The sequence below is a fragment of the Mariprofundus sp. KV genome, assembly GCF_013387475.1.
Classification (GTDB): Bacteria; Pseudomonadota; Zetaproteobacteria; order Mariprofundales; family Mariprofundaceae; genus Mariprofundus.
Window position 1 is genome coordinate 57,672 of the sequence record NZ_VWNB01000003.1, and the last position, 57,117, is coordinate 114,788.

Genomic DNA, 57,117 nt, shown 5'->3' on the forward strand with positions numbered 1-57,117 from the left:
TACCTTCTTCCTGGATTTTGCCTAAAATTTATGCATAATATTAATATCTTTAATTTCAATGCTTTACATCTATAAAGAAAAGAAAAATATCTAATGGATGGATTGTTTGCGGAAATGTGCCTGGATTATTTCAGCGGTGGATAATTCACTGTAAAAGCACAGTTTTTCCTGTGATCAGGACCTATTCCATGCCTTAATATGTTTGATTGAACGACTTGCTTGCGATTTCGCCGGGGTGACTAAAAGAGGTGATCAGGTGGCATGTGGTACAACGGTAGACCTGACCCCTCTCTCTTCTTTCTTTGTAATGAAATTGCAGGTGGATCGACCTATGGTTCGATTGTGAGATTGAAGCGAGGGTAAAATCGAATGCATGCAACGCTACCACTGTTGAAAGAGAGCGATTTTCCGGCGATTAGTCGGGATAGAGTGGAGACCCTGCAGGTGAATCTTGGTTACCTCTGTAATCAGACCTGTCTGCACTGTCATGTGAATGCCGGGCCGAAGCGCAGAGAGTTGATGGATGAAGCCACGGTTGAGGCCGTGCTCACATATCTCAAAACACATCACATCAAAACACTCGATCTCACCGGTGGTGCACCTGAGATGAATCCCCATTTTCGCTATCTGGTGAAAGAGGCGAGGGGGCAAGGCGTGCGCGTGATTGATCGTTGTAATCTGACGATCATCGAAGAGCCAGGCTATGAGTGGATTACACCGTTTCTGGCTGAGAACGGGGTTGAGGTGGTGGCATCACTGCCCTGTTATCTGAGTGACAATGTTGATCATCAGCGCGGCAAAGGAGTGTTTGAAAAAAGCATCCGGGCGCTCAAGCAACTCAATGAACTCGGTTATGGTGCCGAGGGCTCAGGGTTGACGCTGACACTTGTCTATAATCCGCAGGGGCCAAGCCTGCCACCCTCACAGGGTGAGCTTGAAGCGGCCTATAAGCGGGAGCTGTATCTGCGATATGGCATCATCTTTAACCATCTGTTTACCATTACCAATATGCCTATTCAGCGCTTTGGAAGCACGCTGATTTCTCAAGGTGAATTCGCCAGTTACATGCGGTTACTTAAAGAGGCATATAGTGAGAAAAACCTGCCTGGTGTGATGTGCAGAAGCCTGATAAGTATCGACTGGCAGGGTTATGTTTTCGATTGCGATTTTAATCAGATGCTGGATCTTCCAATGTTTGAGGCCAGTGGTGGCAAAACCCATATCTCTGCTCTGATGCGCAGGGATATCAGCGGTTCTCCCATTGTTGTGATGGATCACTGTTACGGCTGTACTGCCGGTCAGGGCTCCAGTTGCGGTGGTAGTTTGATTGACTGAAGCAGTAGATATTGGCGGTGCTTCCTCTGCTGTATAGCTTCAGAGTAAGCAGATAGAAAGGAGTGAATTGATGAGTGTAAAAGCCGACAACGTGCGTCAACACGTGCGTAAATCCTATGCGGAGGTGGCCGAAGCCAGCAACGATGGCGGTTGCTGCGGTGTTGAATCCAGCTGTTGCGGTGTCTCCGATGATGCGGCAATCAACAGGCTGATCTCCACACGGCTTGGTTACTCTGAGGATGATCTGGCTAACGTGCCTGATGGTGCTGATATGGGGCTTGGTTGTGGCAACCCGCGTGCCATTGCCAGCCTGAAAGCGGGCGAGGTGGTGGTTGATCTCGGTAGTGGAGGTGGATTTGATGCCTTTCTGGCTGCCCGTGAGGTCGGTGAGAGTGGTCATGTGATCGGTATCGATATGACCCCTACAATGCTATCCAAAGCGCGTCATAATGCCGAGAAAGGCAAGTTCAGTAATGTTGAGTTTCGTCTCGCTGAGATTGAACATCTGCCGATTGCTGACAACACGGCTGATATCATCATCTCCAACTGTGTGATCAATCTCTCGCCGCATAAGGAGCTGGTCTTTGCCGATGCGTTTCGTGTGCTCAAACCCGGTGGCCGACTGGCAATATCTGATGTGGTGGCTACAGCCGAGATGCCGGAGGAGATGAAGAGTGATCCGATGCTGCATGCTGGCTGTATGGCCGGTGCATCGATGGTCGATGAGCTGGAGGCGATGATGGCTGCTGCAGGTTTTGAGCAGATTCGCATTAAGCCTAAGGATGAGTCGCGCGAATTCATTCGTGACTGGGCACCGGGTCGCGGTGTGGAGGCCTATGTGGTCTCAGCCTATATCGAGGCGGTAAAACCGGGCGGCCTCTGTGCTGGTTCAGGCTGCTGTTAGTCTGCTTTGAACAGTCGATTCCCATAAATAATCAACTGAATTGAAACTTGCTCTTGCCAGTGCGTAGCCCATAATCGGCTCAGACGTGGTGAGGGAGATAGCTATGATCAGAGCAGTTGCCATTTTTTCGATGTTGATGCTGGGGTGCTCTGCTGCTTCTGCTGCCGAAACGGAGATGGCAGATCCGCTTACCGGCATGGCATTTGTTCGTGTCTCTGCTGGTTGCTTCAGCCTGGTTGATGACGCAAAGGCCGTAAAAGCCTCCTCAGCCAGCAACCAGCGTTCGAAACAGGCGCTGATTATTCATAATGGTCCCGGTTCTGAGTTTGTGCATGAAAACAGTGCCATTGATGAAGTAGGAGCGTTGTCCGACTTGCTGCCAGCGCAGGCTGTAACCACGCAAAGTGGCAAAGTGTGCCACGAGAAAGATTTCTGGATGGGGAAATTCGAGGTGACACAGGGGCAGTACCGGAAGGTGACGGGGCGCAATCCCTCGGCGTTCAAAAAAGGCGATGACTACCCGGTTGAGCGGGTGAGCTGGCTGGATGCCCGTCAGTTTGTGCGGATACTCAATGAGAAAAGTGGCAAGCAGTACAGGCTGCCCAGCGAGTCAGAGTGGCAATATGCGGCCAGTAGCGGTGGTCAGGAGGTAAAATACGGCGCTGCCGGCAAAGCTGTGGATGTCGCCTGGTACATGAAGAACAGTAGCAGTACACATGCGGTGGGTGGAAAAAAACCGAACGCTTTCGGTCTCTACGATATGAGTGGCAATGTCTGGGAGTGGATGGCTGACTGTTGGAGCGAGCATCGCAGCAGTGCACCGGCAGATGGCTCAGCTGTGAGCAGCGGCACATGCACAGCCAGAGTGCTCAAAGGGGGCTCATGGTATGATGCCGAGCACTATATCCGGATTTCCGCACGACTCTGGAACGATACCGACAGGTCAGATAATAATAGCGGCTTCCGCCTCGTTCTCGACTAGTTGTCGACCAAAGGGAATACCATTGGTATACACTCCAAATGAGCCCATTTCACGTTGATTCTCTATAACTATCGCACCCATTCAATCAACACCCATTGATTGAATGGGTTTGCTCAGCTAGTAAATCCGGCGGCTGGATGTAGCTTGCCGATCATGTCTGTACGCCAAGCTGCTATTGAAATCCTGAATAAAGTTTTTACCGAATCGGTAAAGGCGGGTGAGGCGCTGGAAGCCGCCGCATCCTCTTTCACTGATCGTGATCGCCGACTGCTGCATGAGCTGGTCTATGGCGTGTTGCGTCGATTCTACTCGCTGGAAGCTGATTTCTCCCGTTTCTGCAAAATAAAACCCGATCCGGTTGCCCATACCGCACTATTGGTTGCCACCTACCAGATACGGCATATGCGTGTACCAAGCCACGCTGCGGTATCTGAAACAGTGACTGCAGTCTATAAAATGAGCCCGAAAGCTGTCGGTTTTGTCAATGCGGTACTGCGCAAGGTGGCAGAGCGAGCGCCACCGAAAAAATTGAAACCGCATCAGCGGGCTGAACTACCAAAGTGGATCTATGCCGCATGGCGTGATGCATTTGGTGCGGATGTTGTACACCAGTTCAGCCAGACACTGAAGAGCCCTCCCAAGCTAGCGCTGGCTCTGTTTGTTGATCGCGATGGCTGGATTGAACAAGCCAGAACCATGGGTTTTGAAGTTACAGCGGGTGAACTGTCACCCTGCGCCGTACTGCTCGATTCAGGCAGTGATGTTACGTTGCTACCCGGTTATGAAGCGGGTCAGTTTACTGTTATGGATCAGGCAGCACAGGCTGCTGTGATGGCGCTTGAACCGGTAAAAAGCGATGGGCTGATTCTCGATGTTTGCGCAGCACCGGGTGGCAAGACAGCCCTGTTGTCGCACCGTTTTCCCGGTGCAACCATTATTGCGGTGGAGCTTAATGCGCGCCGCATTCCGCGCCTGCAAGAAAACCTGCAGCGGCTGCAGTGTGAGAATGTCACCATTATGCAATCTGATGGCCTTAAGCTGCCGGTTTCAGATAATAGTGTGGACGCCATTGTGCTGGATGCCCCGTGTTCTGCTTCGGGTATTTTGCGCAGGCATCCCGATGCCAAATTCCTGCATGATGATCAGGAGGTTACTAAACTGGCTGCTCTGCAGAAGGTGCTGTTGAGTGAATCACTCAGGGTACTCAAAGCCGATGGAGAGATGGTCTATGCTGTCTGCTCTATTCATCCGCAGGAGAATGAGCAGGTGGTTGAATCGGTTGCCGGAGTGAAGGATCAAAGGCGTCTGTTCCCTGCAGAAGAGAATGACGGCTTCTTTTTTGCCCGCATCGGCGGTTCTGCATCATGAGTGAGAATGAATTCTCGCTGATCGACAAACATTTTAAGGGCAAAGGGGGGGCTGCACATCCATTCACCGCTCTCGCCATTGGCGATGATGCATCAATCCATCGACCGGGCAGTGGCATGGAGCTGGTGATCAGCACCGATACCTCGGTTGAAGCGGTGCACTGGCCGGATGACTACTCACGCGTAAAAGCAGCGGATCGCGCCGTCTGCTCGGCCCTTTCTGATCTGGCCGCGATGGGTGCAAGTCCGGTTGCTGTCTGGGTCAATGTGATGGCTCGGGATAAGAGGTCGGTGAAGAAGATGGCCAAAGGTGTAAGTCGTGCCCTGAAACGCTACAACGTCGAGCTTGTGGGTGGTGATACCTGTAGCTCAAAGGTGAACGCATTGGCTGTCACCGTTGCCGGTGAGCTTGCTAAGGGCTCTGCTATGCGTCGTGATGCTGCAAAGGCTACAGATGAGCTCTGGCTGGCTGGAAGGGTTGGTTTTCATGCGCTGGGTCTGCAGCAGTGGTTAAGTCATCAGCCTCATGGCGAATATGTCCACTATATGGATGAGATCAGGCCGCTGCTCTCTGCCGGTATGCAGCTGCGTCAGATGGGCGTGGCTTGTTGCATCGATGTCAGTGATGGGCTGTTGCAGGATGCAGGACATCTGGCGGCAGCTTCCGGAGTTGCTATCAATCTCGAGGTGACACAGGTGCCGCAGTGGCAGCAGATGTGTGAGGGTGTTGGTGAAGAGAGATTCATGGATTCTGTGCTGTTTGGTGGTGAGGATTATGCACTACTCTTTACGGCTCCTGCAGGTATCCACTTTGATCGTGATCTGGCGATAAAGATCGGCAGCTGTCACGAAGGTGAGGGGGTGCACCTTTACCGGGATGGTCAACGCTGTGATGTGAAAAAGAGAGGTTTTCTGCATTTTGGCTGAGTTACGCTCCATACACCACTGGCTGGCTGCGGGTCTGGGTAGCGGCTGGTTGCCGAAAGCACCCGGCACCTGGGGCTCTCTGGCCTCACTACTGCCTGCATGGTTGATCCTGCAGCAGGGTGGCGCTGTAGGCCTGTTGGTCGCTTCACTGCTGATTCTGCTGCTTGGCTGCTGGAACTGTTATGTGGTGCTGCCCACACTCAAGGATAAAGATCCCGGCTGGATCGTGATTGATGAGTGGGCAGGCCAGTGGTTATGTCTGGGTTTGATGTTGCTGGTTTTTGAGCTGACGCCACTCACAGTTCTGCTTGCATTTATCGGTTTCAGAGGTTTTGATATTCTCAAGCCGTGGCCGGTATCGCGTATTGAAACAGTGGGGCCACCGTGGTGGTCAATTATGGCCGATGATATTGCCGCAGGTCTGATGGGGGCGACAGTTATGATTACAATCGGTTTGATGGCAGGTCTGTAAATGGGAATCCGGGCGCAGTGGATTATCAGCGAAGCCGGCCTTCACAATCTGAATTGTGCAGGCATTACAACCGGCTGGCTAAAAGCCTGGCTTGGCTCGGCCGGCGCAGAAGATGTATCGATCTATCCTCTGGAGTCATCCGGCTGGCAGCGTGAGGATGCCCAGTGGCGCATCTTTTTTGCCGATGAGATGGAGCTGATTCACTCAGCTCAAACGCTCGGTTTGCCACTGGATGGTGATCATCCTGACCATCCCGAGGCCTTTGATACCTCACCGCTGCTACTGGATAATCCGCAACGCATCTGCTGGAGTTATCGCAAAGGCAATGGCTCAATTCTCTTTATTTCTCCGGGAGATATAGCTTATCAGAGAAAGTTATACCTAAAGCATATCAATGGCGGTCGAGCCCTGCTGCCACTGGCTGTTCTTGCCGGTGATAGTGGTGAATTGATGCTGGAGCCCGGGCTGAGCGCAGCGCTGATTGGTGAGGGTGAAGCGCTGCCCGAATCCGCTCTGAATGGTGACGGGGTTTTGATCGAAGAGCAGGTGGTTGATCTGCTGCGTCAGAAGCAACTGCGCCTGCGCACTGCCGAGTCATGTACGGCTGGTGGCATTGCCGCACGTATTGGCAGGGTGCCGGGTGCATCCGATGTGCTGGATAGGTCCTGGGTCACCTACAGCAATGAGGCGAAAATCGAAGAGCTTGGCGTAGATGCTGAGTTGATTGAGAGATTCGGCGCAGTCAGTGCTGAGGTGGTTGCAGCGATGGCTGAGGGTGGAAAAGGGGATGGTGCAGCCTGCATTGCTGTCAGCGGTATTGCAGGGCCTGCTGGCGGTTCTGATGATAAACCGGTTGGCACGGTATGGATCGCGGTCGCACTGCCCGGTGAAAGTGCAGTGACACAGCTACTATCTCTCTCCGGTAGTCGCTCTGAAGTTCAATGGCGCACAGTCAATGCCGCGCTGACTCTTCTGCTTGCGCAGGCAGGCCAACAAGTCACTTAAAACAGCTGTCAAATGACAGGTGAGGTGGGTGGTAGCAGATTGGTATCATGCCCGTCTCCTAAATAAATCAGGAACGACTTCTATCTGTCTGCAGTAAGCCATCCTTGAGTTATTTTCCAGATGAGTAACAGCTTTATAGCTTCCAAAATGAAAAGTCGTTACAGTCGATAGTGCGAGGTTTTATGGCCTTCAATCTGTTTAGAAGGGGTGAAGTATGTCAGAGAGAGTATTGGTAGAAGTGACGGATGCAGACCTTAAAGCCCTTACCGGCGCAATCGCTGCGATTAAAGCCAGAGCCTCATCGTTTGGCGATAGCGGTTCAGAGATCGTTGATGATCTGGTCCCTCTGAAAGCGCTGCGCAAACGCATTATCGCAGCACAGGAAGCTGCCGGATAAGAGGTGGGTTAAAACGCCTGCCGCTGCAGGTCCTCTTTTGGATGGGCTTCGATCAATAGATCTTTTCCGTAGGTGATCGGGCCGAAGATGGTGTCGATGGTGGGGCGTACTCTCAGTGCAACACCCTGAGGAATGGCACCATCCTCACCGGCAAAAGCGAGTGCCAGTTCAAGCATATCCATCACCGATTTTTCATTGAAGAATTCAAACATATTCAGGCTCAGATTCAGCGGGATATCCTGCGATTCACCGGCAGCGAGCTGGATGTTTTTCTCCATGCTGCCGCTGATGGTGTCGCGGCCATCAAGAACCAGTGTCCAGTCCATGCGGGTCAATTTGGCAGCCACCCGGTTGGCCAGCGGATTCTCCGACTTCAGATGCAGGGTGAGATGTAGGGGAAGCTCCTCTCGTGAGAGCGCCATGCTGGCACGGGCCATCTGAAACATATTGATCTCTTCCAGTGAATCGATCTGCATCAGATCGATGCCTGCCAGACGCACGGCTGAGACATGATCGAGTGAGAACTTCACTTTGGACAGGTCGGTTGGTTGCATCAAGGTGGCGCAGCCAGAGATAAGTAGTGTGCTTATTATGACAGTGATCAGTGAAAATCGGTTGCTTAGTTTCATATTGGACGCTCCTCGCTGTGAGACAGAGGCGAGTATAGATCAAGTGAGATACATATCTGTGTGATATATTACACCAGTAGTGCAGTGATCCCCCGAATCAGGGTTTGTTTACACTATTTTCCGGTTAGAATCTTCTCGGCGCGGGCCAGATCAGCAGGGGTATCAACGCCGATGCAGTGAAAATCACCAACACTTACCGCAATATCGTAGCCGTGATGTAAAACCCTCAGCTGCTCCAGCTGCTCGGTCTCTTCTGATTCACACGCTGCCAGTGAGGGGTAGATCAGCAGGAACTCTTTGCGGTAGGCATAGAGGCCAACATGTTGCAGGGCATTGGAGCTGCCGGAGCGCGGGAAGGGGATGGCTGCGCGACTGAAATAGAGTGCGCGTCCTTTGGCATTGCAGACCACCTTCACCACATTGGCATCATGCAGATCAGCATCCTCTCTGACCGGGTGCGCCAGTGTTGCCATCGGCAGGTAGGCATCATCCTTGAACGGCTCCACCACAGCGCGAATTGCAGCCGGATCGATCAGCGGTTCATCTCCTTGCACATTGACCACCACATCACAGGCGATCTCTCGCACAGCCTCAGCCAGTCGATTACTGCCGTTGGGGTGATCGGCATTGGTCATGCAGGCGATCACACCACACGCTTTGGCTATTTCGGCAATACGCTTGTCATCGGTGGCGACAAACACTGGCCCGAGGTCGGCAGCAACGGCTTTCTCAATGACATGCTCAATCATCGGTTTGCCAGCCAGCAGTGCCAGCGGTTTGCCGGGAAAACGGGTGGAGCCCATGCGGGCAGGAATACCGATTGCGATTTTCATATCAGTGGGTGTCTATCTCGTTCCAATCTGCGGTTGCTGTGCCTACCTTGCCTACCACTACACCGGCAGCGCGGTTGGCAATCTGGGCAGCAGTCAGCGCATCATCACCACGCGCCAGACAGGCAGTGAATACGGCAATAACCGTGTCACCTGCGCCGGTCACATCAAAGACATCACGTGCAGCAGTTGGGATATGGTGGCTCTGTTTGCCGTCAAAGAGGGTCATGCCGCGCTCAGAGCGGGTGAGCAACACATACTCAAGGTTAAGGTCGCCATGCAGTTTCTCGGCAATCATCTCGGCATTGGCATCCTCATTAATCGCCTGCATGCCAGCCATGGCGGCAGCTTCAGAGAGGTTGGGGGTGATAAATGTGGCGCCGCGATAGGCGTCGGTATGTTCCGGTTTGGGATCAACACCGATGATGCCGCCCTGCAGCTTTTCAATCAGTTGGCGAATAAAATCGGGAGTGAGTACCCCTTTGCCGTAATCAGAGAGGATCGTGGCGGTGGCATTTGGCAGCATCTCTTCAACATGGGTGAGGATGCGTGCCTGCGTTTCCGGTAGTGCTGCCTGTGTCCATTCGCGGTCATAACGTACCACCTGCTGATGGCGGGCGATAATGCGGGTTTTGATGGCAGTAGGGCGATCATTGGCTTTGGTGACTACGCCGCGATTGTCTGAATCCAGTTCAGAGAGTCTGGTGTGTACCCAGCGGCCAGCTTCATCATCGCCAACCAGTCCGAACATCGCAGATCGTGTTTCAAGCGCATGCAGATTACGCACCACATTAGCTGAACCGCCAAGCCTGCGGTCAATCTCATTGACTGATACCACCGGTACAGGTGCCTCCGGTGAGATGCGGGTAACATCGCCCCATATAAATTCATCTACAATGATATCGCCGATAACCAGAATCAAATGACTACTCCGTGTGCTCTATAAGTAACGAATGGTTCGGGAGTATAGGCATCTTCGGTGAAGCTGTGTAGCAGTGAGAGTGAAACAGGGGTTTAATCAATGCCGATCAGCGCAACTATCTTCTGGCCGACATAGTTTGAGCCGATGGCATTGAGATGGTTTTTGTCCCGGTAGAAGAGCTCACCATCTCTGGCCATGTTGCAGGTTTGTGCGTCACAGAAGTAGGTTGAGAGATCAATCAGTGTGAGATTCTTATGTGGATCAACTGAACGTTTGATCAGGTTTTCGTATGTTTCGCGCTCTTTGAAGAAGGTGGCACTGCTCTCGGAGCACTGATTCACCGGCCCAAAACCGAGGCCGAGGCGGCCACTGTATTTGCACTTGGAGGGATCAAAGGAGAAGTTGGGGATATCTGCGGCCACAACATAGACCGATTTGTTTGCAGCCGTCAGTGCAGCCACCGTTTTTCTGAAGGAGCTTTCGAACTGTGCGGTTTTCTCCGCCCCTTTGATGCGCCAGCTCCAGAAGGCGGTAAGTACCACTTTTGAGATTGACGGGTTCTCTATGACATGATTGAGCGCATCCTGGAAACCTTTGTCATCGAGTGTCGGCAGCCCGTCCTGCATAAAGAGCAGCACGTTGCTGTTTTTAGCGCTGTTGGCGATGCCCAGATAGAGATGCTGGGCATGACTGTCACCTATAATGGCAACATTTGTGGTGCCGTTCTGCTGAGAGTGCAGACAGCCGCCCGGCATCGATGATTTCAGTAGGGTTTCCTCTCTGCAGGGGAAAAAGATTTTCAGCTCTGCGTGGTAGGCGGGATTACCGATATCACCACGGTTCACCTCATGCAGGGACGGGGCGGACTTGCGCGATTCAAAGCCGTTATTGGCATAGGTGAGGTATCCGGCAGTGCCAATGGCGGCCAGCAGCAAGAGAAGCAGGGCTGATATCGTGCGTTTGGCCTTGCCAAAGCGGCATGGCGCTTCAATAAATCTGAAGGTGAGCCAGGCCAGCAGAAATGAGGCCAGTACAGCCATCAGACTGAGTTGCCAGGATGGTTCCTGACTTTTCAGTATTTTGATAAATGAGAGTATCGGCCAGTGCCAGAGATAGAGGGGGAAGCTGATCAGGCCTACCCAGACCAGTGGCCTGTTCGAGATCAGCTTGCGATTCACCCATGCGTTCGGGCCTGCAGAGATGAGCAGGACGGTGCCGAGCACCGGCAGCAGGACCCACCAGCCGGGAAAGGCGTGCCAGCGGTTAATCACAATCAATCCGGCGATCAGCAGAATAAAGCCGATAAACGACTGCTGATTGGGGTAGCGGTTGAGCAAGGCGGGGCGATGCAGTGAGATGTAGGCGAGAATGCCGCCGGCCATCAGCTCCCAGATACGGGTCAGGGGTGAGTAGAAGGCGGCGGATTTGTCATAACCGATCTGATAGATACTGAAAGCGAAGGAGGCAATAGCGATCACCAACATGATGGTGAGAAAGCTCTTATGCTTGCGCCAGGCCAGCGCCATCAGCAGCGGCCAGAATATATAAAACTGCTCCTCAATGGCCAGGCTCCAGAGATGCAGCATCGGCTTGGTTTCAGCGGCATTATCAAAGTAGCCACTCTCCGACCAGAGCAGGAAGTTGGAGATAAAGGCGGCACCGCCAGCCAGATGTTCACCCAGCTGTTTGTACTCCTGAGCTGTGAGTGCAAACCAGCCGAAGATGAAACTGGTCAGCATCACCGTGGTCAGGGCGGGCAGAATGCGCCGGATACGACGGATATAGAATTCGCCGAAACTGAATGTGCCGCGCTCAAGATTGGAGAAGATAATGGATGAGATCAGAAATCCGGAGATGACGAAAAAGATATCAACACCGATAAAACCGCTGCGCAGAGAGCTTGGATAAGCGTGAAACCAGACCACCGCAATAATGGCAATGGCGCGCAGGCCGTCGATATCGGGGCGGTATTTCGGGTGCGAGAGGTGGCTGGCGATGCTGCTGCTCATATACTGTTATTCAATGCTTAAATTTGTCATCAGTTGCGATTAAGGCTGCCAGTAGAGATAAACATCATCGCCACGCAAACGGTATGATTTTACAATCTCACCGAGTTCCGGAATCTTCGTGTCACAGAGAATGAATACCTGGCGTTCAGAACCATCATACCAGCGGATATGCTTCTCAGGCGGCATGCGGACATCCATATAGGCCATAATGCTCAGCCCTGTGGCCACATCATTGCGGGTACGTACTGTGCTCTGGCCGGTGGTCTGCAGGATATCCTCGACCACAACCTTGATATCGCGCTCCGGACGCCAATCCTTAATGTAGGGGAGGGCGACAAAACTGAAGGGGATTTTCATGATGATAACGATCACCATCACCTTAAATACCGTCTTCATCTTCTCACCATCAAGCTGCATGGTGAAGCCGATCAGCAGCAGTGCGAAGATACCATAGAAGGGGATGAGGTAGCGTGGTGTGCCACCTGCAGAGAACCAGAAGGGAGCCAGACAGACCAATAGCAGCCAGAGCAGGGTGACCATGTTGGCATCCATCGTATACCGCTGTTTTTCTCGCCAGAAGAACCAGATCAGCAGCAGCGTGACAGGGAATGCGCGGGCAATGAAAATGACGGGGTAGCTGATCCAGTGGTAGAGATAATCAAGCAGGCCGAACCCTTTAAAGTTGAGTATGGCATGAATAAGCGTGTCATCACTTGAGCCGAGCTGAATGAGGTAGGTTGGATAGGCCCACGGCACGGCCAGTGCCAGCAGACCGGGAATGAGAAACAGAGGATTGAGTAGCAGGCGCCAACGCTGATGCCGTTGCAAAAGGACAATGCCAGCCAGCCCATAAACAGCATAACAGCTGCTGTTTTTGACCAGAAAAGCGAGGGAAATCAGCAGTAGTGATAGGATCAGCAGTGGTAGATGCTTCTTCTCTATAGCCAGCCAGAGGGTACTGATGGCTGAAAAGATGAAAAAGCCGAAGGTGGCATCGGCATAACCGAGCCAGCCATACCAGAATGAGACCTCGCCCATGGTCAGGTAGACCAGTGCTGCCAGCCAGGGGGCGTGCGGATGTTGCGGATAGAGGTGACGGGTCATTCTGTAGACGACAAAGGCAGAGCCCCAGGTGCTGAAGACCGAAACCACCCGTGGCGCCACATCCAGATGCTCCCAGCCGATAACCTGAGCAACAGCGATAATCAGCCAGTTAAACATCGGTGTTTTGGAGAGATCGAAACCCATCAGGGTCTGATGCCACCACTTATGATTGGCAAACATCTCAAATGCACTGAGGGTGTACCAGCTCTCCTCACCGATGTATTGCATGATGGGAAGTGGTAGCAGCATCACCAGTGCAGCAAGCAGGGCTGTCTTTTTAATTGTACCCGGTAGTATCATTACACCTCATTTTTTGTGTACAGATGGTAGAAATCATGGTTGATTTTATTGCTCTGATTTGAAGCTGGCAGTAGCTAACAACTATGCAGTGGATACTATTTGTTCACAAATAATTTGTCATTATGGTCTCGCTCCCATGCCAGAGCGACTGATTTGATGGATTGGTGATACGATTGAGCTATTAACAGGCAGGTTGAGGAAGTGGAGTTTTGATGAACGTGTTATTTAATTTGCCCGCCAGAGAGAATGCGCTGTTCAGGGCCGAGATCGATGCGGCCATTGCCGATGTGCTTGATTCAGGTTACTACCTGCTGGGCAACCATGTGAAGGGGTTTGAACAGGAGTTCGCCAGCTACTGCAGGGTAGACCACTGCATCTCTGTCGGCAATGGTACCGACGCGCTGGAGATTGCCCTGCGCGCTGTGGGTGTGCAGGCCGGTGATGAGGTGATTAGTGTCGCCAATGCCGGTGGTTATACCACGATCGCCTGCAACATCATTGGCGCCGTGCCTGTCTATGTCGATGTCAACGCCGATGACCTGCTGCTCGATATCGATCAGGTCGTTGCTGCCGTTTCAGAGAGAACCAGATGTGTGGTGGCGACCCATCTCTACGGTCAGGTGGTTGATGTGAGTGGCTTAAGAGCCCTGCTTGATCAGGCAGGCTACGCAGATGTTAAAATTCTTGAGGATTGTGCGCAGGCGCATGGCGCTACGCTAGATGGTCAGCCTGTAGGTTCTCTGGCCGATATCGCCACCTTCAGTTTTTATCCAACCAAAAACCTGGGGGCGCTCGGTGATGGCGGCGCGATTGTGACCAACGCTGAATCACTGGCTCAAACCTGCCTTCAGCTGCGCCAATACGGCTGGAAGTCCAAATATGAGAGTACGCTTCCTTTCGGAAGAAACAGTCGTATGGATGAGCTGCAGGCAGCCATATTGCGTGTAAAGCTTAAACATCTGCCTGATCTGAATGCCAAGCGGGTCGCAGTCACTGAGTTTCTCGATGCCGCATGCAGAGGTGTCGTTGAGGTGGTGACACAACCCAGGGCGGGCAGCGTGGGTCATCTGTTTGTGGTGCGCCACGCACAGCGCGATAAAATCCGTGCTGAGCTCGCTCGACACGGTATCGCCACAGATATTCATTACCCGCTGCTGGATATGGATCATGATGCGATGCTGGAGCAGCCCAGGCGTGTGATGAATATGTCCTGTTCAATCAAGGCAACGGCCGAAATCTTCTCTCTTCCCTGTTATGCCGGTATACGTTCAGATGAGCTGGATCATATTCAGCAGGTGTTTGATTTGTATATTTCTAAAATTGTGTAGGTTTAGTGATATGACGACTCCTATCCATTCACTGATTATTCCGGTTTATAAGAACGAGGAGAATATCCCCGGCCTTTTAAAGGCTCTCTCTTCTTTGAACCGTAAGATTGAGAATTTTGAAGTGGTGTTTGTGGTAGATGGCTCTCCTGATGCCAGTTATGAGCTGCTGCTGAAGCAGCTGCCAGCCCAGCCTTTTGCTTCACAACTGATCCATCTCTCAAAGAATTTTGGTTCATTTGCTGCCATCCGGCGTGGACTGGAGGAGGCCAACGGCGATCTGTTCGCGGTGATGGCTGCTGATCTGCAGGAGCCGCCTGAGTTGATCATCGATTTCTTTCAGGTACTTGATGAGGGTGAGTTTGATATTGCCGTAGGCGTGCGCGGTGAGCGCAATGATCCGCCGCTGACCACCTTTCTCTCCAGAACCTTCTGGTCATTCTACCGCCGTTTTGTCATCAAAGGTGTGCCCGATGGTGGCGTCGATGTGTTTGCCTGCAATGGTAGTGTCAGAGAGGCGCTGCTGATGCTGGAGGAGATCAACTCTTCACTGATCGGTCAGCTTTTCTGGGTTGGTTTTAAGCGCAAGTTTGTCACCTACAAGAGGCAGAAGAGAGAGCATGGCAGATCTGCCTGGAACCTGAGTCGAAAGATTCGCTATATGTTTGACAGCGTATTTGCCTTCTCCGATCTGCCAATCCTGATCTTTCTCTGGCTCGGTGGGTTCGGTATTGCCACATCGATTATCGTGTCACTGCTTGTGATTGTCTCATGGATGTTTTCGCTTATCACCGTGCCCGGTTATGCACCGATTATCCTGAGTATCTATTTTATGGGATCCTTGCTGATTTTAGGGCAGGGCATCATCGGCAGTTATGTCTGGCGCTGTAATGAGAATACCAAGCGCCGCCCGATCACGCTGGTGCATCAGCGACACACCTTTGAGCCTGGCAGCGAGTAGTTGTAATAATGACAAAACAGGAAGTGACAATGGATTATTTTGTGCATGAAAAAGCCATTTGTGAATCTGAGAAGGTAGGTTCAGGCACCCGAATATGGGCCTTTGCACATATCCTGCCGGATGCTGTGGTTGGCGAAGAGTGTAATATCTGCGATGGCGTGTTTATCGAGAATGATGTCACGCTGGGTGATCGCGTGACCATCAAGTGTGGTGTACAGATTTGGGACGGCATTACGCTCATGGATGATGTTTTTGTCGGCCCCAATGCCACCTTCAGCAATGATAAGTTTCCTCGCTCCAAAGTATTTCCCGATAGTTTTTTGAGAACAGTTGTTGAAAAGGGTGCCTCAATCGGTGCCAATGCCACTATTTTGCCGGGTATCACCATCGGCATGGGGGCAATGGTTGGTGCCGGAGCGGTGGTAACGAAGAGTGTGCCGCCCAAGGCCGTGGTGGTTGGTAATCCGGCGCGCATAGTCAGTTATGCCGGCATGGAGAAACAGACCGATGCGATGATTTCCAGTTCAGCGTCCGGCATATACCCTGTGAAACTGGGGGTGGGCGAGGCTGAGCTGTGGCAGCTGAAAAGTTATGATGATATGCGCGGCTCGCTGATGGTGGCTGAATTTGCCTCGGATATTCCATTTGTTCCGCAACGGACCTTTGTGGTGCATAACGTGCCATCTGAGGATGTCAGGGGAGAGCATGCGCACAGAATCTGTGAACAGTTTCTTGTATGCCTGCATGGCTCTGTTCATGTGGTGGTTGATGATGGGGCAGTCAACAGGGAGATCCGTCTGGACGCTCCCGATAAGGGCGTCTACATGCCTGCCATGATCTGGGGCGTGCAGTACAAATTTTCAAAGGATGCCGTGCTGATGGTCTTTGCATCCCACCCCTATGACTCGGAGGAGTATATCCGTGATTACGGGCTGTTTGTGACCGAGAAGAGCGGCGCTTAAGCAGGTGGGCACTGTTATCTCAGGTGGTTTGAGTCATCAATGATTCTTGACCGTTATATACTGCGCGCCTGGCTGGGCCCTTTTTTGGGTGGCCTTCTGCTGGTGCTCTGCGTGTTGCTGTTGGGCAGGGCACTGAAACTTCTCGGTACCGTGTCAGACAGTGGGCAGGTCTGGTCACTGATTGCTGAGCTGCTGATCCTGACGATGCCCTATTTTCTGCTCTTAACAGTGCCCATGGCCTTTTTTCTCTCCATGCAGAATACCATTACATCACTGCAGCAGAGCAGTGAAATGGATGCACTGCGGGCATCCGGCGTATCCTATAGCCGTATGTTGCGCGTGTTTCTGCCTGTTGTGCTTCTTCTCTGGCTTTCGTTGACCTATACCGCCACGGTTTTAATGCCCCAGGGGCAGATCAATTTCTATAATGTGTTGTCCAAGGTCTATGCCATGAAAGGGGTGATTACCTTTTCACCACAACGATTTACGCAGGGTTTTGATGGTGTCACAGTCTATGTCGATGGCGAGGATGAGCAGGGGGTCTATCACGGTGTGATGCTTGAGGATCATCGTAGCGGTATCTCGGTGATCTACACGGCCAAATCGGCACGCTTTATTATGGGCGGCAGTTATCTGGAGCTGCGCATGGACAATGGTGTGCGTCTTGAGGGGGCGGGTGCCGATCAGCGCATGCTGAGCTTTGAACACTATCAGGTGAGCATACCGCTTTCAGATGGCAACTGGAGCGAGAGAAAGTCAAAAGATCATGTGACCATGATGACGATGACTGAGCTATGGCAGAGCATGCAATCTGCCAGGCCGGAAGCGGCTACGGCAGAGTGGAGCAGGCGTCTTCTGCTGCCCTCGACCGTGTTGATTCTCTTCTTCTTCGCGCTGCCGTTATCGCTAACCCAGAAGCGTTCCGGTAAGGCCGGATCACTGATCTCAGGCATTGCCATGCTGGTGCTGATCTACAATGCGCAACTGCTGCTGCATCGGCAGGTTAGTCAGGGGGCGTTCCCGGGCTGGACGATGTGGGCAGCACAGATTGCCATGTTGGCATTGGCGATATTTCTCTGGAGACGGGCAGAAGCGGATCGTATGCCAAGACTCTTCTCGCTGCTGGGAGAGTGGATCTATTTCATACATCAATGGGTTATGCACAGATTGGCGCATCGCTGGAGTCAGCAGAAGGATTCTTAAGAGGTCACCGCTGTCGATGTCAGACAGCCAATGACCAGCAGTCTCCTAAATATTCCGTTGGTAGCAGGCCAGTTGCTCTTCTGCTACAGCTCTCCAGCTGTGGATGACAATGTCGGGACTCTGACCGAGCAGTTTTTCACAGGCGAACGACCACTCCAGCATGCCTGAGTTGATATTCATGATGTTATCCGGCTGCAGTTCACTGCATATGCCACAGGCTGAAGAGACCACTACCGGTACGCCGGCGGCTCTGGCTTCGGCGATGACCATGCCGTAAGGCTCCTGACGGGCAGGGTGCAGCAGCAGATCGAAGCTGGCATAGAGCGGTGTCACATCAGTTTCTCCGAGTAACTGATAATCACCATCCCAGTCGCTGAACAGGTGAGCCACTTTTTCAGGATCAGGACCTGCCACAATAAACTGCAGCGCAGGGCGTCTCTTTTTTAGTTCACGGACGATCTCTACGGCAATATCCAGCCCTTTGCGGCGCCACTCCTTTCCGACAAAGCCGATTACACCACCATCTTCATCGACCAGACGTTCTGGTCTGAGGGGTATGTTATCAACGCCGGGAGTGACCGGTTCAACCAGTCGCTGATTGATCTCGGGGTAGTAGGTGAGCAGTGCATTGGCGATCAGAGAGGAGTTGGGAACCACGGCTCTGACCTGCTCTCCACACAGCTCCCGCCTCTCCAGCCAGAGGTTTACCGCAATACGAGGTGAGAGTCGCTGCCACAGCGGTTTGGATTTCACTTTGGCAAAGGGGGGGCCGTGAAAGGTGGTGACATGGTGAACAGCTGTGCGTTCATGACTATGGATTATGCGTTCTGAATCGGGGTTGGCAGCCACCCATGCCGATACCTTTCTGGAGAAGCGCAGATGTGCCAGCCAGCGCGGGCGCCAGTGCACAAGTCCCAGTTCAACCACCTCAACCCCATGCGGGGGAGCCTCTGCAGCGAGCTTTTCACAGAGAACAGTGACCTGATGACCCATAGCTGCCAGCTCTCTGGTCAGCTCCCAGACATATCGCTCCATGCCACCCACAGGTCCATAGTGGCGTGCAATGTGCACCAGCTTCAGTGGCATCATGATTGATCCGGTGGCCGATGCCACTCCTGCTTGCGTTCACACAACTTGGCATAGCGGTAGAAGGTGCCCTCAAAGTTGCCGAAGGCGATAACAAAACCGGCCCAGCCATCGAGAAATCCGAGTTTGAGAATATAGATGCGAATAAATGCCCATATGCCGCGCAGCAGCGCTTTGCCCATGCCCGGCTCGACACCACGGCGCTCAAGCTTTAATGCGCCAAGTGTTGAATAACGTTTGCCTTTATCCTGAATCTGGGAGAGATCCTTGAATGGAAACTGCCAGATCGCATTGCGCATATGGTCTACACTGCCATGAATCTCAAAGCCCTCATGCACCTCATCAGCCTCATCAAATATCAGTGCACCTTTGCGGAAGAGTTGAGGTTGACGGTAGTCGGGATACCAGCCGCAGTGCTTGATCCAGCGACCCATAAACCAGTTTCTGCGTGGTGTGTACCAGGTGTCGGCAGCATCGGCTCTGTTGATAATGCTGCGAATCTCTTCAGCAGCCTCAGGCGTGCAGCGCTCATCCGAATCAAGGCTGAATACCCAGTCATGACTACAGGCCGCAATGGCATCATTACGCAGCTTTCCGAAACCTTCAAAATCGATTTGGACGATGCGTGCGCCGAGCGATTCGGCAATCTCGGCAGTGCGGTCTGAACTGTGGGAGTCGGCTACGATCACCTCATCAGCCCACAGAGCACTTTTCACTGCCGCAGCAATCTTATCCTCTTCGTTATAAGCAATGATGTAGACCGAGACTTTATTCATCTGCTTCCCCAAGCTGCTTGAGGCCATGTACGGCTTCAATGCGCGACTCATTCAGGCAAGCCTGAAGCATGGCGTCATTTTCTTCCAGTCTGTTGCGGGAGAACTCCCGGTGCCAGAGATGCAGAACCGGTGTGCCTCGCAGGTTGCGGCGTTTGAGGCCGGCATGTAGCAGGCGGGCGGTAAGATCGGAATCCTCGCGGCCCCAGCCCTCAAAGCTCTCATCAAAACCATTGATTGTGATCAGCGACTGAGTCGGACAGGAGAGGTGACAACCCCGGATGCCTGCAAGCTTCTCACTCGGTTTGGTCAGATAGGGTTTCAGATGTAGTGGAATAAGGCGATTGATGTTGCCTTTGAGTTTCTGCTTCAGCCACCAGAAGATTGATCGCGAAGTCTTCAATTGTGGCTGGCTGCATAGCATCTCTGTCCATCTTTTTGAGAGCAGGATTCTACTGCCGCTGATAAAATAGCTGTGACCAGCAAAGCGACGGTGGGCAGACACCATATCGGGCATCGGGATGCAGTCGCCATCGGTTAAAAGGGTGTAGGGCTCGCGGATTTTTCTAATGGTCTCATTGTGAATACGCGCTTTTCGGAACCCATCATCGTGCTGCCAGATATGGTGGATCGGAACCGGAAACCCGACTTTGATGCGGTCAATCAGTGCCGAGGTTTCAGCCCCGGAGCCATCATCGGCGATATAGATGACAAAGTTGAGGTCACGCTGCTGGCGATACCCCTCCAGTACCAGACGTAAAAAGTCCGGTGCATTATAGGTGGAGATGACGACAGCAAGCGTGGCGGGATTCACTGCTTGGGCTTTCTCAGTACAGCCAGCATATCATGCCCCTTCAGGCTCCAGCGGGCTGGAATCGCCAGAAGTTCACGCGCCACTTTGGCCATTTCGTAAACCGGTTTGGAAGCATTTTTGCGCTCAACCAGATTAACACGCTTGGTGGTGATCTCATGTACATCCAGACCGCACTTCTCAGCCAGCAGGGAGATGCTTTTGGGGTTAAAGAAGCTGATATGACCACCATGACTGCGGATATCAAAATACTCCCAGCTGCCGCCCAGCTGCTTAACAGTCCAGGAGTCGGCATTGGCGGTGCCGATCAGCAGCAGGCCACCGGGTTTAAGGATGCGCTGAATTTCACGAATCACATCAGCAGGCTCCAGCAGATGTTCGATCACCTCAAACAGGGTAACTACATCGAAATGGTTGTCTGGGTAGTGGGCATCCTGCAGAAAGCCGGGGAAGACATCGAAACCAAGACTTTTGGCCGTTGCTGCCGCCTGCGTGGCAGGTTCCGCACCGAATGCCTCATATCCGCACTCTTTAGCAACCAGTAGCAGAGCACCACTGGAGCAGCCGACATCCAGAAGTTTGGGCGTCTCAGTCGCTGCAACCACGGCTTTGGCATCATTGAGCATTTTACCCATCCGCTGGTGATAGCGGATTTTGTTTTTGCCACTTGGCAGTGTGCCTTCGGGAACATCAAACTCCTGCATCGACTCATCAAACCACGCTTTGCCGCAGGCACTAAGCAGCTGGCCACAGGCAGGGCAGCGTTTCAGATTGCCCTCCGGCAGTTCAATCGAAGTGGTCTCTAAGGTGCTGCTGCAACCCACCGGGCAGTGGTTGAAGATGGCATCTGTAACGTCTCTGTTCATAACTGTTGATCCTATTTCCGGAAAGCAGCTTATTCCGGCACTGGCAGGGCGGGGTTCAGCTTGCCACGCCAGTCTGTTTATTGTGTTGCCAATGCTACATTGGCTGCGCTGTTAGCGTAACCGGTGAGATTGGCGAAGATGCGTCCGAACTTGATTTTGGCGACCAGTTGAATAGGGATATGGCGCTCATCATCGGTCATGTAGAGGGTCATCTCACCTTTATTGGTAAAGATGCCTTCTGACAGCAGCTTGGGTTTGACAATCAGGCAGGAGACCTTTTCACCCCAGGGTGCCTTAAGTACTTTTTTCTCTTTGGCGATGGTCACCTCGATCTCGTAACGCTTGCGCGAATCAAAGACCGGTATTTTGATCAACTGGCCCGGCGTCAGTTTCAGATTACGCACAGCCAGAAATGCATCGATCACACTCAGATGACCTGCAGGCACATCAAAATGTTCAGTAACCTGATTCTGGGTGTGGGTGACCTTGTTCTCCTTCCAGAGAAAATCGGTACGTTTTACCGCTTTGTATTTACGCTCGTGCAGGTTGGCATCAAAGAGGGTGCTCTGCATGCGACCATTAACACAGATGCCTTCAGCCGTGATGTAATCACGTACCTTTCTGAAGATATCCAGAGCCTTGTTGGTGCGGGCGAATGTTTTGACCTGCCAGCCGCTTTGTGAGGCTGAGATATCCATGGTGGCCGAACCCGCATTGATAAATTCCCAACCGACATCAAAGCTAAGGTGTTCGCCGCTATAGGGCATACAGCTGACCGGTGCTTCAGATGCAGCAACCTCCGCATAGGCACTCTGTACAGAGATGCAGATCGCCAGCAGGAGCATCAGAAGTGGGCGCATGCGGTTACCAGCTGCCGTGATACCAGGCCAGAAGAATCATCACCAGAGCACCACCGGCAAGGGCTGCAACATGGTTCCATTCACGGTGCTGTTTTACCAGTGCCCAGCTGAATGATCCCTTTGATACATCACTACTCCAGCGCAGAGGAATCAGAGCCGGTCTCTTCTCCATGAAGTGAACATAGGTATCACCGAAAAGGTTAATCAGGTTCTTCTCCTCATTCTTCCAGGTTGGCATATAGACAATGAAAAATGAGATAGTAACAATGATAAAGGCTAGGATACTGTCAGAGACAATGCAGAAGCCGGTGGCAACCAGCAGGTGACCCAGATAGAGCGGATGCCTGACCAGTGCGTAGGGGCCGGTCGTCGTCACCTCTGCAGATTTATGGATGTGGCCGGAGGCCCAGATGCGAACCAGTTCACCGATGATGATGACCACAAGACCGGCCATAAAGCTCTCCCTGCTTGGATGGGCAAAGATAATAATAGCCAGTGCCATAAGGATACTGGCGGGAATACGGGCGCGCAGAAACAGCTTATGAAGAGACTGGGCAGATGTGGTTTCAGAGGTCATTTAAAATCCTTATGATCGATTCAGGCCGGATGGCTTGCATACAGACAAAGTTATCGCATTTGCGATTGAAACAGGGGCCACACTCCGGATTGGCTTCGACATGCCAGTGTAACTGATGATGTTGCTCATGCGCACTGCACTCCAGTGGGGCTGATCGCCATGATGCCGAAGGGCCCCAGAATGTGATTGTCGGCCTGCCTAATGCCGCAGTCAGATGAAGCAGTCCCGTATCTGCACCTACTGCAGCACGACTCTGCCTGATCAACGTGCACAATGCTGACATATTCAAACGTTCGGGCAAGGCGAAGCCGTTACTCTCTGCGGCCAAAGATTGCGCCTGAGCCCTTTCCTGATCATTTCCCCAGCTGAAAAGTGGTACAATATCACGGCGAACGAGGCTCTCAGCTATGGCCAGCCAGCTTGCTCCGGGCAACTGTTTGGTCTCCCAGCCGCCGGCGCTATGCAGTATCACATAACCTCTCTCTTTCAGATTCAAGCGGCAGAGCAGGTTCTCATCCTCTTTGATTGAGCTGTTCTCCAGATCAATCGCGGGTGCAGCATAGGGGATCGCTTCATGACCGGAAGGTCCACTGAACGGTCCTGCTGCAATGCGGCGGTAATACTGTACAACATGGCGTTCCTGCTGATGGAACGCAACATTCCTGATCAGCAGGCTGGCAGGTTTCTCACGCAAAAACCTGTTATCAAAGCCGTATACAGGGCTGCCACAGAGACGCGAGAGCAGGGCGGATTTCATCAGCCCCTGCAGATCAAGCACGGCATCAAAACCGATGCTGCGAAGCTTGCGGGTAACCTGCCATGCTGAGTGCAGCGGCTGTCTGCCTTTCAGGGCAACGCTGTGCACCTGCACCTGTTTGGGAAGAATCTCAGTGACAAAGCGGTAGCGCTCATCAACCAGCCAGTGCACCTCATCAACCTCGGGTCGGGCGAGCAGATCATCAAGGGCAGGCAGGCAGTGAATAATATCGCCAAAAGCGGAGAGTCGTACGATGAGGACTTTCATCGCTATCGATCAGCCAGCCAGCATGGCGAGACAGCTTTGCGTTAACATCTCTGGTGTGATGTTGGCCATACAGGGGTGACCCTCTACGCTGCATTCGCGCTGCAGGCATGGACTGCAATCAGCGGGTTGATAGAGGATGCTGACTTTCGGGCCACTGGGTGATGTGCGGGCCGGATCGGTTGCTCCGAACGGGGTTACCGTGGCTACGCCAAGGCCAGCAGCCACATGCATCAGCCCTGAATCGTTGCAGAGCATCAGTTGCGAGGCGGTGATCAGTTGCAGCGCCTGCCTAAGGGTGGTTTCACCGGCTGCATTCCAGCAGGGGATCGTCAGATCTTTCAAAATCCGGTCAGCAACAGCACGATCCTCGGACATGCCCAGAATTAGCGGTTGCCAGCCCCGCTCAGCCAGCGTGTGAACGACTCTGGCAAAACCCTCGGCAGGATAACATTTGGCACCACCAAACTGGGCACCGGGTGCAATGCAGATGGTTCGTTCAGGATTAAGCCCATGCCCCTGCATCAGCGCTCTGCCATGTTGCAGCTCTCCGTCTGGAGCAATCAACTTCACTGCATCATCTGCAGTGCTGATACCTGTCTGCGTTGCCAGATCAAGATGAAAACCGCGATGGTGCTCGTTTCTGGTGTCGATGCGCGGCGAGATCGGCTGACTGAGCAGCAGGCTGCGCCACTGGCCCCGATAACCGATGATATGTTTCACCCCGGCTTTTCTGCAGTTCCAGGCACTTCTGAAGCTGTTGGGGAAGAGATAGGCGGTATCTGCCGCCGTGATGGTGTCACTGAATTGAGCCCCCTCAATATTGAGGTAGGGGAGCAGATCCTTGAGCCAGCCACGACCACTGACAGTGATGCGGCAGTTTTCATGCTGCTGCCGATAGTGAGCCGCGATCGCAACCATAGCCGGTTGAGCCATAATAACATCGCCGATCCAGTTTGGAGGCATCAACAAAAGGTGGTGACTATTACTCATGCAGCGCTGGTCGGATCACTTTTGTCTGGGCGACCACAGATAAACAGTCGCTGTTCGCGTTTGAAGAAGGGGAACCAGAATCTCTCCTTGCTCTGATTGATCTCCTCACGGATTTTAAAGTGGCGGGAGAGCGTGCTTCTGATGCCTCTGAGCGAGTAGTAGTAAGGTCGCGTTTTGGTACAGAGCACAGGGAAGAACTGCTCGGCAAGGTAGTGCAGACGTGCCTCCAGAGGGCTATGGGTGCGCATATCTACGATAAGCGTGCCATCATCTTTAAGCAGTCGCTCCATCTCATGCATGATCAATTCAGGGTTCAGTGAGAAGGATATCGTGTTCAGGCAGATGATCAGATCAAAGCTTTTGGCTGGTTTTTTAATGCGCTCAGCTGTGGTGGCGAGAAACTCCCCTTCAGGCAACATGCCGGGAAACTGACGCCGGAAATCATCGATCAGGGGGTCAAGGTAGACCTTATGCTTCAGGGGCAGATGCTGGCTGATACAGATCGGCCCGCAACCGATCTCCAGCAGATAGCCCTCTTTATCATACTGCTCAGCACAACGCTGCAGGATCGGCAGAATAGTCTGCTCCTGCAGCTCCCGATCAACATTAGGGCTCATCTTTTTCCATCGCGCCAGTGTTTTGCCTTGTGAGGCCTGCCAGCGCGTGCGGGATATCGGTTTGTGTTTACTCATCAGGCCTGTTGTGACTCGCGTTCATCCAGATAGAGCCAGCGGCGATGAATCCATAGCCACAGTTCGGGGCGCTGGTCAATCAGCGGTGCAAATGAGTCGCATACCATCCGCATGATTCTACCCTCATCTGTTTCCACTTCGCCATTTGAACCGGGGATTAATATCGGCCGGAAACGCAGCTTGAAACGGAATGATCTGCCGATGCGATCCAGGGTCACACCAATAAGCGGAGCGTTATATTTGCTGGCTACGGTAGCGGGCAGGGTGGTTGTGTTTGCCAGATGTCCAAGGAAGGGAATCGGAGTCCCGTTGGAGAGATGCTGATCAATCATGATAGCGATAGTGTGCCCGTTTTTCATGGCGCGGGGAAGCCAGCGCAGTCCCTCGCTGCGAGAGTGTAAAATTGTACCAAAGCGACTGCGCGCAGTGAGTATGAATTGATCAAGGGCAGGCTGCCTCAGTGAGCGATAGATCATATCCGACTCATGGCCAAGCAGGGAGATGGCCAGCGCACCCAACTCCCAGTTGCTGTGGTGCATAGCGGTTAATATGACACCGTTACCCTGTGCGATGGCATCTCTGTATAACGATTCACCCTCAACCTCAATACGCGAATTGAGGTATGCTTTGGAGCGCATGAACACATGCGGCACCTCAAACATGGTGCGTCCCAGCTCGGCAAAGGATTCATGGGCAGTGCGGATTTTCCATGCATCATCGCGATCGGGGTAGATGCGGTTGAGGTTGCGCAGGGCGATATTGCGGTGGCGGCCATCGATCAGATAGATGAATCGACCCAAGCCTGCGCCGAGGGCGCCAAGCAGTCGTACCGGCAGCAGCTGTACCAGAAAAAAAAGAGATTTAACGAGAAGGGTCAATGAGATGATCCGATAACCGGTCAGTCGGTCAGCGCTTTCGCCTCATCAATCAGCATCACCGGGATATCGTCGCGGATCGGATATTCCAGTTTGCATGCGTCGCAGACCAGTCCGGTTTTACTCTCATTGTAGCGGATCTCACCCTTACATTTTGGGCAGGCGAGGATTTCCATCAGTGCTTTATCCAACATTGTTCACTCCATCGAAACAGTAAAGGGGGTATGATAACGAAAATGCGGCCTGAAAACAGGCCGCATTGTGAATCGAATTACACTGCTGCTCGATTGTTAATCGTCATTGAGCATGCCGAACATCGCCAGCAGGTGCTGAAAGAGCAGGAATACATCCAGATAGAGCGTCAAAGCCGCAGCGATATACTCATTATTAGGGTAGTCACGCAGGATGTTTGAGGTGTCATAAAGGATGAAGGCAGAGAAGAGTAGTACACCGATACCAGAGAGGGTCAGTGCCATCATCGGAGACTCAAAGAAGAAGTAGTTGGAGAGCCCGAGCACGATCATGGCGATCAGACCGGTCCAGACGAAACCCTTCAAAAATGAGAAGTCGCGTTTGGAGATAAAGGCGTAAGCGGTAAGGGAGACAAATGCCACAGCTGTGGTCATGTAGGCCTGCAGTACAAGCGAACCGGATTTGGCAGCAACCATGCCGACCAGTGGAGAGATCGCCAGGCCGGTAATGACACCGAAACCGATCAGAGCAACGAAATTCAGACCGGGAACGTGGCGAACCGCCTGCACTGCGAAGATGCCGCCAATCATGATAAACAGCATCATCCAGGGATGTTCATAAGGGAATGCCATGCCGATGGAGAGGTAAGCACCGATGCTGCCTGCTGCGATGCAGAGTGCGAGCATGCCATAGGTTTTACCGAGGAAACCGATGCGTTCGTCGGCCAGCTGGGTTGAACTCATTGTTGTTGTATTCATGAATACCTCCGGAATAGTGAAACGTAATGTAGGGCTTGCTTGGACAGGGTCAAGAGCGGTGATGTTTCTCTTCAGAGACAATCTCTGCCTCGATAACCAGCGGATCGTGTGGTCTGGCTTGGCCCTGGTTGTTAGGGCTTCCCGGGATCTGCACGACTGGAAGAGCCTTGTTGATGAGCAGCTGGCGCAGTTGCGGAACCAGTAGCAGGAAACCGATTGAGTCGGTAATGAAACCGGGGGTGAAGAGCAGAACACCGGCCAGCGCAATCATCACGCCATGAAAACCGTGATCGACCGGCGCCTCGCCATGCGCCATGCGCTTTTGGGCGTCGACGAGTGTGGAGAGCCCCTGATAACGAATCAGGAAACCACCCAGCGCTGCGGTAAGCAGGCAGAGGGCGATGGTGGAGAGTCCACCAATGCCACTGCCGACCTCAATCAGCAGCCAGAGCTCCAGCAGAGGAACCAGAATAAACAGGGCAAAGAGAAATCTTAACATAGGCTATGTATAAGGGTTGTCCGTGAGCGATTCAAGGGGTGGCAGGGGCGTTGTGCTAATATAACAGGCCCTAAACCACACCCTGAGATCTGAGATACTCTTCATAGCTGCCGTGATAATCGATAATGCCAGCAGGGGTGAGCTCAATAATGCGTGTGGCAACCGAGGAGATCAGTTCGCGATCATGACTGACAAAGATCAGGGTGCCCGGATAGTGCTCCAGAGCGGTGTTCAGTGATTCAATGAACTCCATATCCATATGGTTGGTCGGCTCATCCAGCAGCATCACATTGGGATTAAGAAACATGAATTTGCCAAACAGCATACGGCCCTTTTCACCACCGGAGAGCGCTTTGACAGACTTTTTGATCTCATTCTGGGAGAAGAGCATGCGTCCGAGATTGCCGCGTACCTCCTGCTCACCATGCTCCTTGAGTTTCCACTGCGCCATCCAGTCAAAAACGCTGATATCTTCAGCGAAATCAGCCGAGTGATCCTGCGCATAATAACCGATCTTCACATTCTCCGACCATTTGATCTCACCTGAAGTCGCCTCCAGATCACCGGCCAGACAGCGCAGTAGCGTGGTTTTACCTATGCCGTTGGGGCCGATCACCGCAACGCGTTCACCAACAGGAATGGTCAGGTCAAAGTTTTCAAAGAGCAGTTTCTCATCAAAGCCCTTACTCAACTTTTTCAGGTTGAGCACGTTTCTAAAGAGCTTTTTATCCTGCACAAAACGCATGAACGGCTTCATACGGCTGGAGGGTTTGACCTCATCAAGCTTGATTTTATCAAGTTTTTTGGCGCGGGACTGCGCCTGCGTGGCTTTGGAGGCGTTGGCGGAGAAGCGGCGTACAAAGGCCTGCAGCTCCAGAATCTCCTCTGTTTTCTTGGCATTAGAGGTGAGCAGCTGCTCCTGCACAAGGGCTGAGGCCTCCATGTAGTCATCATAGTTGCCCGGATAGACACGCAGCTCGCCATAGTCGAGATCGGCCATGTGGGTGCAGACACTGTTAAGGAAATGACGATCATGTGAGATGATAATCATGGTGCCTTTCTGGGCATTAATCACACCCTCCAGCCAGCGAATCGCGTTGAGGTCAAGGTTGTTGGTCGGCTCATCCAGCAGAATAATCTCAGGATCACCAAACAGTGCCTGAGCCAGCAGTACACGCAGCTTCAGACCCGGCGCAATCGATTTCATCAGGTTGTAGTGATCCTCAACCGGGATACCCACGCTGATCAGCAGATCACCGGCATTGGCTTCTGCACTGTAACCATCCATATCGGCAAAGTGGCTCTCCAGATCACCGGCACGCATGCCATCATCTTCACTGAGTTCATCCTGAGCATAGAGCAGGTCACGCTCCTGTTTCACATTCCACAGCTCTTCATGACCCATCATCACCGTATCAAGAACGCTGAACTCCTCAAAAGCGAAGTGATCCTGACGCAGTTTTCCCAGTCGCTCATGTTTATCGAGCATCACATTGCCGCTGGTTGGTTCCAGATCGCCACCGAGGATCTTCATCAGTGTGGATTTGCCGCAACCGTTGGCGCCGATCAGGCCATAGCGATTGCCATCACCGAATTTGGTTGAGATGTTTTCAAACAGGGGTTTATCCCCGAACTGCATGGTAATACCGGATGTAGAGAGCAAAACACTGTTCCATTAAGAGAGAATTCCTTTCAAACCTTGCCTGAAAGGGTGGCGCAGCTTAGTGCCGCCCATGATATATACAAGCACGGGCACTATTTATCACAGATACGTTTGCGCTCCAGAGTGCATGGACTGACTCTGGACGTGGTTCAATAACAGGACTCCTTCATTTTTTGAGCCACTGTGGATAGGTTCAACGCGTGGGAGATCAGGAGATGGAAACATTCAGACACGCAATCAACTATATCTTTGCCAATATTGCAGGGAACGCAGTAGTGCATGAGTAAAATCGATTTTGGATTAGATGCATGGTTTGAGGCGCATGCTGCAGAGCTGTGTGGTTCAGATGATGAACTTGCTCGGGTGATCGCTGTGGATCGTGAGCGCTTTGTTGTACATGACGGTGAATCTGAGCTGTTTGCTGTGCTCACGCGCAAGTTTGTGCAGGCCACCGAATCACCTGCGGATTTCCCGGTGGTAGGGGATTGGGTCTGCCTTGAGCATCATGAGCGTGATGCTTTCACCAGCATCACGACGGTGCTGCCAAGGAAAACAGTGTTGCGACGCAAGATGGCAGGCACCGAGATTGAGTTCCAGATGCTGGCGGCCAATATTGATACCGCATTTATTGCCCAGTCTTGCCATCTCGATTTTAATATCCGCCGCCTTGAACGATATCTGGTGATGGTCAATCAGGATCAAATTGAGCCGGTGCTGCTGCTGACCAAAACCGATCTGATCAGCCCTGAAGCGTTAGATCAGGTCGTTACCAAAATCCGCAAGGCAGGCATTGATCATACCATTATCAAGCTGAGTAATGTCACAGGTGAGGGGATTGATCTGGTGCGTGAGAGGCTGCTTGCACGGAAAACCTGCTGCCTGCTTGGCTCCTCTGGTGCAGGCAAAACCTCGTTATTGAATCACATTGCCAACACCAGTTTTAAAACAAAATCTGTCAGTGTCTCCGGGGCAGGCAGGCACACAACGGTTCGCCGCCGACTGATGATGCTTGATAACGGGGCGATGCTGATCGATATGCCGGGTGTGCGGGAGCTGGGCGTGATGAGCGGGCGAGAGGGCATCGATGAGCGCTTCTCCGATATTCTGGCACTTGGTGAAACCTGTCGCTTCAATGATTGCGGCCATAGCAATGAACCCGGTTGTGCCATCAACGAGGCCATCGCCAGCGGTGATCTGGATGAGGATCACTACAAGAACTACCTGAAAATCAAACAGGAGTCAGAAGCCTACGAGAAGGCTCACGCCGAGAAACTTAAAAAGGGCAAGGGTTCCAGACGACCTTCTCCCTCCAAAGCAAAACATAAGAAAAGGCATTAAGTTCACCCTTGGTCGCATAGCAGGCTTGGACGTTGCTTGGCTCTAGCAAAACAACCTGTTTCCGATCCGTCCGCCAAAGCTGAAATAATCTGCTATACTCATCAAAGCCTTAAAGAGCGGGCAGGGGATGAAGATGCGCGGTGAATGTATTTGCGGAGAGATAGCATTTGAAGTGGTTGGTGAACTGCCGAAGCTCTATCAATGTCACTGCTCGATCTGCCGCAAGCAGGCTGGAAGCGCTTCCAACACAGGGTTGATTGTAAAACAAGAGAACTTCCACTGGTTGCTTGGTCAGGAGAAGATCAGCTCCTATGTGAAAGAGACCGGTTTTCGTTCTGACTTCTGTTTCAAATGTGGTGCAGTAGTACCCAACCCGTTCAGAGACAGGCCCTACATCTGGGTGCCAGCAGGTGCGCTGGATGATTCCGAACCACTGGAGATCGTTGCACACATCTGTGTCGCCTCAAAAGCATCGTGGGATAAGCAGATTCCCGAAGAACTCATACCATTTGAAGATATGCCGACCCTCACCGAACTCATTGATCTGGTACATGCCAATGCCAATACCTGATCTTGGCAGCCCTGCCTTTACTGGTACAATGGTAGACCTGACCCCTCTGGTTCCCTGCGGTTTTGTCCCCCATTTGGGGGACATACAGAAGTTTTTAAGCCGCTATAATCGCTGTTTGGTTTTTTTAATTGCATAGGAATGGGAGAGGGATACAAGTTTAGTGAAGAATCTGATTGTTTGGATATACAGTGTAGTCATTACGACATTAGGAATAATTGTCCTTATGACTGTGGTTCTAGATGCTGTAATGGATAAGGATTATTCACAGTCTATGGTCAACATAGGAAGAAGCATATTCGGAAAACCTCCACTGAAAGTTGCTGCGCCATCATGTATGCCTCAGTCAATTGAAGGTAGCACCTTTGTGTTTGATTATCCGGCATTACATTCTGGAAATGTTCCGATGGTTCAGTTGGAACTGTCTAACCAGATTAGAGATAAATCTATTCTAGTTCACTTGAATGCTCCAGATGATCGAAATCGTCGTATTTTAAGCTCTCTGGTTCCTTCAATGGGATCAGTGACTGTCAGTGTTCCTGCTTCAAAATACAATGTGAGTTTCGATAAAGGTAATTACTTTTGTAATTTGAATAGAGGCTTTCTAGGGGGCTCTAAAAAGATTGGGATTAGACAGTTAATGGATGTTGAAACTTTCAGCCATGCCACCTTGGAAATTAACGATGGTGCTGTTGCAAATGGAGGCCTCGCGATCTCCTTAACCGAAACTCAAAATAAAATGAATATGGTTAGTTCAACTGAAAGTGGAAGATCATATCTCACAATCCCAATGTCACGAGATGGACACTTTTATGTTACTGCTGAAGGGAATGGATTCCCGGTTGTGTTTTTGGTTGATAGTGGGGCAACGAATATTTCATTCCCTGCGCATTACATGAAAAACCTGAATGTGAAAAAGTGCTCTCCTGTTAAAACGAACACAGCCAATGGAGTGGCTCGAGGATGTAAATCAATAATCAGGGAAATCAAAATAGGGCCATATACGATAAACAATGTGAATGCATATTTTTTGGAGAAATTAAATACGCCATTACTTGGTATGAATGTGTTGAGTAAATTCACATCGTATCGAGTTGATGATGTGATGCAGCTTGTACATAAAGGGCAGTAAATGAAGTCGTTCGACTATTTTGGAGATTAGAAAAATCTTCGCATGATTCAACTCGAACGGAGGAAAGACTTGCACAAGAGACTGGGGATATATTGTGATTGAAAGCATAACAAAAATAGCTGGATCAACATTAGATAAAATTGTCACTGATATATATGGAACTGCAAAAGGGCACATATCTTCTGAAATCAAGAAAGTGATTACAGTTCACAATCTTGAAAAGGTTGCTCAGAAGAACCTGTATTTAGAGAATGTTAAAACCTTCTATGATCCTGACCATATAGTTAAAATTCATGATATCTATTACCCTGGATCAGCTGTCTTTCTGACAGAAAAAAGTGAAAATGTTATCGGTCCTTATGGATATTCTGGTTCTTTTGGGTGCAATCAAGTGCTCATAGAGGGTGGGCCTGGGCAAGGAAAGACTCTATTTATGAGAAAGCTTTGCCTAAGTGAGATTAAGGCTAAGAGGTATATTCCTGTATTTTTTGAATTGCGTGATATGGACTGTAAAAGCACGTTGAAGAAATCACTAATAGGTTTGTTAAATGAGTATGGATTACCTGTTACTAATGAGATATTCGATTTTCTTGTTACTACAGACAAAATGCTTTTTTTACTGGATGGCTTTGATGAGCTACCACCTACTAGCCGTCCAAAAGTAGCGAAGGAGTTGGAAAAACTGGTTCATAAGTTTCCAAACTTAAGAATTATTATGTCATCTCGACCTGATGCTGGTATGGGAGGATCAATTTACTTTCGTTCGTTTAAGCTAGCCCCTCTTAATCCAAAGAGACAAGATGAATTTGTTGACCATATTATGAAGGGGGATGGGAGTGATATAATCAAAGCTTTATCTGCTAGTAAATATATCAGAGATGTTACAACTTCCCCACTTTTATTAGCCTTATTTACAGTTACGTACAAGGCTAGGCAATTTAGGCCAGATGACTTAGCTCAATTCTATAGCATCATTTTTCCGACAATGCTCTATCGTCATGATAGACGAAAATTGGGCTATGAAAGACAAAGGCGTTCAATGCTAGGCGACTTTCAATTTGAGAAGGTTTTCGAAGTAATTTGCTTTTTATCTTTGAAGAAAAATATGACGAGGTTTAATACAAAAGACTTTAAATTATTTGCTTCAAAAGCGTTGCATTCTGAAGATATCGATCAGGATCGTGTGGACGCACTTATTGAAGATATTAATTTGATCACTTCGTTGATTATTAAAGATGGATATGACCATTATGCTTTTTCTCACAAGACTATTCAGGAGTATTTTTCTGCAGAATACCTTCGACGATCCGAGCAAAATATTAGAAAGTCATTTTACTCTCATCTAGTAGGAAATTATAAGGCCGTACAAGTTTGGCAAAGTACTTTGAATTTCCTTTCCATCATCGATAGAAAAAATTACCTGATGGAATTTGTAGTACCTTCAAGGAAATCGCTTGCCAAACTGGATGTACATGGTAATCCGAAATTGACTTTCAACTATTTGGAAACTCTCTATAGCAAGGTTAGTAAGGTGATGGTCAGAGAAGATGGAACAATAGAAGATGTGTTTTGGGGCGATAGTTTTGCTTCTGCAATTGCTAGGCCATTCATTAACACTGTGAGAGGGGCAATTAAAGGTTTCCTAAAAAGTAAGTCTAATGAAGTTGCTCATTATATCTCATTCTTAGATGTAAAAGCGTATGAAAGTGCTTGTACGGAAGATGGGTTTGTTATCAATCTGTCAAAATTGATTTCAGAGTTACACATGAAAAAAGAATTAGTGTCATTTGTTTCAGACAGCTTGGTAGGAAGTATGTTCATGCAGAGAACAGTCGAAATGGAAGATACATTAAAAGAGATTGAAAACATCACCCTTGAAATGGCTGATTTTGGATAAATTGTTGTCTTCGAGCCTCGGGGATAAGGTCTTACTTTATAGTTTAGGAGCTTCTGTGGAGGAGCCTTATCCTATTAGCCCGGATAGAGCATCAAGTTCGCGGCATGTTTGATGTAGAGCTCGGTGAGTTCGCGGGTCATTGAGCCGTAAAATACGTAGTAGAAGGGGTAGTCGTGGTCTTTATCGGTGATGTCGGGGTAAAGGGGGCGAGATTAGTGTTTCATAGAAATATCAATTAAACGGAGGAGCTATGTCAGGAGCTGCAGTGCAAAATCCACAAACATCAACAGGTGAAGACGGAGGTGGCAGTGGAGTCACAATAGAAATGCGAGCAGGAGGGACAGGAGAAGTAGATTTTGGGGTTGCATGGCTTGCTTTTGTTAAGAGCGCTGAATCTCTTTTGGAGCTTAGGTCTAAACAACATCGTCACCTTAAAGAATTTGATGGATTTCAACAGGCCGTATTAAAGATAGTGAGAGACAAAAAATTTGTTTCTGACCTAAGCGAAGGATGGATCGATTTAAAGGGAAAAGAATCTGAAGATGTTGCAAATGCGTTATTATTGGAGGTAGAGCTGTTTCCAAAAGCCGCGGCCGTGGCTGCTCAAGGTTCGCCAAAGAGACTTCCAGGTTGGGTTAGGAGGCTGCTAGGAGGAGCTTCGACCGTGGCTGGGAGCGTTAAAGATATTTTGGAGGACTTAGCACCTTATACAAAAAACGGCATTACCCTTTTTAAGGAGTTGATGGATATTTCTAAAGAGTTTTGAGCGATAGAGGGGAGGCTACTCTTTATGGGGTTTATGGGTGGCGGTATCTGCCCCTATTTTTCTGGATAGAGCATTAGATTTGCGCCGTGTTTGATGTAGAGCTCGGTGAGTTCGCGGGTCATTGAGCCGTAAAAGGCAAAATAATAGGGGTAATAGAAGCTAAATCAGGGTCGGACCAATTATTGCAAATCTAACTGCTTGAAACAAAAGGATAAGTTTCCAAAGTAAGGCTGAAACTACGGCTTAGAGCCATATTTTTAGATGTGAAAGTCGGCTTCTAAGGTTTTCGGGTCAAGGGGACACCACTCTTATTCATTAGTTCGAGGGTAGCGGCATAATCCTTTTTGTTGATGTTCAGACTCGGAGCGTTGTGTCACAGGAAATAGCTTTGAAATTAAGGCGCTTTTTTTGCTTTGAGGAAATAGGTTTGCATTAATCCCTGGCCTTTGACCTCTATCGGGTCACGCTTGTCGAAAATGAAGTTCTCCTTGATGCGTTGGTAGGTGGCATCGGAGATCTGAATGTGGTCTGGCAGACTGTAGGACTCCATGCGGCTGGCAACAATCACAGCATCACCCCACAGATCATAACTGAATTTATGTTTGCCAATCACAGCTGCAACAACAGGGCCGGTGTGGATGCCGATGCGAATACTCAGGTTGCCACCATCTTCAACATTCATCTGATGAATAACCTGCTGCATCTCCAGGGCCATATCGGCGACTGCGTTGACATGGTCAGGGCAGGGGGTGGGCATGCCACCGACCAGCATATAGGCATCACCGATGGTTTTGATCTTCTCCAGCCCGTGTGACTCGGTTAACAGATCGAAAGCGAGGAAAATGGCATTGAGTTTCTCCACCAGCTGTTCCGGAGAGATATTGGCTGAGAGTTCAGAGAAGTTGACGATATCTGCGAAGAGAACGGTGACATCATCAAACCTGTCGGCGATAGAGCTTTCACCATTTTTCAACCGTTCAGCGATAGATCTGGGCAGGATATTAAGCAGTAACTTCTCGGTTTTCTCCTGCTCATGTTTCAGCGTTCTGTTATGAGCCTGTTCGCGTGCACGCAGCCAGCTGCGCTCCAGCGATGCGTTGATCTTGGTGGTTAAAATAATCTGATTAAACGGCTTCTGCAGATAATCCTCTGCGCCCATCTCCAGACATTTCACAACACTGTCGATCTCATCCAGCGCAGAGATCATCATCACAGGCGTATGTTTTAAGCGCTCATCCTGTTTCAGTCTCTCCAGCACCTGATAACCATTGAGTTCCGGCATAATGATATCCAGCAGAACCAGATCATAATCGTGATCATGCAGCAGATTCAGCGCCTGCAGACCGTTTTCAGCAACATCAACAGAGAAGCCCTGCTTGATCAGTCGTCTGGAGAGAAAATCGCGATTGCTCTCCTTATCATCAACCACCAGCAGCGATGCTTCTTGACGATGTTCACTGCTATTGCGCATACCGGCGATCACTTCATTCATCAGGTTACGCTCGACTGAATCAACTGCTGCAATGGCTGTCGGATAGTTGTCACTCAGATGATTCGATGCCACTTCAAGGGGTGTTGTCAGGTACATTTCGCCGAGATAATCGAGCTCTTTAATGCGTTTTAACAGGGTCTGCGACAGATCCAGTACATGCTCTAACAGCTCACAGGCGTGCGTATCACCTTCAGCTTCAAGATCTTCCTGAATCATTTCGCTATAGGCGGTGATGGCAATCAGCGGGGTAGAGAGATCATGTTTGATGATGGCATTGATGCTATGAATCTCTGCAGCTGTTCTGCTTGGGGCGTTTTTGCTGAGGCTCTGTTTGATCAGGTTGGCGAGTTGATTGGTAGCGACCACTATTTTGTCCAGATCCTCTGCAAACGGACTGTAGTTCGGGTTTGAGCGTAGCTCTTTGATATGCTTGCTGATGGTCACCGCAGGCACAAGCAGCTGCTGCCCGGCATCGAGCAGGTCGCTATCGCTGGCCCGTTTCAGGCGTTCGGGCTGCTGATCAGGCATGTAACAGCGTCTCGATTTTATCGAACAGATCTTTGGCGCGAAAAGGTTTCATCTGGTATTCGTCACAGCCTGCCGCCAGCGCCTTTTCTCTGTCATTTTCTGAGGAGTAGGCAGTGAGTGCGATAAGCGGGATATCTCTGGTTGCTGCGGAAGCTTTAATCTCCCTGACTGCACTCCAGCCATCTTTAACGGGCAGGTTCATGTCCATCAGAATCAGATCGGGTTGTTCACTGTGAGCAAGTTGCACAGCCCGGTCGCCATCGCCGGCCGTAACAAAACCGAAGCCTCGGCGCTGTAGATGCCTTGAAAGTATATCAAGGTTCATAGCGTTATCCTCTACAAGTAAAATCTTAGCCATCGGCATGCCGTCTGTTCATCATGAGGATAGCTTACGTGAACTGATGTTGAAGTCTAAACCTTTTGCACTGGCGATTGCGGCAAGGTGGCGACGGGCGCAGCAGCAGCACGCATTTCCGGATGATGAAGCCTGCGCTGTTGAGTTAAGCGGCCAGGCCAAATCGTTGGAATTATCTACTTTTTACGTTTTTTCGGCCTCTTTTTGTTTAACCATGCATCGTGTTCATTGACCAGTGATTTCAGATCAACAGCCTCAGGTGAGAGGGCGAGGGTGGCAGCATAATCCTCTTTGTTGATGTTCAGTATTTCGATCGATTTGTTGAGGAACTGCTGAATCTCTTCAAGCAATGCCTTCTCCTCATTGCTGCAGTAGGAGATAGCAATGCCTTTGTTCATGCCGCGCCCTGTACGACCCACGCGGTGCACGTAGTTCTCCACCTTTTCCGGCAGATCGTAGTTGATCACATGCGTGACATCGGCGATATCGATGCCGCGAGCGCTGACATCGGTAGCAACCAGAATGCGACACTCGCCATCACGGAACTGCCGCATTGCCTCTGTACGCTCTTTTTGATCCTTATCGCCATGAATGTTTATCGCAGTGATGCCAACGCGACCCATGGCCTTCACAACGCGCTCAGCACGCACTTTGGTGCGCACGAAGACAATGATTTTGGCCTCAGGGTTCTCATTGATAAAACGCTCAAGGAAAAAGCGTTTATCATCCTGATCGACAAACATCACGGCGTGCGAAATATTTTTGGAGACCTTGTCATGTGGTGAGACCTGAATACGGATCGCCTCGCTCTTTACCTGTGAGTAGGCGAGTTTTCTGATCTCATCGTTAATGGTGGCTGAGAAGAAGAGGGTCTGATGGTGACGAGGCAGCATCTTCTTTACATATTTGATATCCTCAATAAAGCCGAGATCGAGCATGTGATCGGCCTCATCGAGAACCAGCGTGTTGACGATATTGAGGTTGATCACCTTCTGATTGATCAGATCGAACATGCGCCCTGGCGTGGTGACGAGAATATCGATGCCATCCTGCAGCTTGGCGATCTGGCGCTCCTGCTCAACACCGCCGAACAGGGCAAAGGTTTTCACCTTGGTGTGGGCGGAGAGGGTATCAAAGACCTTGCCGATCTGCTGGGTCAGTTCGCGTGTGGGGGCCATCACCACACAGCTGATGCCACGCGTACGCTTGCTGGTCTTGGCGCGGTGAATCTTGTCAATCACGGGGATCGCAAAGGCGGCGGTTTTGCCTGTGCCGGTCTGGGCAATGGCCAGTACATCTTCACCGTTCTGAATCGAGGGAATGGCTTTATACTGGATATCCGTAGGGCGAATGAAGCCAAGTTTTTTCAGGTTCTTTTTGATATCCTGGGAGATGTAATATTGATCAAACTTCATGTTGCCTCGGGTTGTTGCAGTGATTGCGAATAGATGGGGCGAAGGCTCAGGGATTTACGGCATCAAAGCAACGATTGCAGAATCATCATGATGAATGGCAGCAACGGAGACGATTTTGGGCTATCTGGCACTGTTCTAAACAGCTATCCTCTCACCAATGGAGTGCTTATGGATCGTTTTTTAGAGGCAGCTATTGAAGAGGCAAAAAAGGGGCTGGCTGAGGGCGGTATCCCTATCGGTTCGGTACTGGTGATTGATGGGGAGATCGTCGGGCGTGGCCATAACCGGCGCGTGCAGCAGGGCAGTGCGACACTGCATGCTGAGATCGATTGCATCGAAAGTGCAGGGCGCATCAAAGCGGCCGATTACCGGCGGGCAACGCTCTACTCGACTCTCTCTCCGTGTGATATGTGCAGCGGTGCGGTGCTGCTCTATGGTATCGGCAATGTCGTAGCCGGTGAGAACCGCACTTTTCAAGGGCCGGAGGATTATCTGCGTTCACGAGGTGTGCAATTAACCGTCGTTGATGACCGGCGCTGCGTTGCAATGATGCAGCAGTTTATCGAAAACGCACCTGAGCTCTGGAACGAAGATATCGGTGAGTGACAGCGTGGAAAACAGCTGCTGAAATCGATACGCTGCTCTGTAGATTTAGGGATACTCTGAAAAAGTCAGCGTATCCGAGCAGGCTATGGATGGCCTGCCAACATCATGCACGCTAAGTGCTTGATGTTGTGAGCAAAGGAACAGTGATACTTTTTCCTTTGCCTGCTGAATACCTACGCGGATGTAGTTATTCAGAGCATCCTTAGAAGAACTATTGTGACGAATGGAAGATTGAAATAGTGGGAGCGGGGCGATGATTCAAAAGCATGCACAGATGCCTGATAAAGACGGTTTTTTTGGTGAGTACGGCGGGCAGATTATTCCACCGCCACTGATTGAGATCATGAATCAGATCAACGATGCCTACGATGAGGTGTCGCAGAGTGAATCGTTTCAGAAGGAGCTGCAGCAGCTTAATGCTGATTACGTGGGCCGCCCCAGCCCGATCTATTTTGCCAAACGACTGAGTGATAAAATCGGCGGTGCACGCATCTTCCTTAAACGTGAAGATCTCAATCACACCGGTGCCCACAAAATCAACCACTGTATCGGTGAGGCGCTACTGGCCAAATATATGGGCAAAACCAAGGTGCTGGCTGAAACCGGAGCCGGGCAGCATGGCGTGGCACTGGCCACCGCCTGTGCACTGGTCGGTATCGATTGCGAAATCCATATGGGCGAGATCGATATCGAGAAAGAGCATCCCAATGTTACCAAGATGAAGATTCTCGGCTGCAAGCTTGTGTCTGTAAGTCGTGGCACACGCACACTCAAAGATGCTGTGGACAGCGCCTTTGAGGCGTATATCAAGGATCCGGTCAACTTCTTTTATGCCATCGGCTCTGTCGTTGGCCCGCACCCGTTCCCCAAGATTGTGCGTGATTTCCAGAGCATTGTCGGCAGAGAGGCCAGAGCACAGTTCCTCGCCAAAGAGGGGGAATTGCCCGGCACACTGATCGCCTGTGTGGGTGGTGGCTCCAATGCTATGGGGCTGTTTACCGCCTTTCTGGATGATGAAGATGTGCAGATGATCGGTGTGGAGCCAGCAGGGCGGGGGCTGGATACTGCTGATCATGCTGCCACGCTGACACTGGGTAGCAAAGGGGCTCTGCACGGCTTTAAATGTTATAATCTGCAGGATGAAGAGGGGAATCCGCTACCGGTCTACTCCATCGCTTCAGGTCTGGATTATCCCGGTGTCGGGCCGCAGCACTGCCATCTTAAAGATATCAAACGGGTTTGTTATGAAGCCATTGATGATAAGGAGTGTCTGGATGCCTTTATGCAGCTCTCAAGACTGGAGGGTATTATCCCGGCACTGGAGAGTGCGCATGCGGTGGCCCATGCGATGAAGATTGCCAAAGCGATGTCGGCTGATGAGACCATTCTGGTGAATCTCTCCGGTCGTGGCGATAAAGATGCCGATTTTGTGGCCAACTATCTCTCACTTTGAGGTTATGAGGAATCAGGCGATATGGTTTATGAGGTTCGACTTGCAGTTATCGATGATATTGAGGCTATTGCTGAATTAGGGGCTATCACCTTTGCCAAAGCCTATGGTGATATCGTGCTGGCCAGTGATATGCAGGGTTATCTGGCCGAGTTCTTTGACCCCGAGAGGTTAAAGCAGGAGATAGGCTCAAAATCTGCCAGCTATTTTGTAGCTGAATCTCAAGAGGGTGTTGTCGGTTATGCCAAACTGGCGGAGACAGATCGACCTGCACAGCTTGCCGATGAGAGGGTGATTGAGTTGATCCGCCTCTATGTCAGACCCGGTAATTATGGCATGGGTATCGGCGGCAAACTGCTACAGGCAGTAAAGCAGTATGCACGCTCATGCGGCTACTCAGGTTTGTGGCTGCGTGTCTGGGAGGAGAACAGCGGTGCCATCCGCATGTATGAGCGGGATGGTTTCAGACAACTTGGCAGTGAACCCTATTACATCGGAACCACGCCTAATCCGGTTGTGTTGATGGTTAACAAACAGCGCTGAATTAGCTACCCCTGATTCAGGGCAAGTGCTGCGAAGGTGGCGATGCCTGAAGCCATGGATGACTCATCAATATCGAAGTTGGGGTGGTGCAGCGGGTATCGGGTTTCCGGTCCGCCACCGGTCCCTAGCCTGAACAGACAGCCGGGAATATCACGCAAAAACTCGGCAAAATCCTCGCCGCCCATTGAGGGGTCCGGCAGTTCGATTATCTCAATATCCGGAGAGGATTTGCGAATAATTTCGCGAGCTTGTGCGATTAACCTTGAGTCATTGATTAATACGGGCGTGGCCTGTTTAAGCTTGAACTGGGCTGTGGCGCCCCAGGCCTCAGAGGTCTGTCGGATGATGCGATCCATCATGGCGCGAATCTCCTCATGCGCCTCCGGATGCAGGCTACGAATGGTGCCGGAGAAGTGCACCTTATCCGGAATAACGTTGCCGGCATAACCACTGTTGATCTGTCCGATAGTGAGCACAGCCGGGTGCAGCGGATTGACTCTACGGCTGACAATATGGTGTAGCGACTGGATGACATGGCTGGCAATCAGAATGACATCAATGCACTCGTGCGGACGTGCGGCATGGCCGCCACGTCCGATGATTTCGACCTCAAACATATCCGCTGCCGCACACATTGCACCCTCTCTAAGGCCGATGGAACCGGCTGGCAGATAGGGGAAGACATGCATGGCGTAGATCTGCTCAGGCGTGAACCGCTCAAACAGGTGCTCTCGCAGCATCGCAGCGGCACCCTCACAGGTCTCCTCGGCAGGCTGGAAGATAAATGCGATATTATAATTCAGATCTGCTTTCAGGTTGCAGATCACCTGTGCAGCACCAAGCAGCACGGCAGTGTGGACATCGTGACCGCAGGTGTGGGAGATACCCTTGATGCGTGAGGCGTAGGGAAGCTGCTTTCCATCCTGGATGGGCAGGCCGTCCATATCAGCACGTAAGGCGAGCCACGGCCTCTCCGGATCGATCATCAACGTGGCTAACAGCCCGAAACCACCAATGTGCTCTTCAACAGAGAGCCCCATATTCCGGCACTTTTCAGCAATCAGAGCGGCTGTTTTCTCCTCATTTCCCGAGAGTTCAGGGTGCTCGTGCAGGAAGCGGCGAATGCGTGTCACTTCAGCCATCACCTGGCTTACTTCAGCAGCGAGTTGTTGATGCTCTACATTCATGATCTGCTCCAGCCGTCGAGTTCCCGCATGGCACGTATCATGGCGGGGAAACTATCTGTTGTATTGAACAGTTCACGCTGGGATTCGGCCCCGCCACCGTTGTTGCGCCAGTGGCCGATCTGGCTCTGCACCAGGTCAAGTTCACTTGCCGCGATACCCTGATCAGCGAGTTGATCCAGACGTTTTTCAAGCCAGTCAAGCATCGGTATCAGCTCTTCGGTGAACGGGTCGATAATTGTGGCGCGCATGCCGTATCGGCAGGCACGCCAGCGGTTTTCACGAATCAGAGAAGGGTGAACCTTGGGTCGTGAACTATCCTGCGCAGCAGCCATCGCTTCGGCGCGCACATAGGCAACATAGGCGGCTGAGTCGGCAAAGCGGGCGGGCATATCGCCAATGCGCACCTCAAGGGTGCCGAAATCGGGGTGCGGACGCATCTCCCACCAGATATCACGCACCGATTCGATGCTGCCGGTAGCGGTAAGGCGGGCGGTACAGTGTTCAAAATCTTTCCAGTCATTAAAGTAGAAGGGCATGCCCCCCTGACTCAAACCCTCAAATATCTTGATACGGCTGGCTGCTAAACCGGTTGCTTCACCGTGCCAGAAGGGGGAGTTGGCCGATATGGCGAGAAAGACAGGCATAATCGGCAAGAGGTGATTCATCGCTTTGATACAGACGTCGCCATCGGGCATGCCAACATGCACATGGATGCCGCAGATGTTAAAGCGGCGGGCTACCCACTGCAGTCGCCTGAGCAGCTTGTAGTAGCGCGGATCATCACTGACCACCTGCTCCCGCCAGTGGGAGATCGGGTGGGTACCGGAGGAGAGCAGGGCGGCATGATGGTTTTCAAGTATCGCCTCAACCTCTGTATAGAGCGCTGCAAGCTGGCTCATGGCATCGGCAGTGCTGAACTGGATATCGGTATTGGTTTCGACAATTGAGGTAAACAGTTCGGGTTTGATGCGTGGGGTGTCACCGACAATCGAGAAGACCTGCGGTGCAGCCGGAATCTGAAGGCCGGAGTCAGCATCTACGCACATCCACTCCATCTCCACGCCCAGCGTGCCAAATCTGGAGTTGTTGAAGGGAATCTCTGAAGCGGGATCTGCCATGATAGCTATTATAGTCATGAAGCAGCATGCGATGAAAGTTTAAAGTGGGGATTCAGATTCATGCGATGCCGTATAGAGTTGTTGTGATGTTTGAGACCTTTGGTACATTGCGGCTGGTTTGCAAATAGCGGGGTTTTGAAACAGGCCTGCGAGCATCAGGGATGATCCATTTATGTGGTTTAAAAATATACACTTTTATCAATTCGAAGCGCCATTCAAGATGACCGCAGAGCAGCTGCATGAGGCGCTGTTGACGCGCAAGGCACGTCGCTGCGGCCATATGGAGATGGACACTCAGGGCTGGACCTCGCCACTGGGGCAGGGCAGTGAGACATTGGTATTTCAGAGCGGCGCTAATCTGATGCTCTGTCTGCGTCGTGAGGACAAGGTGCTGCCTGCCTCTCTTGTTCGTGAGCAGGTTGAGGAGCAGGCGCTGGCCATTGAGGCAGAAGCCGGACGTCCTGTTGGTCGTAAAGAGCGGCGCGATCTTAAAGATCTTGTGCTGCAGCAGTTGATGCCCAAGGCGATGGTGCGCTCATCGCAAACCTTTGCCTGCATTCTGCCGGAATCGGGCTGGCTGATTGTTAATGCAGCCAGTGCCAAAAAGAGTGAGGAGCTGATTGAGACACTGAGGAAAACACTTGGTACGCTCAATGTTGTGCTGCCATCCACCTCCGAATCACCGGAGAGTGCGATGACCCGCTGGCTGCTTCATGAAGAGAGTCTGCCGCACGGCTTTACACTTGAAGATGCCTGTGAGCTGCAGGCTGCTACTGAGACAGCCGGCCTGATCCGCTGTAACAAGGTGGATATCGCCCGTGCTGAGGTGCGTGCCCATGTCGCTTCAGGTTATCGGGTACGTCGACTGGCACTGAACTGGCAGGAGCGCTTAAGCTTCATGCTCTATGAAGATCTTTCGGTGCGGCGTATGCGCTTTGATTCAGCTGTACTGGATGATGCCGATGGCGGTGATGATGAGGCCAGTCGCTTTGATGCTGATTTCACCATCATGACGTCAGAACTCACTGAATTTATTTCGAATTTGTTAGCTGCACTCAACGCAAAAGAGTAGGTTTTTTGTTATGGCAACATACGCGGTAGGCGATATCCAGGGGTGTTACAGGCAGCTGAGAAAACTACTGGAAAAGGTAGGTTTCGATCCTTGTAAGGACAAGCTCTGGTGCGCAGGCGATATGGTCAATCGAGGCCCGGACTCCCTGGAGACACTGCGTTACCTGAAAAGTCTGGGCGATGCCGCTATCTGTGTGTTGGGCAATCACGATCTGCACCTGCTTGAACTGGCTGCCGGTGGTGAACCCTATCGCCGCGACACGCTGCAGCAGGTCATTGAAGCGCCTGACTGTGCCGAGTTGATCGACTGGTTGCGCCATCAGCCGCTGCTGCATCACAGTGAGAGGCTCGGCTGGTGCATGGTGCATGCCGGTCTGCATCCGGACTGGACGTTGAAAAAAGCGAAAAAACGAGCAGCTGCAATCGAACTTGAGTTGCAAGGTGAGGGCTGGCGTGAGTTCTGCAGGCAACTGCATCATGTCAAATTTCCGATCAAAGAGCCTGCCAGGCATGATCCGACCCGTCTGCTGTTTGCGGCAGCCGTGTTAACCCGAACCCGTTACTGTACCCGTGATGGGTATTTCAACTGGGATGTGAGGACGGGTGAGAGCAGTAACAAGAAGGACAAGCCCTGGTATAACCACGCAGCTCTGGCCTGGGCTGGTGATTGCAGTGTTGTTTATGGCCACTGGGCAGCGAAAGGGCTGGTGAAAAATCAGCCGCATGTGCTGGGGCTCGATACCGGTTGTGTATGGGGTGCAAAGCTTACTCTGGCGAAGCTGAAAAAGGGTGGCGAAATGAAGATTGTTGCCCAGGTGAGTTGACGGCCATTTAAGTCTGACTCTCAACTCTTGGGCTTTTACCTTTTATAGTGGAACTGCTCATCGGCCATAATACGCAGGCAGCCTTTGCCACTCTTCTTGGCCTGATAGAGGGCATCATCGGCCTGTTTCATCAGCTTCTCTGCATCGACTGTTTCACTTGATTGTGTGCAGATGCCGATGGAGACACTGGCTTTAACCTCCGGATGGTTGGGCAGCTGAAATTTGGAGACCTTCTCCAGAATGCGCATGCCGATCACCTCAAGGCCGTCCCCCTCAATAGCATCATCGGTAGGTACCAGAATCACGAACTCATCACCGCCATAGCGGGCGCAGATATCGTAATCACGAATGCTGCTTTCGATGCACTGGGCAATATGCTTGAGCACCTCATCACCTACACCGTGGCCATAGGTATCGTTGATATGTTTGAAATCATCCAGATCGATAAAACCGCAGGAGAGGGTGCCGTGACGGGTGCGCTTGGTGCGGTTGACCTCATGACTGAGCTGCATGTCGAATTTACGGCGATTGAATACGCCGGTCAGTGCATCAAAGATCGCCATCTCTTCAAGCTTCTGCAGGTGATTGAGTGTTTTAAAGGTCATGTTCAGATGGGTGGCAGCCATCTCCAGCGAGGTTTTCTGCTCTTTGCTCAATTCACCCTGAATATCAAAGAGCAGGGCACCTGCCAGTTTTGCATCCTGCCAGACCGGGATAATGATATTGTATTCTGTATCCAGTTCAGAGCAGTTTAACCGAACAGGGGGATCAATTTGCGAGTAGCGTTCATCCTTATGTAAGGCGCTGCAGGCTTTGCGTATATTGTTGCAGGCCGAAAAGTCACATGATGGGGCGCCGCAATCAGGCTTCTTGTCACCAATGGAGCCGATAAATTCCAGAGCTCCACTCTCTTTGTTGAACATCACCGCGATACCTTTGGCGGCTTGAATATGTCCATGCAGCCCTTCAAAGGATTTGCTTGTGATGGTATGCAGGTGGGGGGCCTGCTCTAACATCAGCGTCACCTCCAGCATGCTGTCGAGCAGCGAGAGGCGGGTATTCTGAATCTGAATGGTATGCTCATCGTGAATCTGGTGGTTGGCCAGTTCAAAGAGCAGTTTGGCAGATTTGGCCGAGATCAGTTCGAGCTGAGGCGGGGCGGTAAAGGCATCCAGTTTTTCATAGAGGGCGGGGTCTCCCGTAACATCGATCAGGATTCCCTCTTTAAATGTGGCGAGCAGTGCATCGCCATCCGTTGAGGTTTTGATGCCGAGCTCTCTTGCCAGCTCAAAGGCGGGCGCCTCTTCACAGATATCGACAATGGCGGTGATATTGACCCCTTTATAGGAGTGCAGCACCTCAAGCATGGCAATGCCGCCAATGCCGGCACCGAAGATGAGAATGTCCGCTTTGTTGGCATTATGCGACACACTTGCCAACCTTTCAGAGAGATTCTGGATCTCCTCTATACTCCTGAGTTGGGTCACGGAACACCTCCATGTCTTTCCACTTCATCAATCAAGATCTGCATTAGGGGGGTATAACAGCTTCCCATGAGATCAGAATCGATCAAGATTACAAATAAGGCTGATAAAATGCCAGAAGGGATTTCCAGCGTTGGGTGTTGCTATTTCGGCATCCAGTTGCGGATGGCCTCAGCATAATCCTCTTCACTTTTGAGTTTCTCGGCATCAGGAACAAAGACATTCATATTCGATGCGTTGAGGTGGTCGAGCCAGCCGGCCAGAAACTGGCGATAGAGCTCATCCATCATCTTCTCATTTTTGCAGGCCCGCGGACCGATATAGTCACTGCTTGAGGCGATCTCACCGCGTACGGCGATATCGAGATTACCGATGATTGAGGTGTTGCCGGAATCAAGTGCTGTGAAGTGACCGGAGACATTAAGATAGAGTAGCCATGCGGTGCCCGGTTGCAGGCCTGCAATGGTGGCTAGCATCTGCTCCTTCTCAGGCAGGGGGGCAGAGGAGTCCCGGTGCAACACGGCATGGGCAAAGGTGCCGCGCATCAGGAAATCAAATGTGCCGGCTTTTTTCTTCGGGATCAGAACCAGCTCTTTATCTTTCTCCAGGCGACGGCCACTCCAATCCTCGGCTGTTTTTTTATCCGTAATACGTGCATCGCCATCTTTTAATGGTTCGGCATAGATGCATTCGCGCCAGCTATCATTTCGCTGCAAACGCCAGGCCTGAGCGCCGGAGGCGGAGAGGGCGTCAATCGAAAAACAGAGTTTCATAGGGACGGGGTGGTTGAAAATTCAGTGATCACCGGCATGCCGGTATCAGGATTCAGATGCAGGCATATCTCGCCGCGCAACAGGCGAAGCAGATCGTGCCCGACCAACTCGTGGCGCCAGCCATGCAGGCAGGCCACCTCTGGAGGTTCACCCTTACAGCGATAACCCCACGATGCCAGTTCAGAGAGATCCGATTTGCTGGCCAGAATTGTAGAGGCGATCTCTCCCTCCTCAGCTTTCAGGCGTACCAGTGTATCAAGCATCTCAAGGCGCAGGTCGGTCCCCCGGCTGTTGTGGCGGCGGGCGGGCAGTTTCGGCCAGCTCTCTTCGGGAGTATCCCTGCCGGCCTGCCACACCTCAAGGATGGTATCACCATGGCGGTTTACAAAGCCGGTATTGACCCCGCGCATTCTGCCCATCGCCTCCAGCGTCAGTTTGTCACGCCGCGCTATCTCAATCAGCTGCTCATCGCCGATCATGCGGCGGCGTGGAATGTTGTTGCGTTGTGCCTGCTGCTCTCGCCATGCCGCAAGGCTTCTCAGGGCTGCCAGCTGCCTGCCCTTGAGTCGATTGGAACCTTTGACGCGCCAGAACACGGTCGCTTCATCCATGTCATAGGTGGCCGGGTCGCAGAGTGTAAACTGCTCCTCTTCCAGCCAACTCAAGCGCCCCAGTGCCTCCAGACGCTCTTTCAGATGCTGGTAGATCGGCATCAGCCAGATTACATCATCAGCAGCATACTCCAGCTGCTTCTCTCTTAACGGGCGTGCTTTCCAGTCACTGAATGACTCGCCCTTGGCCAGCTCCTGCTTGGTGATGCGTTGAACAAGGTTGCCAAAGCCAACCTGCTGTCCGTATCCGAGCAGGGCGGCGGCAACCTGCGTGTCAAACAGAGGCAGCGGCATCGCGCCTGACTCTTTCACCACAATCTCCACATCCTGGCGCCCGGCATGGAACACCTTGAGAATCTCAGGGTTGGCCATGATCTTCCAGACGGGGGTGAGATCACTTATCTCGATCGGGTCGATGATCCAGCACTGGCTGTTGCCATAGATCTGCAACAGGGCAAATTCCGGATAGTAGGTTGACTCACGATGGAACTCGGTATCGACACAGAGCACTTTGCATCGGCTGATCTCTATGCAGGCCTGTTCAAGCCGGGATGGTGTATTGATGAATTGAAATTTGGATTCGGACATGGCGTTAGCCTAGCCGCGTTTTTTTTTATGAACAGTATCTGAGACGCCTCCGCATGATCCGGTGATGGTTGCACACTGATTCAGTGTGCTTTTCCGCTTTGAAAGTTGACCCTTTTGCCTTCCGCTATAGAGTGCCCACGCACTCCGGTTCACATTCGACCTGATAGCCCGAAACGGGCCTCTCACCCATTCGATCCCAGACGTGCAAAAGATGAGGCAGAAAACAGCATCTCGCTTTTCTGCATAGGAGTTTAACAGTGCCCAAGGTCTGGATTGCTGACAAAATGTCTGCCCGTGCGATTGAAGTATTCAAGGCGCGTGGTATTGAAGTTGACTACAAACCGGGTCTCTCCGATGAAGATAAACTGGCCATTGCAGGCGATTATGATGCTATCGCCGTGCGTTCATCGACTACACTCAAAGGCGAGCTTCTTGATGCAGCCAAACGGGTGAAGGTGATTGGCCGAGCCGGTATCGGTGTCGATAACGTCGATGTTGAGGGCTGTTCGCGGCGTGGCATTGTGGTGATGAATACACCCTTTGGTAATACCATTACCACCGCCGAGCTGGCTGTTGCCCATATTGTGGCCGCAGCACGTATGATTCCGCAGGCATCCGAATCCACCAAAGCAGGCAAATGGGAAAAATCCCGTTTTATGGGTATGGAGTTGACCGGCAAGAAGGCAGGTGTAATTGGTGCCGGTAATATCGGTGCTATCGTATGTGATCGCCTGAAAGGGCTGCATATGGCCGTCTATGTCTACGATCCGTTTATCTCTGATGAGCGTGCTTCGGCGATGGGGGTGACCAAGGTGGAGACGGTGGCTGAACTGGCTGAAATCGTCGATATCCTGACCATTCATGTGCCACTGCTGCCTGCAACCCGCAATCTGATCAATGCTGATATCATTGCCCGTATGAAAAAAGGATCGATCATCGTTAACTGCGCCCGTGGTGGCATTGTCGATGAGTCTGCACTCTATGACGCATGCAAGTCCGGCCATCTGCGCGCGGCCGCACTGGATGTGTTTGAGAGTGAACCGGCCCGTGAAAATCGTCTGTTTGAGCTCGATAATATCAGTTTTACGCCGCATATCGGTGCCTCTACCAATGAGGCGCAGGAGAATGTGGCTGTGCAGGTGGCCGAGCAGATGGCTGACTATCTACTCTCCGGTGTGGTTGCCAACGCGGTCAATGTACCTTCACTGACGCAGGAGGAGCAGCGTCTGCTCTCTCCTTACCTTCTTCTTGCCGAGCGTATGGGAAGCTTTATCGGTCAGACCATGAAGCCGGGATATACGAAAGTGAATGTCTGTTTTGAAGGCAAGGCTTCGAAAATTAACCGTAAGCCTCTGATCAACGTGATGCTGCAGGGACTGCTCTCCGGCTCTATGGAAGAGGTCAATGCGGTTAATGCCGGAATGCTGGCCAAAGATCGCGGCATTGAACTGATGGAGTCGGCCTGTGAATCATCCGATCACTTCGCCACTCTGATCAAGCTTGAGGTGGAGGGCGATGAAGGTGTGCGTTCGGTCTCCGGAACACTCTTTGATGAGCGGCGTCCGCGTCTGGTAAGTATCGATACCTGTGAGGTTGAGATTGCACCTGAAGGAAATATGATCTTCTTCCAGAATGAGGATAAACCGGGTGTGATTGCTGCTATCGGTGCTGTACTCGCTGATGCCGGTATCAATATCGGTGATTTCCGTCTTGGCCGTCGCGAGGATACAGGCAGTGCGGTCGCCCTGATTCAGGTCGATTCAACACCGGCGCAGGCGACACTTGATAAGATGGCCGAGTTGAACCATGTGCTGGCCGTTCGCTATGCTGAACTGGGGGCGATGTGAAACATAAACCGATCATAGGGCTGGATGATGCATTCGGCTCACGTGCAAAAGCGCTGCGCAGCATGCAGGGCAAGATGCTCGATCTGTTCGATCAGGCTGGTTATGAAGAGGTCATTCCGCCCATTTTTGAGCGTCCGGATGCCCTGAAGTCGGGTGCAGGTCGTTTCCTTGCAGACCAGACTGTTGTCTTCTCTGATCCTGCCGGAGCAGGGACACTGGCTATCCGTTCGGATATGACGCCGCAGATTGCCCGTATTGCAGCAACCCGGCTGCAGGCTGAGAAGGTGTTGAAACTCTGCTACTCCGGTACGGTGATGCTGGCTCGTCCTGATGTGCGTGGTGGCTCCCGGCAGCAGTGGCAGACCGGTGTTGAGTGTCTGGGTGTGGCCGGAGCGGCAGGTGATATCGAAGTGATGCATCTTGCAGCACGCTGCATGATGGCCGCCGGCTTCAGAAAGTCTGTGCTGCAGGTGGGTCATATCGGTCTGCTCAAAGCGCTGGTGGCTGGTTGTGAGGCGCCGCTGGAGAGCTGGACAGCGCTGCTGGCACGTCGTTCGCCCGATGATCTGCGTGAACTGATTGCCAGTGAATCGATTGCAGAGGAGCGTGGTAACGCACTGCTGGCGCTGGCCAAAGGCAAAGGCGATGAGCAGTGGATTGCTGCCAGTGTCGGCAAGTATGGCGCTGATTTCGATCTTGCTGCCAAAGAGCTTCTTGATCTGGTGCATGAGGTGGGTGATCGGGTAGAGGGTGATGTGAGCGTCTATGCCGATGCGGCAGTGATGCCCCGTTTTCTCTACCACAGCGGCATCCTGTTTGCCGGTTTTGCAGAGGGGGTATCACAGGCGCTGCTCTATGGTGGCCGTTACGATGCGATGATGAAAGCCCATGGTCGTGATATGCCTGCTACGGGCTTCTCATGTGATCTGTGGGCACTGCTCGATACAGTTTAAGGTTAACCACTAAGACACAGAGGCACAAAGTAAGCGCAAGGAGGGATGGGGCGAGTCTTTGAAGAACATGGCTCGGTTCATCTTATGATACCAATAGGTTATCCTTCGAGTCTTTGTGTCTTTGTGGTTAAATGAATTTGGGGATAAATATGACAAATACAGTTGCAATCGGAATCCAGTGGGGCGATGAAGGAAAGGGCAAGATCGTTGATCTGATGGCTCCGAAGATGGATGTGGTGGCCCGCTTTCAGGGTGGCCCCAATGCCGGACATACACTTGTGCTGGGTGATAAGAAGACTGTTCTCAATCATATCCCGTCCGGCATCCTGCATGATGATACACTCTGCCTGATCGGTAACGGCACGGTGGTTGACCCGTTCCGGCTGGTGGAAGAGATGGATATGCTGCTTGATGCCGGTATTCCCGTTGCTGAGCGCCTGAAAATCTCTGACCGTTGTCAGCTGATTCTGCCATACCATCGTACCCTTGATGCGGCGCGTGAAGCAGCCAAAGGTGAAGGCAAGATCGGCACAACAGGCAAAGGCATTGGCCCCTGTTATGAAGATAAAACTGCCCGTCGCGGTATCCGTCTGGTTGATCTGACCTCCCCGGATCTGGGTGCACGTATCGATGCCAATCTTGAGTATGTCAATTTCATGCTTACCCAGTACCTTAACGCTGCACCTGTGAATCGCGCCGATGTTGATGAAGCGCTGGAGCTGGCCAGGGCCCGTCTGCTGCCGCTGGCTGCTGATGTGCCACTGATCCTGCAGAAGCGTATTAAAGCCGGCGATCAGATTCTTTATGAAGGTGCACAGGGTTCGATGCTGGATGTTGATCATGGCACCTATCCGTTTGTAACCTCATCGAACACTGTTGCCGGTGCTGCACTTGCCGGTCTCGGCGTTGGTCCTGGTCAGGTGGATGCAGTTCTCGGCATCTGCAAGGCCTACACCACCCGCGTTGGCGCAGGCCCGTTTCCGACTGAGCTGTATAACGCTGAAGGCATGTGCGATGCCAAAAATGCAGGCAAACATATGGCTGAAAAAGGCCATGAGTTCGGTGCTACCACCGGTCGCCCGCGTCGTACCGGCTGGTTTGATGGCCCTGTAGTTCAGCATGCGGTGCGCATCAATGGCGTGACCGGACTGGCGATCACCAAACTGGATGTGCTTGATGGCCTTGATGAGGTGAAACTCTGCACCGGTTATGAGCTGGATGGGGAGGTGCTGGAATCAATCCCTGCCTGCTGCTCTCAGCTGGATGCAGTCACACCGATCTATGAGACGCTTCCAGGCTGGTCTGAAAACACCTTCGGTGCCACCGCAATGGATCAGCTGCCGGCCAATGCTGTGGCGCTGCTCAGACGTATTGAAGCGGTATGTGACTGTCCGGTGACGATGCTCTCCACCGGCCCTGATCGCAATCACATTATTCATCTCTGAATATAACACTTTCTATCAATCGTGAATCTTTTGGGCCGCTTTAATAGCGGCCCAATTATTACTGAAGCTGTTGATTTTGATATCAATCTGTCTCTGTTTATCGCTGCAAATATAGTGGGTAGGGAAAACGCCATCACTCTCTTAAGAGTGGCATGGTCTGGCCAGTTGACCGGGCCTTACTCTTACTGCCTGCAATCAGGTGGTTATAAAATTTCCCATCTGCCATTGGCACTCAGGTAGGTGTGCACAACACTGGTTTCAGTTCTGGAGCCAACGGTGATTATCTGCCTGGACTCACGGTATTCACGACCACGGGCATCAAAGCCAACATATAACAGGGTGACTGAGCCTGAACTGCGTCCACTGCTCCAGTAATGGCTGTCGCCTACCTCAGCGGTTGTGGCAAGAACCAGTGCGTGCTCATGCATACGCTGCTGAGGCTCATCCAGATGCTGGATGATGGCCAGCGTCAGAGCTGTGAATGCGAGGAACCGGAAAGCATCATGATCGCTGTAGTAAAAGCCGAATCCGGGGTAGAGGTAACCGTAAGGGCGGTAGATGCGGGTTCCTCTGAAGAAGCGGCTGCGAGCTACAGGGTGGTAGTAGCGGGGTTTGACGATGATACGCGGATGCTCAACATGAATTGTGCGGCCACGCTCGATATGGCGGGGTGAAGCGCTGCTGTTGCGCCTTTCATAGGTGCGATGTTGTGAAGCAGCAGGCCTATGCTCGCGCTGCTCAAATCTTTCCACACGTTGTGCACTCTCTCTCTGAGTATACTGCGGGCGTGCTCTCTCCGCTCGCTGTGGCGCTTGCCTCTCCGCTCGCTGTGGCGCTTGCCTCTCTGCTCGCTGTGGACGCTCTCTTTCCGCTCGCTGTGGCGCTTGCCTCTCTGCTCGCTGCGGACGCTCTCTCTCCACACGCTGTGGTGCCTCTCTCTCTGCACGCTGGGGGCGCTGTTTCTCAACGCGGTGCTCACTTCGATCATTGGATACACTGTTGCCGCGTTCGGCTAATGCGCTACCAGGGGTGAAAACAGATGTGCCAGCCAGCAGTGTAAACAGGGTTAATAGTGTGATTTTTCGGTTCATCGCATACCTCCATAATCCAGGATTACTCTGGGAGTAAGGCTCGCGTGGTTTACGTAAATGTGCGCATCAGCTGTGTAAAAGGCATGTAAAGATTATTGGCCTGGCTTAGTTGTTATGGAGATTCCCGCAATCGAGCGAAGCGCACATGATAGCGCATTATATCCAGCGGCGGACGCGATCCTTGTAGTCCAGATAACTATCACCGAACTGTATCTCCAGCTCTTTTTCTTCCGGTTCAATCTGAAATTTGTTGATGTAGAGGATGAACAGCGCCACGGCAAACAGCCCTAATCTGGCACCAAGCCAGATGCTCAGTGCCGAGAGCATAAAAACCAAACCGAGATACATCGGGTTTCTGGTATATCTGTAGATGCCCGTTGAGACGATGGTTGATGTTTTGTGCGGGTAACGGGGATCAATCGTGGTTCTGGCCAATCTGAAGCTGATCAGTGCCCAGACGTCGATGACTCCGGCCATGCCAAGCAGGATGTAGGCGAGACTGTTTCTAAGCTCTGCATCAACATGATGCAGGGGCAGTGCAACACTCAAACCCCAGATCATTAATCCGCACAGCAGCGCCACAATCGGTGGCGGAATTTTAAGGTTAAGCTTTGTCATGGCCCGATCATGAAGCAAATCAGATAAAATCTATAGCAGGATCAGCGATCCTTGATGTAACTGTTCCAGATACGCACCACATAATAGATCGGTGCGTGATCATTGAGATAGTCGCCGGGGATGGTATCCGGGTCGCCGTGGCTCCAGCTGTTGAAGAGGTCGCCGAGATGACCGATGTGCCCGGTAATGCGGCTTTTCATCTGTAACCAGCAGTTAGGGTTGTCGTGGATATGGCCTGTATCATCGATATATTTTAACTGGCCAATATGCCGGTAGCTGATAGCGGGAGGTACCATGGTTACGATGTCGTTATTATTCACAAAGCGATAGGTGGCCGTTGTGTAGCTATCGGCGAAGTCGTGGTTGCCTACACGTGGAGAGCCGAAGGTGTAGAGCCCGTGCGCCTTGGGGGTGCGTTCAGCAGCCAGTGTGGCCAGCGCAGCTCCCAGACTGTGACCGGTAAACCAGAGCCTTAATCCGGGGTTTTCGGAACATATTGTGTTGAGGTGTTTGAGCATATTATGGCTATCGCAATCCGCGCTGTTCCAGACCAGATCCAGCGCCTTTTTAAAGCCGGTATGCACCAGACCCCGGCCATCATGCGCTGTCAGTGGCAGATTCAGATCGGTGAGAATATCCTGACTTTCACTCACTTCCGTGCCGCGAAAGCAGATGATGGCAAAGTTCTCATTATGCGCCACAAAGCTCTGGGTGCCGCTGTTTTCAAAGAAGTGACAATGGGCCAGTCCGGCAGCTTTCAGTTTCTCTGTCACAAACATCCGGTCGCGCACATAAACCAGCAGCGATGCTTCGGCCAGCCACCAGCTATTGACCGATTGATAACTGTTTGAGGTATAGCGGAAGGGGTGACTGTCGCAATCCCTGAAATAGTCATAGGTTGTGTTGGCTGCAAACAGTCCGTCAAAGGATAGGTCTGTTGGTAGTGGTTTTGGTACAAGAGCGTTCATCGCTTTCTCTCCCATGGAATTACATTTTCTATTATCATAGTTGTCATTTGAGAAAGTGCCAAACCGATCTTTTTTGCCCCGTCAGGTTAAGAGTTCACGTTTATCCTTGCCCGGATCGTGTTACAGTTTGGCTGCATGATGGTTTGGAGGATGAATGACTGAACAGGAAGGGCCGAGCAGAGAGATGCTCAGGGCACACAGACAGATTTTCTGGGATGCATGGCACAAGGCGCAGGCCGACCTGCCGATCAATGCGCTTGAGGTGCGTATCGCACGCGTAATCGAGATGCATCCTGAATATCACCACTTCTTTGATGATATGGATGATTTTCTCGACCGTGATTTCGAGGTCAATGATGGTATGAACCCTTATCTGCACCTCTCGCTGCATCTGGCTCTGGAGGAGCAGCTGGCAACCAAACAGCCTCCGCAAGCTGCCAATGCGATGGTGCATCTGCTGACCGTAAAAAAGATGGATCGGCACGATGCGCTGCACAAGCTGTTGGAGATTCTGGCGGAAACGGTTTACTACGCGCAGCGTGCAGGGCAAGAGCCGGATGTGGAAGCCTATGCCCGGCGTATGAAGGAGTTGGCATGTTGATCAGGGAGACCAGTCCACTCCTCTGCTCGTTGCTTTGCAAACAGATAAACAGGGGCGCCATTTATCTGTTTGTGCACCCGTCCGTGGGTGCGGTAATATCTCCCAAAGGAGATATGACTAATGTTTAGAAATCTACTTGTCTCAATCGTTTTTTTCATTGGCCCTGCGCTGCTGATGTTTATTGCGCGCAATATGGTGTTGATCGGCATGGCATGGCTGAAGCATCGCCACAAAAAAGAGCTTGAGCAGAAGATCATCGATATCACACCGATTCATAACCACAGGCATCCGAACTGGTTTGTGATTATTGTTGTCATTATCAGTATGATTTGTGCCGTTACGGTATTTATGGAGCTGCAACATAGCGATGATGTTGTGCCACAGGAGTATGTACCGGCCTACACCGACGATGCAGGTAATATCATTCCGGGCCACTGGCAACCCAAAGCGCCGGCAACGGATTGACCGACCATTCATTGAAGCAGCCGTCTCTCTTTGATCAAGCCCTGCAGATCGGTGAAATCGCAGCGGCTGATGTGGTGGTTGCT

58 protein-coding genes (1 of these 58 cut by a window edge) are annotated in these 57,117 nt (G+C 51.6%); 28 read left to right on the plus strand and 30 right to left on the minus strand.

Annotated elements, in window-relative coordinates; genetic code table 11:
- The first annotated feature begins 369 nt into the window (after positions 1–369).
- The 8 genes from arsS (at position 370) to F3F93_RS03140 (ending at position 7,389) form a co-directional block, all read left to right on the plus strand.
- Complete coding sequence (gene arsS / locus F3F93_RS03105) at positions 370–1,335, plus strand: arsenosugar biosynthesis radical SAM (seleno)protein ArsS (protein WP_176957707.1); 966 nt, start codon at positions 370–372, stop codon at positions 1,333–1,335.
- A gap of 70 nt (positions 1,336–1,405) precedes the next feature.
- Entirely contained in the window at positions 1,406–2,239 is an 834-nt protein-coding gene (locus F3F93_RS03110; RefSeq protein ID WP_176957708.1) for an arsenite methyltransferase, read from the plus strand.
- A gap of 103 nt (positions 2,240–2,342) precedes the next feature.
- The gene (locus tag F3F93_RS03115; protein ID WP_241696935.1) at positions 2,343–3,221 is read left to right on the plus strand and encodes an SUMF1/EgtB/PvdO family nonheme iron enzyme; all 879 of its coding nucleotides are present in this window, start codon (positions 2,343–2,345) and stop codon (positions 3,219–3,221) included.
- 153 nt (positions 3,222–3,374) lie between these two features.
- Entirely contained in the window at positions 3,375–4,589 is a 1,215-nt protein-coding gene (locus tag F3F93_RS03120) for a transcription antitermination factor NusB (protein WP_176957709.1), read from the plus strand.
- Complete coding sequence (thiL, locus tag F3F93_RS03125; RefSeq protein WP_176957710.1) at positions 4,586–5,515, plus strand: thiamine-phosphate kinase; 930 nt, start codon at positions 4,586–4,588, stop codon at positions 5,513–5,515. Before F3F93_RS03120 ends, thiL begins: the two co-directional genes overlap by 4 nt.
- Positions 5,508–5,987, plus strand: coding sequence for a phosphatidylglycerophosphatase A (locus tag F3F93_RS03130; RefSeq protein WP_194334956.1), 480 nt, complete (start codon positions 5,508–5,510; stop codon positions 5,985–5,987). The genes thiL and F3F93_RS03130 overlap by 8 nt, the downstream gene beginning before the upstream one ends.
- Positions 5,988–6,992, plus strand: a complete 1,005-nt coding sequence (locus F3F93_RS03135) for a CinA family protein (protein WP_176957711.1) — start codon at positions 5,988–5,990, stop codon at positions 6,990–6,992.
- A 214-nt stretch (positions 6,993–7,206) separates the two neighbouring features.
- Complete coding sequence (locus F3F93_RS03140) at positions 7,207–7,389, plus strand: hypothetical protein (protein ID WP_176957712.1); 183 nt, start codon at positions 7,207–7,209, stop codon at positions 7,387–7,389.
- A gap of 8 nt (positions 7,390–7,397) precedes the next feature.
- On the opposite strand, the gene F3F93_RS03145 is transcribed toward F3F93_RS03140, so the two are convergent.
- The 5 genes from F3F93_RS03145 to F3F93_RS03165 form a co-directional block, all read right to left on the minus strand.
- On the minus strand, positions 7,398–8,018 hold the full coding sequence (locus F3F93_RS03145) for a hypothetical protein (RefSeq protein WP_176957713.1): 621 nt from the start codon (positions 8,016–8,018) through the stop codon (positions 7,398–7,400).
- 113 nt (positions 8,019–8,131) lie between these two features.
- Positions 8,132–8,851 carry a 3-deoxy-manno-octulosonate cytidylyltransferase gene (gene kdsB, locus F3F93_RS03150; RefSeq protein WP_176957714.1) on the minus strand — a complete coding sequence of 240 codons (720 nt, stop codon included), beginning with the start codon at positions 8,849–8,851 and terminating at the stop codon, positions 8,132–8,134.
- A 1-nt stretch (position 8,852) separates the two neighbouring features.
- Positions 8,853–9,770: a D-glycero-beta-D-manno-heptose-7-phosphate kinase gene (rfaE1, locus tag F3F93_RS03155; protein ID WP_176957715.1), complete on the minus strand. Its 918-nt coding sequence runs from the start codon at positions 9,768–9,770 to the stop codon at positions 8,853–8,855.
- A gap of 92 nt (positions 9,771–9,862) precedes the next feature.
- Positions 9,863–11,779, minus strand: coding sequence for an acyltransferase family protein (locus tag F3F93_RS03160; protein WP_176957716.1), 1,917 nt, complete (start codon positions 11,777–11,779; stop codon positions 9,863–9,865).
- A 39-nt stretch (positions 11,780–11,818) separates the two neighbouring features.
- On the minus strand, positions 11,819–13,183 hold the full coding sequence (locus F3F93_RS03165) for a glycosyltransferase family 39 protein (RefSeq protein WP_176957717.1): 1,365 nt from the start codon (positions 13,181–13,183) through the stop codon (positions 11,819–11,821).
- 212 nt (positions 13,184–13,395) lie between these two features.
- On the opposite strand from F3F93_RS03165, the gene F3F93_RS03170 reads away from it, so the two are divergent.
- Genes F3F93_RS03170 through F3F93_RS03185 form a run of 4 tightly spaced genes read left to right on the plus strand, consistent with a single transcriptional unit; the run spans position 13,396 to position 17,634 of the window.
- Positions 13,396–14,511 carry a DegT/DnrJ/EryC1/StrS family aminotransferase gene (locus F3F93_RS03170; RefSeq protein ID WP_176957718.1) on the plus strand — a complete coding sequence of 372 codons (1,116 nt, stop codon included), beginning with the start codon at positions 13,396–13,398 and terminating at the stop codon, positions 14,509–14,511.
- Between the two features lie 10 nt (positions 14,512–14,521).
- Positions 14,522–15,469, plus strand: coding sequence for a glycosyltransferase family 2 protein (locus tag F3F93_RS03175; protein ID WP_176957719.1), 948 nt, complete (start codon positions 14,522–14,524; stop codon positions 15,467–15,469).
- Positions 15,470–15,498: 29 nt separating this feature from the next.
- Positions 15,499–16,431 (plus strand): WxcM-like domain-containing protein, encoded by a 933-nt coding sequence (locus F3F93_RS12550; RefSeq protein WP_176957720.1) that lies wholly within the window; start codon positions 15,499–15,501, stop codon positions 16,429–16,431.
- A 39-nt stretch (positions 16,432–16,470) separates the two neighbouring features.
- Complete coding sequence (locus F3F93_RS03185; protein ID WP_176957721.1) at positions 16,471–17,634, plus strand: LptF/LptG family permease; 1,164 nt, start codon at positions 16,471–16,473, stop codon at positions 17,632–17,634.
- Between the two features lie 45 nt (positions 17,635–17,679).
- Here the strand turns inward: F3F93_RS03185 and F3F93_RS03190 are convergent, their stop codons facing one another.
- From F3F93_RS03190 to F3F93_RS03255, 14 genes are all read right to left on the minus strand, one after another.
- Complete coding sequence (locus F3F93_RS03190; RefSeq protein WP_176957722.1) at positions 17,680–18,723, minus strand: glycosyltransferase family 4 protein; 1,044 nt, start codon at positions 18,721–18,723, stop codon at positions 17,680–17,682.
- Complete coding sequence (locus tag F3F93_RS03195) at positions 18,720–19,496, minus strand: glycosyltransferase family 2 protein (protein ID WP_176957723.1); 777 nt, start codon at positions 19,494–19,496, stop codon at positions 18,720–18,722. The genes F3F93_RS03190 and F3F93_RS03195 overlap by 4 nt, the downstream gene beginning before the upstream one ends.
- The gene (locus F3F93_RS12710; RefSeq protein WP_176957724.1) at positions 19,489–20,307 is read right to left on the minus strand and encodes a galactosyltransferase-related protein; all 819 of its coding nucleotides are present in this window, start codon (positions 20,305–20,307) and stop codon (positions 19,489–19,491) included. Before F3F93_RS12710 ends, F3F93_RS03195 begins: the two co-directional genes overlap by 8 nt.
- Positions 20,304–21,170: a class I SAM-dependent methyltransferase gene (locus tag F3F93_RS03205; RefSeq protein ID WP_176957725.1), complete on the minus strand. Its 867-nt coding sequence runs from the start codon at positions 21,168–21,170 to the stop codon at positions 20,304–20,306. The genes F3F93_RS12710 and F3F93_RS03205 overlap by 4 nt, the downstream gene beginning before the upstream one ends.
- A gap of 77 nt (positions 21,171–21,247) precedes the next feature.
- On the minus strand, positions 21,248–22,030 hold the full coding sequence (locus F3F93_RS03210) for a DUF3108 domain-containing protein (RefSeq protein ID WP_176957726.1): 783 nt from the start codon (positions 22,028–22,030) through the stop codon (positions 21,248–21,250).
- Positions 22,031–22,034: 4 nt separating this feature from the next.
- Positions 22,035–22,607 carry an isoprenylcysteine carboxylmethyltransferase family protein gene (locus F3F93_RS03215; protein ID WP_176957727.1) on the minus strand — a complete coding sequence of 191 codons (573 nt, stop codon included), beginning with the start codon at positions 22,605–22,607 and terminating at the stop codon, positions 22,035–22,037.
- On the minus strand, positions 22,597–23,631 hold the full coding sequence (waaC, locus tag F3F93_RS03220; RefSeq protein WP_176957728.1) for a lipopolysaccharide heptosyltransferase I: 1,035 nt from the start codon (positions 23,629–23,631) through the stop codon (positions 22,597–22,599). Before waaC ends, F3F93_RS03215 begins: the two co-directional genes overlap by 11 nt.
- A gap of 9 nt (positions 23,632–23,640) precedes the next feature.
- Entirely contained in the window at positions 23,641–24,594 is a 954-nt protein-coding gene (waaF, locus tag F3F93_RS03225; RefSeq protein WP_241696936.1) for a lipopolysaccharide heptosyltransferase II, read from the minus strand.
- A gap of 23 nt (positions 24,595–24,617) precedes the next feature.
- Complete coding sequence (locus F3F93_RS03230; RefSeq protein ID WP_176957730.1) at positions 24,618–25,313, minus strand: methyltransferase domain-containing protein; 696 nt, start codon at positions 25,311–25,313, stop codon at positions 24,618–24,620.
- Positions 25,313–26,191, minus strand: a complete 879-nt coding sequence (locus F3F93_RS03235; protein ID WP_176957731.1) for a lysophospholipid acyltransferase family protein — start codon at positions 26,189–26,191, stop codon at positions 25,313–25,315. Before F3F93_RS03235 ends, F3F93_RS03230 begins: the two co-directional genes overlap by 1 nt.
- Positions 26,192–26,211: 20 nt before the next feature.
- On the minus strand, positions 26,212–26,382 hold the full coding sequence (locus F3F93_RS03240; protein WP_176957732.1) for a Trm112 family protein: 171 nt from the start codon (positions 26,380–26,382) through the stop codon (positions 26,212–26,214).
- Positions 26,383–26,478: 96 nt separating this feature from the next.
- A complete protein-coding gene (locus F3F93_RS03245) occupies positions 26,479–27,138 on the minus strand; it encodes a Bax inhibitor-1/YccA family protein (protein WP_176957733.1) in 660 nt (219 codons plus the stop codon).
- A gap of 49 nt (positions 27,139–27,187) precedes the next feature.
- Positions 27,188–27,637, minus strand: a complete 450-nt coding sequence (locus tag F3F93_RS03250; RefSeq protein ID WP_176957734.1) for an FxsA family protein — start codon at positions 27,635–27,637, stop codon at positions 27,188–27,190.
- A 70-nt stretch (positions 27,638–27,707) separates the two neighbouring features.
- Positions 27,708–29,300: an ABC-F family ATPase gene (locus F3F93_RS03255; protein ID WP_176957735.1), complete on the minus strand. Its 1,593-nt coding sequence runs from the start codon at positions 29,298–29,300 to the stop codon at positions 27,708–27,710.
- Positions 29,301–29,579: 279 nt separating this feature from the next.
- Here F3F93_RS03255 and rsgA point away from each other — a divergent pair, with 279 nt between their 5' ends.
- The 5 genes from rsgA to F3F93_RS03280 all read left to right on the plus strand — a co-directional run bounded on the left by rsgA (position 29,580) and on the right by F3F93_RS03280 (position 35,001).
- Positions 29,580–30,638 (plus strand): ribosome small subunit-dependent GTPase A, encoded by a 1,059-nt coding sequence (gene rsgA, locus F3F93_RS03260; protein ID WP_176957736.1) that lies wholly within the window; start codon positions 29,580–29,582, stop codon positions 30,636–30,638.
- Between the two features lie 133 nt (positions 30,639–30,771).
- Positions 30,772–31,209 (plus strand): GFA family protein, encoded by a 438-nt coding sequence (locus tag F3F93_RS03265; protein WP_176957737.1) that lies wholly within the window; start codon positions 30,772–30,774, stop codon positions 31,207–31,209.
- Between the two features lie 223 nt (positions 31,210–31,432).
- Entirely contained in the window at positions 31,433–32,338 is a 906-nt protein-coding gene (locus F3F93_RS03270) for a retropepsin-like aspartic protease (protein WP_176957738.1), read from the plus strand.
- Between the two features lie 94 nt (positions 32,339–32,432).
- Positions 32,433–34,235, plus strand: coding sequence for an NACHT domain-containing protein (locus F3F93_RS03275; protein ID WP_176957739.1), 1,803 nt, complete (start codon positions 32,433–32,435; stop codon positions 34,233–34,235).
- A gap of 250 nt (positions 34,236–34,485) precedes the next feature.
- Positions 34,486–35,001: a hypothetical protein gene (locus F3F93_RS03280; RefSeq protein WP_176957740.1), complete on the plus strand. Its 516-nt coding sequence runs from the start codon at positions 34,486–34,488 to the stop codon at positions 34,999–35,001.
- A gap of 394 nt (positions 35,002–35,395) precedes the next feature.
- Here F3F93_RS03280 and F3F93_RS03285 read toward each other — a convergent pair whose 3' ends face one another.
- The 3 genes from F3F93_RS03285 to F3F93_RS03295 all read right to left on the minus strand — a co-directional run bounded on the left by F3F93_RS03285 (position 35,396) and on the right by F3F93_RS03295 (position 38,791).
- Positions 35,396–37,021 (minus strand): adenylate/guanylate cyclase domain-containing protein, encoded by a 1,626-nt coding sequence (locus F3F93_RS03285; RefSeq protein ID WP_206675363.1) that lies wholly within the window; start codon positions 37,019–37,021, stop codon positions 35,396–35,398.
- Positions 37,014–37,379: a response regulator gene (locus tag F3F93_RS03290; protein ID WP_176957741.1), complete on the minus strand. Its 366-nt coding sequence runs from the start codon at positions 37,377–37,379 to the stop codon at positions 37,014–37,016. The genes F3F93_RS03285 and F3F93_RS03290 overlap by 8 nt, the downstream gene beginning before the upstream one ends.
- Positions 37,380–37,552: 173 nt before the next feature.
- Complete coding sequence (locus F3F93_RS03295; RefSeq protein WP_176957742.1) at positions 37,553–38,791, minus strand: DEAD/DEAH box helicase; 1,239 nt, start codon at positions 38,789–38,791, stop codon at positions 37,553–37,555.
- Between the two features lie 168 nt (positions 38,792–38,959).
- Here F3F93_RS03295 and F3F93_RS03300 point away from each other — a divergent pair, with 168 nt between their 5' ends.
- From F3F93_RS03300 to F3F93_RS03310, 3 genes are all read left to right on the plus strand, one after another.
- A complete protein-coding gene (locus tag F3F93_RS03300) occupies positions 38,960–39,397 on the plus strand; it encodes a nucleoside deaminase (RefSeq protein ID WP_176957743.1) in 438 nt (145 codons plus the stop codon).
- A 253-nt stretch (positions 39,398–39,650) separates the two neighbouring features.
- Positions 39,651–40,850 (plus strand): tryptophan synthase subunit beta, encoded by a 1,200-nt coding sequence (trpB, locus tag F3F93_RS03305; RefSeq protein WP_176957744.1) that lies wholly within the window; start codon positions 39,651–39,653, stop codon positions 40,848–40,850.
- A gap of 21 nt (positions 40,851–40,871) precedes the next feature.
- Positions 40,872–41,390: a GNAT family N-acetyltransferase gene (locus F3F93_RS03310; protein WP_176957745.1), complete on the plus strand. Its 519-nt coding sequence runs from the start codon at positions 40,872–40,874 to the stop codon at positions 41,388–41,390.
- A 5-nt stretch (positions 41,391–41,395) separates the two neighbouring features.
- Here F3F93_RS03310 and F3F93_RS03315 read toward each other — a convergent pair whose 3' ends face one another.
- Together F3F93_RS03315 and F3F93_RS03320 are read right to left on the minus strand one after the other, a co-directional pair.
- Positions 41,396–42,577, minus strand: coding sequence for an amidohydrolase (locus tag F3F93_RS03315; RefSeq protein ID WP_176957746.1), 1,182 nt, complete (start codon positions 42,575–42,577; stop codon positions 41,396–41,398).
- Positions 42,574–43,695 (minus strand): YbdK family carboxylate-amine ligase, encoded by a 1,122-nt coding sequence (locus tag F3F93_RS03320; RefSeq protein ID WP_176957747.1) that lies wholly within the window; start codon positions 43,693–43,695, stop codon positions 42,574–42,576. The genes F3F93_RS03315 and F3F93_RS03320 overlap by 4 nt, the downstream gene beginning before the upstream one ends.
- A gap of 172 nt (positions 43,696–43,867) precedes the next feature.
- Here F3F93_RS03320 and F3F93_RS03325 point away from each other — a divergent pair, with 172 nt between their 5' ends.
- The gene (locus F3F93_RS03325) at positions 43,868–44,767 is read left to right on the plus strand and encodes a recombination-associated protein RdgC (RefSeq protein ID WP_176957748.1); all 900 of its coding nucleotides are present in this window, start codon (positions 43,868–43,870) and stop codon (positions 44,765–44,767) included.
- Positions 44,768–44,777: 10 nt separating this feature from the next.
- Entirely contained in the window at positions 44,778–45,590 is an 813-nt protein-coding gene (locus F3F93_RS03330) for a symmetrical bis(5'-nucleosyl)-tetraphosphatase (RefSeq protein ID WP_176957749.1), read from the plus strand.
- 35 nt (positions 45,591–45,625) lie between these two features.
- Here F3F93_RS03330 and F3F93_RS12715 read toward each other — a convergent pair whose 3' ends face one another.
- From F3F93_RS12715 to rnd, 3 genes are all read right to left on the minus strand, one after another.
- Positions 45,626–47,077 (minus strand): GGDEF domain-containing protein, encoded by a 1,452-nt coding sequence (locus F3F93_RS12715; protein ID WP_176957750.1) that lies wholly within the window; start codon positions 47,075–47,077, stop codon positions 45,626–45,628.
- A gap of 140 nt (positions 47,078–47,217) precedes the next feature.
- Positions 47,218–47,847: a hypothetical protein gene (locus F3F93_RS03340; protein WP_176957751.1), complete on the minus strand. Its 630-nt coding sequence runs from the start codon at positions 47,845–47,847 to the stop codon at positions 47,218–47,220.
- Positions 47,844–49,046, minus strand: coding sequence for a ribonuclease D (gene rnd, locus F3F93_RS03345; RefSeq protein ID WP_176957752.1), 1,203 nt, complete (start codon positions 49,044–49,046; stop codon positions 47,844–47,846). Before rnd ends, F3F93_RS03340 begins: the two co-directional genes overlap by 4 nt.
- Positions 49,047–49,303: 257 nt before the next feature.
- Between rnd and serA the strand changes: the two genes are divergently transcribed.
- From serA to F3F93_RS03360, 3 genes are all read left to right on the plus strand, one after another.
- Complete coding sequence (gene serA / locus F3F93_RS03350) at positions 49,304–50,893, plus strand: phosphoglycerate dehydrogenase (protein ID WP_176957753.1); 1,590 nt, start codon at positions 49,304–49,306, stop codon at positions 50,891–50,893.
- Entirely contained in the window at positions 50,890–51,846 is a 957-nt protein-coding gene (locus F3F93_RS03355) for an ATP phosphoribosyltransferase regulatory subunit (RefSeq protein WP_176957754.1), read from the plus strand. The genes serA and F3F93_RS03355 overlap by 4 nt, the downstream gene beginning before the upstream one ends.
- Positions 51,847–51,995: 149 nt before the next feature.
- Positions 51,996–53,291: an adenylosuccinate synthase gene (locus tag F3F93_RS03360; protein WP_176957755.1), complete on the plus strand. Its 1,296-nt coding sequence runs from the start codon at positions 51,996–51,998 to the stop codon at positions 53,289–53,291.
- A 203-nt stretch (positions 53,292–53,494) separates the two neighbouring features.
- Here the strand turns inward: F3F93_RS03360 and F3F93_RS03365 are convergent, their stop codons facing one another.
- The 3 genes from F3F93_RS03365 to F3F93_RS03375 all read right to left on the minus strand — a co-directional run bounded on the left by F3F93_RS03365 (position 53,495) and on the right by F3F93_RS03375 (position 55,968).
- Positions 53,495–54,382, minus strand: a complete 888-nt coding sequence (locus F3F93_RS03365) for a hypothetical protein (RefSeq protein ID WP_176957756.1) — start codon at positions 54,380–54,382, stop codon at positions 53,495–53,497.
- A gap of 156 nt (positions 54,383–54,538) precedes the next feature.
- Positions 54,539–55,000 carry an isoprenylcysteine carboxylmethyltransferase family protein gene (locus F3F93_RS03370; RefSeq protein WP_176957757.1) on the minus strand — a complete coding sequence of 154 codons (462 nt, stop codon included), beginning with the start codon at positions 54,998–55,000 and terminating at the stop codon, positions 54,539–54,541.
- A 41-nt stretch (positions 55,001–55,041) separates the two neighbouring features.
- Positions 55,042–55,968: a lipase family protein gene (locus F3F93_RS03375; RefSeq protein ID WP_176957758.1), complete on the minus strand. Its 927-nt coding sequence runs from the start codon at positions 55,966–55,968 to the stop codon at positions 55,042–55,044.
- A 154-nt stretch (positions 55,969–56,122) separates the two neighbouring features.
- Between F3F93_RS03375 and F3F93_RS03380 the strand changes: the two genes are divergently transcribed.
- The 3 genes from F3F93_RS03380 to F3F93_RS03390 form a co-directional block, all read left to right on the plus strand.
- The gene (locus F3F93_RS03380; RefSeq protein ID WP_176957759.1) at positions 56,123–56,569 is read left to right on the plus strand and encodes a DUF1841 family protein; all 447 of its coding nucleotides are present in this window, start codon (positions 56,123–56,125) and stop codon (positions 56,567–56,569) included.
- 120 nt (positions 56,570–56,689) lie between these two features.
- Positions 56,690–57,034 carry a hypothetical protein gene (locus F3F93_RS03385; protein WP_176957760.1) on the plus strand — a complete coding sequence of 115 codons (345 nt, stop codon included), beginning with the start codon at positions 56,690–56,692 and terminating at the stop codon, positions 57,032–57,034.
- A gap of 11 nt (positions 57,035–57,045) precedes the next feature.
- Positions 57,046–57,117: the 5' portion of a PD-(D/E)XK nuclease family protein gene (locus F3F93_RS03390; protein ID WP_176957761.1), read on the plus strand. The gene runs 2,616 nt beyond the window's last position; 72 of the gene's 2,688 nt are visible here — the first part of the coding sequence; it begins with the start codon at positions 57,046–57,048; its stop codon lies off the right edge, out of view.

Bases quoted from the DNA above. Each gene is read 5' to 3' on its own strand.
- arsS (WP_176957707.1), top strand. From the start codon at position 370: ATGCATGCAACGCTACCACTGTTGAAAGAGAGCGATTTTCCGGCGATT.
- F3F93_RS03110 (WP_176957708.1), top strand. From the start codon at position 1,406: ATGAGTGTAAAAGCCGACAACGTGCGTCAACACGTGCGTAAATCCTAT.
- F3F93_RS03115 (WP_241696935.1), top strand. From the start codon at position 2,343: ATGATCAGAGCAGTTGCCATTTTTTCGATGTTGATGCTGGGGTGCTCT.
- F3F93_RS03120 (WP_176957709.1), top strand. From the start codon at position 3,375: ATGTCTGTACGCCAAGCTGCTATTGAAATCCTGAATAAAGTTTTTACC.
- thiL (WP_176957710.1), top strand. From the start codon at position 4,586: ATGAGTGAGAATGAATTCTCGCTGATCGACAAACATTTTAAGGGCAAA.
- F3F93_RS03135 (WP_176957711.1), top strand. From the start codon at position 5,988: ATGGGAATCCGGGCGCAGTGGATTATCAGCGAAGCCGGCCTTCACAAT.
- F3F93_RS03140 (WP_176957712.1), top strand. From the start codon at position 7,207: ATGTCAGAGAGAGTATTGGTAGAAGTGACGGATGCAGACCTTAAAGCC.
- F3F93_RS03145 (WP_176957713.1), bottom strand. From the start codon at position 8,018: ATGAAACTAAGCAACCGATTTTCACTGATCACTGTCATAATAAGCACA.
- kdsB (WP_176957714.1), bottom strand. From the start codon at position 8,851: ATGAAAATCGCAATCGGTATTCCTGCCCGCATGGGCTCCACCCGTTTT.
- F3F93_RS03160 (WP_176957716.1), bottom strand. From the start codon at position 11,779: ATGAGCAGCAGCATCGCCAGCCACCTCTCGCACCCGAAATACCGCCCC.
- F3F93_RS03165 (WP_176957717.1), bottom strand. From the start codon at position 13,183: ATGATACTACCGGGTACAATTAAAAAGACAGCCCTGCTTGCTGCACTG.
- F3F93_RS03170 (WP_176957718.1), top strand. From the start codon at position 13,396: ATGAACGTGTTATTTAATTTGCCCGCCAGAGAGAATGCGCTGTTCAGG.
- F3F93_RS03175 (WP_176957719.1), top strand. From the start codon at position 14,522: ATGACGACTCCTATCCATTCACTGATTATTCCGGTTTATAAGAACGAG.
- F3F93_RS12550 (WP_176957720.1), top strand. From the start codon at position 15,499: ATGGATTATTTTGTGCATGAAAAAGCCATTTGTGAATCTGAGAAGGTA.
- F3F93_RS03185 (WP_176957721.1), top strand. From the start codon at position 16,471: ATGATTCTTGACCGTTATATACTGCGCGCCTGGCTGGGCCCTTTTTTG.
- F3F93_RS03190 (WP_176957722.1), bottom strand. From the start codon at position 18,723: ATGATGCCACTGAAGCTGGTGCACATTGCACGCCACTATGGACCTGTG.
- F3F93_RS03195 (WP_176957723.1), bottom strand. From the start codon at position 19,496: ATGAATAAAGTCTCGGTCTACATCATTGCTTATAACGAAGAGGATAAG.
- F3F93_RS03205 (WP_176957725.1), bottom strand. From the start codon at position 21,170: ATGAACAGAGACGTTACAGATGCCATCTTCAACCACTGCCCGGTGGGT.
- F3F93_RS03210 (WP_176957726.1), bottom strand. From the start codon at position 22,030: ATGCGCCCACTTCTGATGCTCCTGCTGGCGATCTGCATCTCTGTACAG.
- F3F93_RS03215 (WP_176957727.1), bottom strand. From the start codon at position 22,607: ATGACCTCTGAAACCACATCTGCCCAGTCTCTTCATAAGCTGTTTCTG.
- waaC (WP_176957728.1), bottom strand. From the start codon at position 23,631: ATGAAAGTCCTCATCGTACGACTCTCCGCTTTTGGCGATATTATTCAC.
- waaF (WP_241696936.1), bottom strand. From the start codon at position 24,594: ATGCCTCCAAACTGGATCGGCGATGTTATTATGGCTCAACCGGCTATG.
- F3F93_RS03230 (WP_176957730.1), bottom strand. From the start codon at position 25,313: ATGAGTAAACACAAACCGATATCCCGCACGCGCTGGCAGGCCTCACAA.
- F3F93_RS03240 (WP_176957732.1), bottom strand. From the start codon at position 26,382: ATGTTGGATAAAGCACTGATGGAAATCCTCGCCTGCCCAAAATGTAAG.
- F3F93_RS03245 (WP_176957733.1), bottom strand. From the start codon at position 27,138: ATGAATACAACAACAATGAGTTCAACCCAGCTGGCCGACGAACGCATC.
- F3F93_RS03250 (WP_176957734.1), bottom strand. From the start codon at position 27,637: ATGTTAAGATTTCTCTTTGCCCTGTTTATTCTGGTTCCTCTGCTGGAG.
- rsgA (WP_176957736.1), top strand. From the start codon at position 29,580: ATGAGTAAAATCGATTTTGGATTAGATGCATGGTTTGAGGCGCATGCT.
- F3F93_RS03265 (WP_176957737.1), top strand. From the start codon at position 30,772: ATGCGCGGTGAATGTATTTGCGGAGAGATAGCATTTGAAGTGGTTGGT.
- F3F93_RS03270 (WP_176957738.1), top strand. From the start codon at position 31,433: ATGACTGTGGTTCTAGATGCTGTAATGGATAAGGATTATTCACAGTCT.
- F3F93_RS03280 (WP_176957740.1), top strand. From the start codon at position 34,486: ATGTCAGGAGCTGCAGTGCAAAATCCACAAACATCAACAGGTGAAGAC.
- F3F93_RS03285 (WP_206675363.1), bottom strand. From the start codon at position 37,021: ATGCCTGATCAGCAGCCCGAACGCCTGAAACGGGCCAGCGATAGCGAC.
- F3F93_RS03290 (WP_176957741.1), bottom strand. From the start codon at position 37,379: ATGGCTAAGATTTTACTTGTAGAGGATAACGCTATGAACCTTGATATA.
- F3F93_RS03295 (WP_176957742.1), bottom strand. From the start codon at position 38,791: ATGAAGTTTGATCAATATTACATCTCCCAGGATATCAAAAAGAACCTG.
- F3F93_RS03300 (WP_176957743.1), top strand. From the start codon at position 38,960: ATGGATCGTTTTTTAGAGGCAGCTATTGAAGAGGCAAAAAAGGGGCTG.
- trpB (WP_176957744.1), top strand. From the start codon at position 39,651: ATGATTCAAAAGCATGCACAGATGCCTGATAAAGACGGTTTTTTTGGT.
- F3F93_RS03310 (WP_176957745.1), top strand. From the start codon at position 40,872: ATGGTTTATGAGGTTCGACTTGCAGTTATCGATGATATTGAGGCTATT.
- F3F93_RS03315 (WP_176957746.1), bottom strand. From the start codon at position 42,577: ATGAATGTAGAGCATCAACAACTCGCTGCTGAAGTAAGCCAGGTGATG.
- F3F93_RS03320 (WP_176957747.1), bottom strand. From the start codon at position 43,695: ATGGCAGATCCCGCTTCAGAGATTCCCTTCAACAACTCCAGATTTGGC.
- F3F93_RS03325 (WP_176957748.1), top strand. From the start codon at position 43,868: ATGTGGTTTAAAAATATACACTTTTATCAATTCGAAGCGCCATTCAAG.
- F3F93_RS03330 (WP_176957749.1), top strand. From the start codon at position 44,778: ATGGCAACATACGCGGTAGGCGATATCCAGGGGTGTTACAGGCAGCTG.
- F3F93_RS03340 (WP_176957751.1), bottom strand. From the start codon at position 47,847: ATGAAACTCTGTTTTTCGATTGACGCCCTCTCCGCCTCCGGCGCTCAG.
- rnd (WP_176957752.1), bottom strand. From the start codon at position 49,046: ATGTCCGAATCCAAATTTCAATTCATCAATACACCATCCCGGCTTGAA.
- F3F93_RS03360 (WP_176957755.1), top strand. From the start codon at position 51,996: ATGACAAATACAGTTGCAATCGGAATCCAGTGGGGCGATGAAGGAAAG.
- F3F93_RS03365 (WP_176957756.1), bottom strand. From the start codon at position 54,382: ATGAACCGAAAAATCACACTATTAACCCTGTTTACACTGCTGGCTGGC.
- F3F93_RS03370 (WP_176957757.1), bottom strand. From the start codon at position 55,000: ATGACAAAGCTTAACCTTAAAATTCCGCCACCGATTGTGGCGCTGCTG.
- F3F93_RS03375 (WP_176957758.1), bottom strand. From the start codon at position 55,968: ATGAACGCTCTTGTACCAAAACCACTACCAACAGACCTATCCTTTGAC.
- F3F93_RS03380 (WP_176957759.1), top strand. From the start codon at position 56,123: ATGACTGAACAGGAAGGGCCGAGCAGAGAGATGCTCAGGGCACACAGA.
- F3F93_RS03385 (WP_176957760.1), top strand. From the start codon at position 56,690: ATGTTTAGAAATCTACTTGTCTCAATCGTTTTTTTCATTGGCCCTGCG.